The organism is Jejuia spongiicola (assembly GCF_023502325.1).
Taxonomy (GTDB): domain Bacteria; phylum Bacteroidota; class Bacteroidia; order Flavobacteriales; family Flavobacteriaceae; genus Wocania_A; species Wocania_A spongiicola.
On the sequence record NZ_JAMFLZ010000008.1, the window covers coordinates 57,672 to 115,342 of the forward strand.

39 protein-coding genes (2 of these 39 cut by a window edge) are annotated in these 57,671 nt (G+C 33.3%); 11 read left to right on the forward strand and 28 right to left on the reverse strand.

Annotation, left to right across the window (positions count from 1 at the left end; genetic code table 11):
• The 28 genes from M3P09_RS15365 to M3P09_RS15500 form a co-directional block, all read right to left on the reverse strand.
• A protein-coding gene (locus M3P09_RS15365) for a VCBS repeat-containing protein (RefSeq protein WP_249973816.1) crosses the window boundary here: on the reverse strand, nucleotides 1-2,152 show its 5' portion. It extends 1,139 nt beyond the left edge of the window; 2,152 of the gene's 3,291 nt are visible here — the first part of the coding sequence; it begins with the start codon at nucleotides 2,150-2,152; the stop codon falls past the left edge of the window.
• Nucleotides 2,153-2,282: 130 nt separating this feature from the next.
• Nucleotides 2,283-3,209: a glycoside hydrolase family 17 protein gene (locus M3P09_RS15370; RefSeq protein WP_249973817.1), complete on the reverse strand. Its 927-nt coding sequence runs from the start codon at nucleotides 3,207-3,209 to the stop codon at nucleotides 2,283-2,285.
• A gap of 19 nt (nucleotides 3,210-3,228) precedes the next feature.
• Nucleotides 3,229-4,656, reverse strand: a complete 1,428-nt coding sequence (locus M3P09_RS15375) for an MFS transporter (protein WP_249973818.1) — start codon at nucleotides 4,654-4,656, stop codon at nucleotides 3,229-3,231.
• A 169-nt stretch (nucleotides 4,657-4,825) separates the two neighbouring features.
• A complete protein-coding gene (locus M3P09_RS15380) occupies nucleotides 4,826-5,737 on the reverse strand; it encodes a glycoside hydrolase family 17 protein (protein ID WP_249973819.1) in 912 nt (303 codons plus the stop codon).
• Nucleotides 5,738-5,774: 37 nt separating this feature from the next.
• Nucleotides 5,775-6,392, reverse strand: a complete 618-nt coding sequence (locus tag M3P09_RS15385) for a hypothetical protein (RefSeq protein ID WP_249973820.1) — start codon at nucleotides 6,390-6,392, stop codon at nucleotides 5,775-5,777.
• 48 nt (nucleotides 6,393-6,440) lie between these two features.
• The gene (locus tag M3P09_RS15390) at nucleotides 6,441-7,871 is read right to left on the reverse strand and encodes an MFS transporter (RefSeq protein WP_099562990.1); all 1,431 of its coding nucleotides are present in this window, start codon (nucleotides 7,869-7,871) and stop codon (nucleotides 6,441-6,443) included.
• Between the two features lie 34 nt (nucleotides 7,872-7,905).
• The gene (locus tag M3P09_RS15395) at nucleotides 7,906-9,408 is read right to left on the reverse strand and encodes a glycoside hydrolase family 30 protein (protein WP_249973821.1); all 1,503 of its coding nucleotides are present in this window, start codon (nucleotides 9,406-9,408) and stop codon (nucleotides 7,906-7,908) included.
• Nucleotides 9,409-9,420: 12 nt separating this feature from the next.
• On the reverse strand, nucleotides 9,421-10,698 hold the full coding sequence (locus M3P09_RS15400) for a glycosyl hydrolase family 17 protein (protein ID WP_249973822.1): 1,278 nt from the start codon (nucleotides 10,696-10,698) through the stop codon (nucleotides 9,421-9,423).
• A 2-nt stretch (nucleotides 10,699-10,700) separates the two neighbouring features.
• The gene (locus M3P09_RS15405; RefSeq protein WP_249973823.1) at nucleotides 10,701-11,993 is read right to left on the reverse strand and encodes a glycoside hydrolase family 17 protein; all 1,293 of its coding nucleotides are present in this window, start codon (nucleotides 11,991-11,993) and stop codon (nucleotides 10,701-10,703) included.
• Nucleotides 11,994-12,039: 46 nt separating this feature from the next.
• Nucleotides 12,040-15,492 (reverse strand): hypothetical protein, encoded by a 3,453-nt coding sequence (locus M3P09_RS15410; protein WP_249973824.1) that lies wholly within the window; start codon nucleotides 15,490-15,492, stop codon nucleotides 12,040-12,042.
• 101 nt (nucleotides 15,493-15,593) lie between these two features.
• A complete protein-coding gene (locus M3P09_RS15415; protein WP_249973825.1) occupies nucleotides 15,594-17,789 on the reverse strand; it encodes an immunoglobulin-like domain-containing protein in 2,196 nt (731 codons plus the stop codon).
• Nucleotides 17,790-17,803: 14 nt separating this feature from the next.
• Nucleotides 17,804-18,655, reverse strand: a complete 852-nt coding sequence (locus M3P09_RS15420) for a glycoside hydrolase family 16 protein (protein WP_249973826.1) — start codon at nucleotides 18,653-18,655, stop codon at nucleotides 17,804-17,806.
• Between the two features lie 22 nt (nucleotides 18,656-18,677).
• Entirely contained in the window at nucleotides 18,678-20,081 is a 1,404-nt protein-coding gene (locus M3P09_RS15425; RefSeq protein WP_249973827.1) for a glycosyl hydrolase family 16, read from the reverse strand.
• Nucleotides 20,082-20,094: 13 nt separating this feature from the next.
• Nucleotides 20,095-23,274 (reverse strand): glycoside hydrolase 5 family protein, encoded by a 3,180-nt coding sequence (locus tag M3P09_RS15430; RefSeq protein WP_249973828.1) that lies wholly within the window; start codon nucleotides 23,272-23,274, stop codon nucleotides 20,095-20,097.
• 330 nt (nucleotides 23,275-23,604) lie between these two features.
• Complete coding sequence (locus tag M3P09_RS15435) at nucleotides 23,605-24,564, reverse strand: PKD domain-containing protein (protein ID WP_249973829.1); 960 nt, start codon at nucleotides 24,562-24,564, stop codon at nucleotides 23,605-23,607.
• A gap of 20 nt (nucleotides 24,565-24,584) precedes the next feature.
• Nucleotides 24,585-26,546, reverse strand: a complete 1,962-nt coding sequence (locus M3P09_RS15440) for a carbohydrate binding domain-containing protein (RefSeq protein WP_249973830.1) — start codon at nucleotides 26,544-26,546, stop codon at nucleotides 24,585-24,587.
• Between the two features lie 17 nt (nucleotides 26,547-26,563).
• A complete protein-coding gene (locus M3P09_RS15445) occupies nucleotides 26,564-28,042 on the reverse strand; it encodes a RagB/SusD family nutrient uptake outer membrane protein (RefSeq protein WP_099562999.1) in 1,479 nt (492 codons plus the stop codon).
• An 8-nt stretch (nucleotides 28,043-28,050) separates the two neighbouring features.
• Nucleotides 28,051-31,077 carry a SusC/RagA family TonB-linked outer membrane protein gene (locus M3P09_RS15450; protein ID WP_249973831.1) on the reverse strand — a complete coding sequence of 1,009 codons (3,027 nt, stop codon included), beginning with the start codon at nucleotides 31,075-31,077 and terminating at the stop codon, nucleotides 28,051-28,053.
• Nucleotides 31,078-31,306: 229 nt separating this feature from the next.
• Nucleotides 31,307-34,072: a helix-turn-helix and ligand-binding sensor domain-containing protein gene (locus M3P09_RS15455; protein WP_099563000.1), complete on the reverse strand. Its 2,766-nt coding sequence runs from the start codon at nucleotides 34,070-34,072 to the stop codon at nucleotides 31,307-31,309.
• Between the two features lie 353 nt (nucleotides 34,073-34,425).
• Nucleotides 34,426-35,409, reverse strand: coding sequence for a thioredoxin-disulfide reductase (gene trxB, locus M3P09_RS15460; RefSeq protein WP_249973832.1), 984 nt, complete (start codon nucleotides 35,407-35,409; stop codon nucleotides 34,426-34,428).
• Nucleotides 35,410-35,555: 146 nt separating this feature from the next.
• Complete coding sequence (locus tag M3P09_RS15465; RefSeq protein WP_099563002.1) at nucleotides 35,556-36,293, reverse strand: 3-keto-disaccharide hydrolase; 738 nt, start codon at nucleotides 36,291-36,293, stop codon at nucleotides 35,556-35,558.
• 40 nt (nucleotides 36,294-36,333) lie between these two features.
• Nucleotides 36,334-37,038, reverse strand: coding sequence for a gluconate 2-dehydrogenase subunit 3 family protein (locus M3P09_RS15470; protein WP_099563003.1), 705 nt, complete (start codon nucleotides 37,036-37,038; stop codon nucleotides 36,334-36,336).
• Nucleotides 37,039-37,049: 11 nt separating this feature from the next.
• Nucleotides 37,050-38,768, reverse strand: coding sequence for a GMC oxidoreductase (locus M3P09_RS15475; RefSeq protein ID WP_249973833.1), 1,719 nt, complete (start codon nucleotides 38,766-38,768; stop codon nucleotides 37,050-37,052).
• A 25-nt stretch (nucleotides 38,769-38,793) separates the two neighbouring features.
• A complete protein-coding gene (locus M3P09_RS15480; RefSeq protein ID WP_249973834.1) occupies nucleotides 38,794-39,846 on the reverse strand; it encodes a sugar phosphate isomerase/epimerase family protein in 1,053 nt (350 codons plus the stop codon).
• Nucleotides 39,847-39,917: 71 nt separating this feature from the next.
• The gene (locus M3P09_RS15485) at nucleotides 39,918-41,051 is read right to left on the reverse strand and encodes a Gfo/Idh/MocA family protein (protein WP_099563006.1); all 1,134 of its coding nucleotides are present in this window, start codon (nucleotides 41,049-41,051) and stop codon (nucleotides 39,918-39,920) included.
• 23 nt (nucleotides 41,052-41,074) lie between these two features.
• The gene (locus tag M3P09_RS15490) at nucleotides 41,075-42,238 is read right to left on the reverse strand and encodes an MFS transporter (protein WP_099563007.1); all 1,164 of its coding nucleotides are present in this window, start codon (nucleotides 42,236-42,238) and stop codon (nucleotides 41,075-41,077) included.
• Nucleotides 42,239-42,258: 20 nt separating this feature from the next.
• Complete coding sequence (locus M3P09_RS15495) at nucleotides 42,259-43,224, reverse strand: sugar phosphate isomerase/epimerase family protein (protein ID WP_249973835.1); 966 nt, start codon at nucleotides 43,222-43,224, stop codon at nucleotides 42,259-42,261.
• Nucleotides 43,225-43,351: 127 nt separating this feature from the next.
• Nucleotides 43,352-44,383, reverse strand: coding sequence for an AraC family transcriptional regulator (locus tag M3P09_RS15500; protein WP_099563009.1), 1,032 nt, complete (start codon nucleotides 44,381-44,383; stop codon nucleotides 43,352-43,354).
• Nucleotides 44,384-44,542: 159 nt separating this feature from the next.
• On the opposite strand from M3P09_RS15500, the gene M3P09_RS15505 reads away from it, so the two are divergent.
• The 11 genes from M3P09_RS15505 to M3P09_RS15555 all read left to right on the forward strand — a co-directional run.
• Nucleotides 44,543-46,258 carry a GMC oxidoreductase gene (locus M3P09_RS15505; RefSeq protein WP_099563010.1) on the forward strand — a complete coding sequence of 572 codons (1,716 nt, stop codon included), beginning with the start codon at nucleotides 44,543-44,545 and terminating at the stop codon, nucleotides 46,256-46,258.
• Between the two features lie 5 nt (nucleotides 46,259-46,263).
• Nucleotides 46,264-46,878 carry a gluconate 2-dehydrogenase subunit 3 family protein gene (locus tag M3P09_RS15510; RefSeq protein WP_249973836.1) on the forward strand — a complete coding sequence of 205 codons (615 nt, stop codon included), beginning with the start codon at nucleotides 46,264-46,266 and terminating at the stop codon, nucleotides 46,876-46,878.
• A 13-nt stretch (nucleotides 46,879-46,891) separates the two neighbouring features.
• A complete protein-coding gene (locus tag M3P09_RS15515; protein ID WP_099563012.1) occupies nucleotides 46,892-47,692 on the forward strand; it encodes a 3-keto-disaccharide hydrolase in 801 nt (266 codons plus the stop codon).
• Nucleotide 47,693: 1 nt separating this feature from the next.
• Nucleotides 47,694-48,668 carry a formylglycine-generating enzyme family protein gene (locus tag M3P09_RS15520; protein WP_249973837.1) on the forward strand — a complete coding sequence of 325 codons (975 nt, stop codon included), beginning with the start codon at nucleotides 47,694-47,696 and terminating at the stop codon, nucleotides 48,666-48,668.
• Nucleotides 48,669-48,681: 13 nt separating this feature from the next.
• A complete protein-coding gene (locus M3P09_RS15525; RefSeq protein ID WP_099563014.1) occupies nucleotides 48,682-50,010 on the forward strand; it encodes a Gfo/Idh/MocA family protein in 1,329 nt (442 codons plus the stop codon).
• 2 nt (nucleotides 50,011-50,012) lie between these two features.
• Entirely contained in the window at nucleotides 50,013-50,945 is a 933-nt protein-coding gene (locus tag M3P09_RS15530; protein ID WP_249973838.1) for a hydroxypyruvate isomerase family protein, read from the forward strand.
• 26 nt (nucleotides 50,946-50,971) lie between these two features.
• Nucleotides 50,972-52,411: a Gfo/Idh/MocA family protein gene (locus M3P09_RS15535; RefSeq protein ID WP_099563016.1), complete on the forward strand. Its 1,440-nt coding sequence runs from the start codon at nucleotides 50,972-50,974 to the stop codon at nucleotides 52,409-52,411.
• Between the two features lie 16 nt (nucleotides 52,412-52,427).
• Nucleotides 52,428-52,814, forward strand: coding sequence for a transmembrane 220 family protein (locus M3P09_RS15540; protein ID WP_099563017.1), 387 nt, complete (start codon nucleotides 52,428-52,430; stop codon nucleotides 52,812-52,814).
• 74 nt (nucleotides 52,815-52,888) lie between these two features.
• Entirely contained in the window at nucleotides 52,889-55,699 is a 2,811-nt protein-coding gene (locus M3P09_RS15545) for a TonB-dependent receptor (RefSeq protein ID WP_249973839.1), read from the forward strand.
• 238 nt (nucleotides 55,700-55,937) lie between these two features.
• Entirely contained in the window at nucleotides 55,938-56,960 is a 1,023-nt protein-coding gene (locus M3P09_RS15550; RefSeq protein WP_099563019.1) for a LacI family DNA-binding transcriptional regulator, read from the forward strand.
• Nucleotides 56,961-56,972: 12 nt separating this feature from the next.
• A protein-coding gene (locus M3P09_RS15555; RefSeq protein WP_249973840.1) for a xylulokinase crosses the window boundary here: on the forward strand, nucleotides 56,973-57,671 show its start. The gene runs 783 nt beyond the window's last position; the window shows 699 of its 1,482 coding nt (coding positions 1-699); it begins with the start codon at nucleotides 56,973-56,975; its stop codon lies off the right edge, out of view.

Sequence of the window (57,671 nt, forward strand, 5' to 3'; positions counted from 1 at the left end):
TACCTCCGCTAGTAACATATAAATCAAGATCATCATCATTATCTACATCCAAAAATAAAGCTTCCAAATCTTCTGAGGCTTTATCATTTTCCCATGGTTGAAACTTAGATTCTTCAAAGCTACCTTCCTTATTCTGTAGATATAGTATACCTCTTTGACCAGCAGCTCCACTTACAAATAAATCTTCAAGGTTATCTCCATTTACATCTCCAACTGCTGTGAAAGGACCATTTTGTGAAATATTATGAGGTAATAAGACCTCTTCTTGAAACTCATTAAACTCGTTCTCTTTATGAGTAAATGCTAATCCCAAACTAGTAGGTTCTACTTGAGTTAGCAATGTTTCTTTCTCATCATTAGTCTTAGAGGTATTTTCCGCTTTTGAATATTTAACCGTTAATTCGCTATTTGCACTTACATTTTTAAATACATTAGTTTTTCCATCTGGCCATATAACTTCAACTTTTTCTACCTCAACATCTTTACCTAAACCAAAAAACAAACCAGATTCAACCGAAGACAAATATCCACGGGTTACTGTGTTTTCTGCTATTTGTGTTTTTCCATTATGATGAATTATAGCTTTTGCGCCATAGCCAAATTTATTTTCGTCGGCTCCTTTTAGGCTAATTTCAAAAAAATTACCAGTCGCTTTATTTTCATAAACAAAGGCAGATGCCTCCATATTATTAACTACAACGTCTAAATCGCCGTCATTATCTAAATCACCATAGGCCATACCGCTTGAAAAACTTGGTGTGCTAAACCCCCAGTCTTTCGTTACTTTATCAAATTTTAATCCTCCAGTATTCTTGTAAGCATGATTAGCTAGAGGTACGGATGGTGCTAATTTTGCCATACTCAAAAAATCTTGTGATCCTGTATTGAGTTTCTCACTTAATCCTGTTAAAAAATCATTATTACGGACATCCTTTTTAACACCATTTGAGACTATTATATCCTTATAACCATCATTATCTAAATCAACAAGTAAACCTGCCCAACTCCAATCTGTTTTGGCAATTCCTGCTATACTTGCAACATCTGAAAAGCTTCCATTTCCATTATTTATCTGAAGCGTATTTGCCATATATTGATAATGCCTACCAGAATTTACAATTTTATAAAATTCTTCCGTACTCATTGACCCCATGTTGGTTTTAGACCTGTAATGATCATCTGAAGCCATATCCAATGTGATTAAATCCATAAGGCCATCATTGTTTATGTCTCCAGTGTCTGTACCCATGCTAAATTGAGAAATATGTTTTAGGTTTTTATCTATAACATTTTTAAACGTCCCATTTCCATTATTATAATACATAACATCTGGCTCGTCATAATCATTGGCAACGTATAAATCAACCCATCCGTCATTATTAAAATCAGTGGCACTAACACTCAACCCATATGTTAATGCTTCTGAAATACCTGATTCTTTTGAAACATTACGATATCTTCCATTATCATTCCTATAGAGTTTATCAGAATAATATATTTCACGCTTTTTTGGAATATTAATATAACGCTTAAATAATCGTGCATCAGGTAGTTGATTAACTTGATACATATCTAAGTCTCCATCATTATCCATATCAAAAAAAACGGCTTGTGAAGAAAAGCCTGCATCCGCCAAACCATATTGCATTGCAGATTCTGTAAAAGTGAGGTCTTTATTATTTATATACAATTGGTTTTTTCGCTCTTCAGGGTCCATTGAGTCACCATTTCGACTAACATAAATATCTAAATATCCATCATTATTAACATCAGCCATGGTAACTCCCCATGACCAACCACTATTTCTGGCAGCCCTAGATTTTTTTGTTATATCTTCAAATTGAAATCCACCTTTATTTAAATATAGTCTATCACTAACTTGATTTCCACAGAAGAATATATCTGGTAATCCATCATTATTAATATCTCCAATAGCAACACCAGCACCACTGTATATCTGATTATAGTATAAATGGTTTACTTTTTCAGATTCTTTAATAGTGTTATTAAAATCTATACCTGTTTTATCAGGAGATAATAACTCAAAACCTCCAGTTAATGTTTCAGGATTTAAATTACGTTTAGGTTTTTGACACGAGAAAGTCAAAATAACCGTAAGAAAGATTGTTATACGATAAGAAAATTTAATCATCACAATTTTTAAATTAAAATACTAAATGTTTTTTGAAAATAAATGAATACATAACCTTTCCTTTAGAATATTAAAAATTAATGTTTTATTTCATATCTCAATTTAAGTTTTATTCTAAAATCATAAAAGTTTAAACAAAAATCTTTTTGTTTTGTAACATTAAAGGTTTTCTGTAAAATTTAGGGCTCTCATCTTTGTCCCATAAACCCCAGAATGCACCAACATCTCCTTCTGCTCCAACTTTCCAAGATTCATCAAATGATGAGAAATAGAATATATCAATATCTTCATCACGAGACCATTGTTGTGTGTTTATAAAGTATTTGATAGCATTATCAAATGAAGGGATAGCACCTTGTAAACCTTCGCCCTGACTAGGCCATCCTGTTTCTGAAATAATCACTTTTTTACCATTTGCAGCTTTGATTGCTTGATTATACATATCTTTCATATATATGAGTGAATATTCATTACTACAACCTTCCCAATATGGGTAACAGTTTGCTAATATAACATCGCAAGCCTCAGCTATTTTTGGTCGTTGTGTAAACTCATAATAGGCATCTACATATCCCATAGGAATATTCGGGATAGCATCTTTAACTTGATACATAAAACCTAAAAGTTCGTCCTCTGTTAAATCGCCACGGTACATCACCTCGTTACCTACTGCTGCAATATCAACATATCCTTCTTTAGCTAATTTTATAAGCCCCCAAATTTCTTTTTTGTTAATCTCTGCATCATCTCCTAACCAAGCTCCTACGAGAGTTTTAATACCGTATTCTTTTGCTATTATAGGAATTAGCTCATTACCATCAGTACAAGAAAACGATCGTATCCATTTGGTATATGGCTTTATAACTTTCATCCGCCTTCTTATCTGCTCTTCTGTAATCTGATTTCCTGGATGTTGCCCTTCTTCATATGGGCTAAAACACAAACCGTGCATCCCTTTTCCTAAAACACGATTATATATATTTTGCAACCCTTTTGTTGTTTTATCATAAAGATTTCCTCCTGATAAAGACATTAATTTATTTGCTCTATATGACATAATTAATAGTATTAAATTTTTATAATTCGGCTCTTCTTTTATCTAATTCCTTCCTAATTTCATTAGATCGTTTTTCGGTAACATCATAGTTACGCATAACATACATAGCTAAAAGTGTACCCGCCATAGGAAAAAAACAGAAGAAGGCATGAAGCCCATCAACAGCAGATTGCTGATCTGTAGTAGCAAGATCTGGGTTAAATCCAACAATAGCAATAATAACTCCACTTAATGCACCTGCGATTGCAAAACCAACTTTAACCATCCACCAATAAATAGCACCAAATATACCCTCTCGACGCAAACCAGAGTTTAATTCATCAATATCAATTACATCAGCAGTCATTGACATCATTATGGTAAACAAGCCTCCTATTCCGAAGGAAAAAAATGGTAGTGCTATAATATATAACCATGGCTTACCTGGAACAAATAGAAACCATAGCATAATGTATCCTATAACTGAAATTCCTTGAGAAACCAAAAAAGCCTTTTTCTTTCCGATAACCTTAGACATCCAAGTAACTACTGGTATAACTATAAATGTGGTGCCCAAAGCCCCCAAAGCTCCAAATAGCGAAACCCAGATACCACTAGCCCCAGCATCTCCATTAAACAACTTATATACAATGACAAAAAAAGTAAGTGATGCCACAGTATTAAAAGCATTAAAAACTAAAAAAGTAGCAGCGCATAATTTTCTGAATTCCTTAATCTTAAATGCTTGAATAAAGCTGAGGAATATGTTTTTTAAGCTTCTTCCTATAGTTGCAAAATTTAACGGTTCATAGTCTTCATTTAGGGTAGATTTACTCTTTATGAATATTGCGGGAACCATGGCGCAGATGGCACATGGTATAGCAACCCATATTGCCAATTCTCTTACGGCAACTTCTGCAGATGGAAACCATTCTGGATCATACATAATTATCCAAAACAAAGGCGCTATTACCCAAGCCCATTGCCCAATCCATTGGGCCACTGCCATAATATTAGTACGCTCATGAAAATCATCACTCATTTCATACCCCATAGCTACATAGGGTACACTAAAAAACGTAAGACCTAAATAAAAGACAATAGACCACAAGAAGAAATACCAAAAATTAAATTGTAAAGAATTTTCTTTAAAAAGCTGCCACATGAATATGTAGGCAATGCCCATCATAATTGCTCCAATAAAAACATACTGTCTTCTACGGCCCCATTTTGATTTTGTATTATCTGAAATATAACCCATTATTGGGTCGGTAATAGCATCGAATATCCTTGGAAAAAAATAAACAAGAGACCACATCCAACCTGGAAAGCCCAAATCTTCAACTAAAACAACCATAAATATACCTAGAATAGCAGGAAACATTTGGTTAGCTAACATACCTACCCCAAAAGCTATTTTTTGTCCAAAGGGAACTTTATCTCTTGATGTAGTCTTAGTTATTGACATAATTTAATTTGAATGTGTTTTTATAATTTCTAAATATTCGTTTGATTTTGGGTTTCTTCGTTATACTTTTATTAAAAAGACACTACTATAAAGGTGTATCTTAACTGTAATAAGTCATTTGTAAACGCAAACTACTTTTGATAGTTCCAGCCATTCACTTGATTCATTATTAAAATTTTAAATTCTCATGCTTATCCCATAGACCCCAATATGCTCCAACATCACCTTCGTCTCCAGTTTTCCATGATTCATCAAAAGATGAAAAATAAAATAATGGAATATCATTTTCCTTAGTCCATCTAACGGTATCAATAAAATATTTCATGGCACTAGTATCACTTGCAATAGCACCATCTAAACCTCCTCCTTCGCTTGGCCAACCTGTTTCAGTGATAATAATCGGCTTACCTTGAGCCGCATCTACAACAGATCCAAACATAGCTTGCATATGCCCTAATGCATACTCTATTGGGCACCCTTCCCAATAAGGATATAAGTTTGCTAAAACAACATCAGTACTCTCAACTAAAATAGGATGTCTTGAAAATTCATAATAGGCATCTACATAGCCAACAGGAATATCTAACCCTGCTAATGCTTCCTTTACTCGATTAATATACCCGACTAGTTCATCTAAAGTCAAGTCGTTCCTATATAACACTTCATTTCCTACCGCAGCAACATCAACATTCCCATCTTTAGCTAGCTTTATTAAACCTTCTATTTCTCTTTCATTATCTTCTTTATCATCACTTAGCCATGCTCCAACTAAAGTTTTAAGACCATGCTTTTTTGCCATCATTGGTACATATTCATTTCCTTCAATACAAGAAAACGATCGGATAGCACCAACATAAGGTTTTAATATTTTTACACGTTGCTCAACCTGTTCCATACTTATATCATCCCCTGGTGATTGCCCATCCTTGTACATGCTAAAACATATACCATGAAAACCATCTTGAATGGTTTTATGCCATAACGCTTTTAACTCCTGTAACGAATAACCTGAAAGGTTTATACCTTTAGTTGCTTTTTGACTATATCTTGATTTATAATATGATTCTTCTCTATAAGACATTTTTATTTTCTAATTTTTTCAATAATTAAACATGCATCTAAAACACACCTCTACAATTTTCCTTTGTATATATTTTAATTCTATCTACTTCTTTAGATCCTGAAGGCAATTCTTCAAGCTTTAATCCTGGATAATCATCGGCTTCCTTCCATTTTGCTATAGTAGAACTAAAAAATGAAGAAGCTGTAGAGTCTGCTTCATAAATAATCAAATCGTAGGCTTCTCCTTTTTCCCCACCAAAACGAGTAACTACCTGCCATTTACCACCTCTTTTGTATGACGTATTAGTATGATCAGATTGTGGGTAATATCGATCATCAGTAGGGCGAATTAATACCCAAATATCATTTTTATTGGACTCTGGATAAACGCCCATTGTTAAAATTCTACAATCCACAGAATCTTTATCTATTGGAGAAACAACTTTTACCGAATTTACTGGTCCAGTAATCTTTAACTTATTTCCTGTCGAGACTTGTTCAATTTGGGTATTATAATTGATTAAATCTGACGAATAACTACCATAAATCATCATTAAAACACCAAGGATTCCTAAAAGTATCCCTAGTTTACTAGAACTAGATTTTTTAACAGCGAAAAGGGTAAATACGATGAGCAAAACCCCTATTATTAGTATTATTATTTTGGTTGACATTTTATTATTTTTTTAGTTATATAAATCTATATTAACAATGTAACATTGTTATAACACACCTCTTCTTTCTTCTAATTGCTCTTTAATTTCTTTTGCTCTATCTTCAGAAAGACTGTATTTCCACATTGCCCAAATTGCTAAACCTGCTGTGACAACTGGAAAAACAATATCAGCAATTCTAAGATTTAATATGGTTTCTTCTGATTGTGTTGCTAGTCCGCCATCAAATCCAATAAGTTGAAGCACTAAACCTCCAAAAACCAAGGCAAGACCTTGCCCTAATTTTACAACCCACCAATACAATGCTCCAAAAGTTCCTTCTTTACGAGGCATCCCGTTTACTAATTCGTCCAAATCACAAACATCTGCAGTCATACTCATCATAAGTGTAAATAAACTTCCAAGACCAAATGACATCAATGGTATAGGAATGAACATTAACCAAGGGTTCTCTGGCGTAAACGCCCACCATTTAAGGATATAACCAACAATTGAGAGTGCTGTTGAAATAATAAAAGCATTTTTCTTACCCCATTTATTGGCCATAGCAGATACAATTGGAATAACAAATAAAGCAGATACTAAAGCGCTTATTGAGCTAAACCATGCAGGCCAAGTTCCAGTTGCACCGTAATCTCCATTAAACAAGTAAAATACAATAATGAAGAAACTAAATGAGGCTACAATTTGAAATCCGTTAAATACCAAAAATGTTGCACCACACAGTTTCATAAAAGGTTTATTTTTTACGGCTTCGCCAATACTTGAAACTAAATCTTTTAGATTACTAAATATAGTCTTAAGTGTAAGTTTTTTTCTATCGCCCATATTTCCAGCGTCAATACCTCGACAAAATATAGCTGGTAATACTCCTAAAAGCAAACAGCCCAACCCTACATATAATGCTAATGTTCTAATACCAATTGCTTGACTTTCGAAGATATTTTCATTTGGTATCATTGGCCAAAACCACGGAACAATAACCCAAGCAATTAAACCAACCGTTTGAGAGAAGGCCATTAAACGCGTTCTTTCGTTATAATCAGTAGTCATTTCAAAACCAAGCCCTACTAATGGTGTGGCAAACATAGTATTACCTACTAAAAAAACTAGAGACATTATTAAAAAATACCAAAAGTTGAACGTGGCAGAGTTATTCTCATCCATTTGCCAAAGCAAAACAAAGAATATGGCACTTAAAATGGCTCCAACAAAAATATAGGGTCTTCTACGCCCATATTTAGAACTTGTATTATCAGATATAAAGCCCATTACAGGGTCGGTAATAGCATCAAAAATTCGAGGCAGCCCTCCCAATATTCCAGCCTGAAGAGGATCCATTCCAAAGACCGTAAGCAGAAAGAACATGAATACACCTAAAGCTCCAGGAAGCAAGTTTAAAACTAAATGACCAGCTCCAAAAGCTGCTTTTTGCCCAAAAGGCACTTTATTTGTTGCTGCTGTTTTTACGTTTGGCATAATTTTAATTTTTAGTTAGTTGGTTAATTCTGGTTTATGATTTAGGAATCACAATGGTTTGTATAGCTTGCGCATCTATTGAAAATTCTACCTTCTTTTTATTTAGTGATAGGCTTATGGATTTGGGGATTTGTAATTCATTAAAAAGTACAATAGCAATTGAGCCGTCTGGATTTTGAGCAGCAGTTGCCATTAATTTATCATCAGAATTTTGTAAACCAATAACTTTAGCTTCTGGTCTGATGTATTTGCTAAAATGAGCCATAGTATGGTAAAGAGGCGTGAAGTATACCTCATCAGTATCTGGGTTGACAATTACAGGAGCAATACACCAGTTTTTAAACCAGTTTGGACCTCCTTTTGTATCTAATACCATATTCCAATCTACCCATCCGTCTACCCAATTGTTCAAACAACCAATAATATCTCTAGCATAGCGGTTAACTGGCGCATATTTAGGATGTAAGTGCTTATCCTTTTCTGGCGCCCAATCCCAGCCCCAATCTGTAGCTTCTTTTTTCCAATACCATGCATCATCTTCCCATACAGGTATTTCTGCATCTACACAAGCTTCAGATTGAATTAAAAGCTTATTTGGTGCTTTGTTATGAGCGTATTGCAATTCTTCAGGAAACACCTCAAAAGTACTCGCATACCAGTGAATAGCTGTTCCATCAAAATACTTTGATGTTTCTTCATTTTTAAATTGAGAATCTACCCATTCTTTTAGGTGTTCTCTGTTTTGATCGTATCCCAAAATTTTCAGTTCTCCTTTTCCATCTGCTTCTAATTTTGGTCCTAAATAATTTTGAACAAAATTGGTCATTTCATCAGGTGTATAATGCATGCTTTCCCAATTGTTGCCATTTCCTAAAGGTTCATTTTCAACAGTAAAACCCCATATATCAATACCTTCAGCTTTATAAGCGTCTGCATATTTAGAGAAGAATAATGCCCAAGTATCATAATACTCTGGAAGTAATTTTCCACCCACCCATTTGTTATTATCTTTCATCCAAGGTGCCGCAGTCCATGGCGAACCAAAAATTTTAAATCCATCTTTAGAAGCTGCCATCGCTTCTTTTATAAATGGAATCAAATCGTCTTTGTCTTCTTCAATAGTGAAATGATCTAGATTCTTATCTCCTTCAACAGGAGCATATGAATAGTTACTTACTGAAAAATCACAAGAGTTCATATGCGTTCTTGTTAGAGAATAATGAGCGCCTTCTTCACTAAAATAAGCGTCGATAATTTTCTTGCGGTTTTCTTTACTTAACTTATTCAAAAGAAACGCTGAAGATTCGGTAAATGCACCACCAAAACCTGTAATGGTTTGGAGTTTTTGTTCAGGATTTAATGTTATAGTCACCAAACTATCTGCTTCTACGAAATTAGTAAGCTTAGTTAGTTTATTACCCTTTGCAGAAGTTTCATATACATCAATCTGTAAATCATTATTCGCTTGTTTATTCGTTTCTTTACAACTCATAACAACTAAAAAAAGGCAGATTATATTTATTTTTAAAAACTTCATTTTATACTTTTTTTAATGTGATTGCTTTGCTTCAGCCGCAGCCGGTGGAACTAATACATCTTTCATTAAAGCTTCTTTGTCCCCATTATAGGTTTTGGTTATAGGGTTTCCATTTCTTGTTAAACCTTTAAACGTGCCTTTATCCACTTCATCCCAAAGGGCATATTTTGCTTTACCATCTACTGTAAATAATCCAAAATGCTTTTCTGAGTTCCCAGAGTTATCTCCTCCTTTCCATGGTTCATCAAAACCTTCAAAGTAAAAACATGACATTCTTGCTTCGTTAGTCCAGTCTCTCATATGCTTATAATACAGTGCTTCCTTGTATTCATCGCATGCTCTTGAACCATCTGCGCCATATTGACCAGAAGAAAAACTTGCCCATCCTGTTTCGCCAATATGAATAGGTTTATTAACACCCAAACTTTCCATGTATTTTTTTACATTTCCTGATTGCATAATGGCATAGTCTTTTGCTCTTTGCATGGAGATTTCAACCTTTTCCATATCTGTTTTACCTTCAAGCCCATCTTGATTTAACCAAAACTCTGGCTGATAATGCGTGTCATGCATTGGGTAAGTGTGCACAGAAAGAAAATCTACTGCTTTAATTAATTTGTTTAAATCCTCAACATGGTATTCTTCGCCACCACCGCCCCAAGACGCAAAATTATCTGAACTCGTAACCCATAAATCTTTAGGTAGCTTTCCTTCTTTCTTTAAGTCTTGAAGGTAGTTTACCCATTTTAAGATGACCCAAGGCTCAACATAATAAGTTGCAGCCCATTTAACCATGGCTTCATTACCTACAGCAATTACTTTTACAATATCTGGGTATTGATTAGCAAGCGCCACTGCTTTTTCCATTTGTGGTTTGTTATCAGCACTTTCTTCATTATGGATAGGAGCTTGATCTGTCCAAGCATTTTTACAATCTATCCAAGCACCAAGCATCACGTACATTTCAAAGTTTGAGTCTTCTTTTTTTAATTCACTTATAACTTTTAAAAGATTTTCAGCTTGCGGTAGATGCACCTTATATGTTCTCAGCATTTTTATACCTAGAGCATGTAAGATTTTCATATCTTCCTTTAACTCATCTAATGTTGGTTCAATGCTATGATCTGCATGTCTGTAGCCGCCATAAGACATAGCTAAATATTCAGGGTTACCCAAAATATCTTTTGCTGTTAATTGTTTTTTCTCTACTACTTGACTCACATCGTTCTTTTTAGAATTATTACAAGACCACATGAAACAGGCTAAAAATATCAGTAAACAATTTCTCATAATCAGTAATTAAAAGTTACTTCCTCTCTTTTTATTGGTGGCACTAACACATCTTTCATTAGTGTTTCTTTATCTCCACCATATGTTTTAGTAATTGGCTTACCATCTCTTGTTAAACCTTTAAAAATACCGTTATCTACTAAATTCCAAAGTGCATACTTGGCTTCTCCTTTTAAATTAATTAGCCCAAAATGGTTTTCAGACCCTAAGTCATTTGCAGCATCTTTCCATTGCTCATCAAAGGCTTCAAAGTAGAAACATGAAATGTTATTTTTATTGCTCCATTCGCGTATTAACTCATAATATCTACCAGATTTATATTCATCGCATGCTCTAGAGCCATTTACACCGTAGTGACCATTAGACACTGTGGCCCATCCTGTTTCACCTATATGAACTGGCTTATCAACACCTAAACTTTTAATATAGTTTGTAACACTGTCGTGTTGTCTGATAGAAAACTCTAGTGCTCGTTGCATTGCAGACTCTATTTTTTCTGCATCTGTGAGTTCAACTTCGTCTTCTGGAACTAACCAAAAATTAGGATTATAATGCGAATTATGCATCGGATAAGTGTGCATTGAAATATAATCAACTGTCTTTATTAATTGTTCTAAATCTTCAGTATGATAACTTGCATCGCCACCACCCCAAGACGAGAAATCATCTGAACAGGTAACCCATAAATCTTTTGGCAAATCTCCTTTCTTTTTTAATTCTTGTAAATGGTTTACCCATTTTAATATTACATTTGGGCGCACAAAATAACTGGTAGCCCATCTCACCATAGCCTCATTGCCAACAGCAATAATCTTTACTATATCTGGATAAGCTTTTGCAAGCGCCACTGCTCTATCGATTTCTCCTGCATTTTGCTCGCTCTCTACTTCATGATTTGGCACCATACCTGTCCATGCATTTTGACAGTCTATCCAAGCTCCAAGCATAACATACATTTCAAAACTCGAATCCTCTGCTTTTAACTCACTTATGGCCTTTAATAGGTTGGGTGCTTGTTGTAATTGTACATTATAGGTTCTTAGTATTTTTATACCCATTGCAGATAAAATTTTCATATCTTCTTTTAACTCTGCAATAGTAGGTTGTATATCTCTGGTTTTTTGACGATAACCTCCGTAGGAAATAGCTAAATACTCTGGGTTTCCTAAAATATCAGCTGCTGTAATATCTTTTACTTTTCTCACGTTCTCAGATTCTTTTTTTGTACCGTTTACACAACCAAAGGCTAAAATTAAAATTGAAATTATACCTATTATGTTTTTATTGGTTTTCACGTGTAAACTTCTAATGGTTGGTTAAACTTATCTGCTTTTTGTTCTGTTATTTACTAAATTTTACTATAATTTGATTCACTTCACCCTGTCTTTCAAATATGGATTTTGAAGTTTTCAAATCAAGGCTTTTGTTATCAAATTCAACCTGTTCTCCTGTATTAAAAATAACTTTTAAACTCTCTTTTTCAGAGCGCTTATATATAATTGGTACTTGGCAATAGGTAAAACATAACGAGTTAGCTTCAAGTGCTATACTTTGTTTTTCCTTAGAAACATTAGCAAAACTAAATATTGATGGTTCTTTCAAAAACTCTTTAGTTTGCAATAACCCTGGTTTAAAAATAAGTTTACCGTTTTTAACAAATACACCTAGCTCTCCAAACCTACTTAATATATCTTCTTTTACTTGACCTGTCATTCCAGGCTGTTGTGCCCCTTTAGTTGCTGGTGTATGAGAGTAAGGATCTGTTGGAAAAGCACCATATAACTCTGGTGATTTATGAACTCCTATACCTGCATTAATTTCGTAATAATGGTCAAATAATTTACCTATTACCACTGCATCCTCATTACCGTTTATTGCTAACAGACAATTTTCTTGAACCGCTAACAATAACTTAGATACCATGTGCCAATAAATAGAACCCAAACCTTCGTATCCAAAAAATGTTCCCGAGCGTCCTGTAAACGATTTATGATCAAAAATCTCTTCAAAAGTTTCAAGTAAAAATGATGTATCATTTTCTACCAACGATTTGTAATCCTCACTTAAATTATTTAATGCAGCTAATAAACTATTCGCATTATTAAAACTTCCATTAAAATGATAATTGCCTAAAACATCTTTCTCAATAACTTGCCAATTGTTATTTGCAATTAATTGTTTTAATAAAATAGACTGTTCTACTTTTTCAACAGGAATATTGTTCTTTTTATCAAATCTAGGTAATTCCTTATCTGGGTAAAGTATATAACTGTATTGATCTCTTCTAAATAATGTACTATCTTTTAGTCCATTAAGTAATTCTAATGCTTCAGTTGGTGTTAAATAACCTGAGCTTAATGCAGCTACTTGACCTTCTAACATTACTGGTAGGTGAGATAAAGAAACTTCATCATCATTTTCAATAGTCATTAAATTATAAGCATGGTACATATTATCGTTCCGCTTATTCGCAACAATAGTATGTTCTAAATATGCCTTTGTAACATTGAAAAACTCTAAAAGACCTTCTTTACTAATAACATCTTTATTACCACTAAAGCTATTATTATATATAGTCTCTCTATATATACTTCCAGCTTTACCTAATCCATCTAAAACTGTTTTTCTGTCTTGATTAGAAATTTTATCATCTAAAATATTCTTATTGGCATCAAGCGTTATAAATACTTGTCTAAAAAAAGTATTAAGCTCATTAGAAATTTCAATATTATTTAATTCAGATTTCTCAACAATACCCTCAAAGAAATTTAAGAAGCGTTGCAAATAATTAAGAGTTATCATGGAAACACCATTACCTACTAAAGCGTTGTTTGCATCATTCCATTCTGGCCTCTGAGTATTTAACCAAATACCTCCTTCGGGAATAAAGTTTGATACTTTTGATAGTACCGTAGCTAATAATTTTTCAATCAAATTGACTCTATATATATCTGAGTTTTGGTCTTCTAATAAAGCTCCATCTGCACCAATTTTCTCTCTTTTCTCATTGATTTTATGATCCAAGTTGTAATCAAAATCAATAGTGTCCTTTGGATTCTTTAAAGTATCAGTATAACTTCTTATTTTATAAGGAACATTGGCATATACAAAAAGGTTTTCATTAAATCGTTTTTCTAAATCTCCTGGATAATGATCTTCTACAAATTCTAAGAATTTTAAAAGATATATGATTTGATGGTCTCCCCAATAGCCAATGTAAGACCAAGGATCGTTTTCTTCAATAACTTCCCAATCAAAACCATCTTTTGTAACACGGTATGGATTATAACCTTCAAATGTTGTAGCATTTAAAAACTTATGTATCATGCCTTCAATAAACTCAGGATAAGAGTGTGCTAAAGCTTCCCAGTTTTGGAAGATATCACGCCAATTCCCTTCGTAGTCAAGAATTTTTGAACCATCTTCGTTTCTTGTATTAATAGAAAACTTATTCCATGGTCTACTAGGATCTCCGTGTCGTCTACTAAATTTTAATGGTAAATATTCTAAACATAATCGTTTAAAATCATAGTTTTTACTTTTCTCGGCAAAACCTTTAATATCATTTAAGGAAAACATATTTGGTAAAGCACTTAATGTTCTTTCCTTTTCTTTGTAAACCTCTTTATTCGCCTTGGAAATATATTTTATAAAATCAGATTTCTCAATAGTATATGCATCATCAAAAATGCCTCCACGCATGATATTAAAAAGCGTGTTTGCAAAATGTCTTGTATTTGTTAATGGGTCTGCTGTAAGTTGTATACCATCTGAAGCTGTAGCTAAATCAATCAAATTTTTAGTACCCAAATCAATATTACTTTGTACTAAACCTGATAAATTATCCTCATTTTTAATGATTTCAGAAATTTTAACCACATCAGAAATCGATTGGTTAACATTAGCTGCAAACATCCAATTTCTTTCGCCTCCAGATTCTAATTCAATTTGAGTTGAAATAAAGTATGCTCCTTTTTCGGCTTTTACATTTATTTCTTCTTGAATAGGTAATCCCTTTCTAAAATCATCTAATTGAAATGATGATAATAAATAGGTTGGATTTGTTAACCCTGTAGACCAAACTGTGTTAGCTTTCAATGCTTCACTAGGTTCTGCTTTGTCTACAATAACTGAGCTTAATGCATATATACCTAAGCCCACTTCTTTTTGAAGCTCGCTCTTCTTATAGGCATCTACAAGATTGCTTCTAGTGTTTTGCAAATCAGAAGTAACGCTTGCTGGTAATATATTTTGCAGTCCATCTAAAACTCTTATATCTACTTTAAAATCATTATGATTTATTAAAGTTGATTTTTTTACAAAGCCAAATTTATTACTAGAATTCCACTCATATCTATATGTGATGTCTAGGTCTAGGTTGTTTTCTTCAAAGACAATTTTATTTCCGTGAATGTTTTTATACAGATTGGTTTGTGTTCTATATAGCCCCATTTGGCGTATAGAAAACGGTTCCCAAACATGTAACTTATTATTTACACTAACATGTAAAATGGTCTTACTTCCCGTAATTTCAGACATTTCAGTAATTTTATCATCTGTATAATATGGGAATAAAGATGATTCTGCATTTTTTCTACCAGCAGTTAAGCCTCCATTACTTGATATAAACATCCAGTGATTGGAATCACTAACAATACTCATAAAAAACGGACGCATTTTGTCACTATTAGAAATCTTGTAGAAAGTTTCATTATTAAAAGTGATTAATTCTCCTTTTATATTATCCATTGTATTTGAAACTTTAAGCTCGTCTTTAAAAACTGTACTATTCATTTAACTTTTAAGAGTCTAATTGAATTTATATTTAATAAAAAGGCTAGCTAGTATATCAAATTTGAGCTAGCCTCTTTATTTTTCCTTATTTTATCTAATCCTTATTCTAATCTTATATCATCAAAATAATATATCCCTTCAGCACTAGTTGTTTCACCATCTGTTCCATCTGGATTATCTGGCTTTATAACTAGCTGATTTAGCCCAGTATTATTTCCAGGTATCCCTGTAAATGTAATTTCAACTTCTGTCCAAGTATTAGCATTTACTATGGTTGCATATTGTGGTCCTGGATTACCAGAAGCCGGTGGTTGAGGGTCACTATTTACTTCAAATTTCATAACCGTATTAGCTACAGTAGAATAAACTTTAAACTTGAATGTTTTGGTCGCGTCAAAATTGCTAGGGAATGGGTTTTGGAAACCTGCCCATCTATTTGTTCCTGATGCTTTAACTACTTTCAATACATAGTCTGAAGTGTTTATTCCTGTTTTATCTGGATTATCATCCAATGCAGTTGAAATACTACCCACATCAGTAAATGTGCTTATGAAAGATTCGCAACTTTCAAAATTCACTGGGAATGCTGTTGCTGCAACTGCTGTACCTGAGCATCCGCCGCCAGTACCGCCTCCGCCGCCACCGCCACCGCCGGAACCAAGGTTTAATTTTAAATCATCAAAATAATATGTATTATTACTTGCTGTTGCTAAATCAAAGAAAATTACAAGTCTGTCATAAATACCACTATCTGCTGCATTAAAAGGAATTGTAAGTTCTTCCCATTCATTTGTTTTGGTGGTAGTTGTCGTAGATTCTCTATCTCCAGAAGTTGTAGCTCCACTTGAGGTTTTATCTTCTAACTTTAAAGTTACTTTATAACCAGATTGTGGAGAAAATACTTTTATCGTGAAATTAGAGCCATCAGTAAATGTAAATTTATCATCAAAATCTATTTGTAAATTATCCCAAGCTTGTACATTTGATTTTGTTACTTTACCTACTTTACATGAGGTATTAGCACCTGCAAAATCCGGATTATCTACATACTCATAAGTAACATTGTCTTGGAAAAATTTGTTTGATTCACTACCCTGAGCAGTCGTGGTACCTGGGTCGCTCATAAAAGTTAAATCGAAATCTGATGGGTTTATAGATTGCATTGTTTCAGCGACACAATTACCGCCTCCTCCACCAGAGCCTAGGTTTACTTTAAGATCATCAAAGTAATATGTATTATTATTTGCAGTTGATAAATCAAAGAATACTACAAGTCTATCATATTTCCCGCTATCTACTGCATCAAAAGGTATTGTAAGTACTTCCCACTCATTTGTTTTCGTTGTACTTGCTGTAGATTCTCTATCTCCAGAAGTTGTAGCTCCACTAGAAGTTTTATCCTCTAGTTTCAATGTTACTTTATAACCAGACACTGGAGAAAATACTTTTAAAGAAATATTCGAACCATCTGTAAACGTAAATTTATCATCAAAATCGATTTGCAAATTATCCCAAGCTTGCACATTTGATTTTGTTACTTTACCTACTTTACAAGATTTATTTGCATCAGTAGATGGGTCTGGATTATTAGCATATTCATAAGTAACATTGTCTTGAAAAAACTTACCAGATTCGCTACCTTGAGCAGCTGTAGTACCAGGGTCAGTTAAAAATGTTATATTAAGATCTGTTGGACTTAATGATTGTTCTGTTTCATCCTCACACGCTATAGCTGAAACATTAACAGTTCTTTCAACTTGTTCAGCTGCGTTACCTTGAGCATCAGATACATTATAAGTAATTACATAAGTCCCTTCTGTATTGATGTCAACTGTGTCTCCACCAACAACGATACTAGCAGTAAGATCGCCATCAACTTCATCAAGAGCTGTTGCTCCTGGATCAGTAAAGGCATCTCCTATGGTTAAATTTATGGTTGAGTCCCCTAATAAGGTAATTAACGGAGCATCTTGATCTAAAAATGTTATTGTGTCTTCAAAAGTGTCTGAAGCTCCAGCAACATTTTTTGCTTTTAATACTACAGTAAATGATCCTATTCCATATCTTTTTACAGGGTTTATTAATGTTGATGAAGTACCATCTCCTAAATTCCACTCGTGTTTCTGAGCGTTTTCAGAGGTATTTATAAATGTTACTGTTCTTGTATCGCTATCTATAGTATAAGTAAAGCCAGCAACAACTTTTGGTAAAACTACATCATCGTCTTCACAACCTATAAAAGCTACCGCTAATATAAGTACTGAAATTTGTTTAAATCTTCTTAATAATTGTTTCATTGTCTTTTTTTTAATTAGTTGTAACTATTTTTATATACTCGCACATAATCTACAAGCATGTTTTGTGGAAATACTGTTTCTGCGTTTGGAGAACCTGGTAAGGCGCCACCCACTGCTACATTTAATATAATGTAGAAAGGCCCGCGATTAAACACCCACTCTCCAGTTACGTCTTCTGGTGTTATTTGATTGTATAATACATCGTCTACATAGTAGTTAATATAATCTGGTCCCCATTCTATACCGAAAATGTGGAACCCAGTATCAAACCTATCTCCGTCTAATTCATAAGATTTAGTAACACCTTGAGCTCCCGAGTAACCTGGACCATGTACAGTACCAAAAACTTTTGTTGGGTGATTCCCTACATATTCCATAATATCAATCTCGCCTATTTGCGGCCAAACCTCTGACCCATTAGAATCGTCTCCTAATAACCAAAATGCTGGCCAAATCCCCTTACCATAAGGTAATTTAATACGTGCTTCGAAGCGTCCATAAGTTTGTTGAAATTTTCCTTTAGTTAACAGTCTTGCTGAAGTATAATTAGAACCATTAAACTGTTCCTCCTTTGCAGTAATAACTAGAACTCCGTTTTGTACCGTTACATTTTCTGTACGGTCTGTATAGTATTGTAATTCACCGTTTCCCCAACCGTTATCTCCAGTACCAATATTATAGTTCCATATAGCACTATTAGGCGCTCCGTCTGTATCAAATTCATCAGACATAACTAGTTCTGTGAATGTTGCTACGGTTTGTGTTTCGTCTGTTTCACAACTAGAAATAACAAAAGTCGTTATCAACAGAAAAGAAATAAACAGTAAAGCTTTATTGATTATTTTATATTTTATTGTTTTGTTCATCTTTTAGAGTTTTAATTTTAACTTATTCTGAATAGAAGTAAATGTTGTCTAAATAAAAATTAGTTAATGAAGAGCCATTAACGTTTTCATAAATTAGAAGGCCAATCTTACTTTTATCAGCCAAACTTATTGGAATCTCAAGTGTGCTCCATGTATTTGAAACAAAATCAGAGGCTTTAAAAAACGCTTGCTGTCTACCACTTTCTGTTCCTCCATCATCAAAACTTACAATTGAAATTAGAAAATCAAGATTTGAAGGGATGTCACCTGGTATAAACATATTAATGTGTAGGTTAGGCTTTCCTGTGGCATCAATAGTTGGGTTTTGAAACTGAGTTCCAACAAAATTAAAGTTAGTATAGTTTAGAATGTTATCTCCCTTTATTTCAAAGTCATCAGATCCTGTAGTTTGAAAAGGCTCCCAAAATCCATTAAAAAAGTCAACAGGAACATTATCGTATACATCACTAAATATAGAAATGACATTATTAGAATCTCGTGTAGGCGTTGGAGCAAAATTAAATTCTCCTAATACATCAACAATTAAAGATCCTTCTGCCTGAACACCTGCAGATGATGCTGTAATAACAGACCTACCAATGTTAAGAGATTCAAAAGTCCCTGTTTCATCAATAATCAAAACATTTGAATCTGAAGATGTCCAGTCAAAATAACTACGTGAAGCATTAACAGAAATGTTTTGTCCTGAACTTAAGTTAAATGTTACAGTTGGTGCATCTACCAGACCGCCAGTTTCAACAAAAGTTTGTGTTTCTACATCAGCTCCACCATATATTTTTGGTATTGGTTGGCCAATAGTTCCTAATTTTTCAAATTTTAAATCATCAATCCAAAAGGTATAACCAAGTCCGCCTGTATCTTGTGTTCCTGCTGAATACCAAAACATACCTCTTTCTTCAAATAATTTAGAAGCATCTGGAATAGGAATAACATATTTAACCCAATTAGTACTAAAACTTACATTTTCAATTTGAGCTTGATATTTATTTTCTAAAAAATCTTGGCCAAATCCTAGTTGACCAATTACTACGCCTTGAGAGGCTTTAGCCCAAAACGTTAAGGCATCATAACCTGTTAAATCACGACCAGCTCCATCTGTTCTAAATATGGCTCCAGCATAACTACCATCTGGGTCGTTTGCATTAGGCACATCAAAACGCATAGAGGATTGACTTTCGTAACCTTCGCTATCATCTACAGTCCAAGCTGTAGCTTTTGATCCCAAAAAAGGAAAGTAAAAGTTGGTACCTAGTCCAATAGGAGAGTCTGTAAAAATTTCTCCAGCTGAAGAATTTGTTGCGAACTCAACCTCGTCTGATAAGTCTCTTTCACAACTTACCGTGGCAATAAAAACTAATCCTATTAGTAATACAGCTGTTCTATATTTAAATTTAATATTTTTCATCTTTCTGTATTTTTTATTTTCCTATGTTGATATGTATATATGTTCTAATTTCCCATTCTTGTCCATCATCAAACCCAATTGTACTAATTGTTGGAACTGGCGGAAATGTATTTGGTGGCACCTGATTAGGTGCGTAACGCGGTGAATATTGATCAAGTGATCTCCATGTTCCTCGAATACCAATTTTAGTGTCTGGTAGTATAAACCAATCTGGCTTTCCTATAGTTGTAGATAAGTCTAACATTAATTGTACTGGGTATGTCAAGTTAAAATCTCGATGGTAATCGAAAGGTCCCCAATCATTAATTTTAAAGGCGTGTGTTAATTTTAACTTGTTATATATTAATCTTATATCTCCTCCAATACGCTTAATCATTCTATCATCACTACCATTAGATTGTCCATTACCCGCATAAAAATTGGCTATAATACCTAAATCTGGATGTGCTTTGGCAACAATTCGTGAATGTGCTTCCCAAAGATCTTGCGCAGGCGCAGAATTAGGAAATGCAAATGAATTACGATTATCTAAAAAACCAATAGCTGCATCCATTGCTGTTGGATGGTGCTTATATACAAAGCCTAAATTGAAAGCAAATTTTGCATCTTCTGCCCTGTCATTATCCCATTCATACATCCAGGTTCCTGGAGTTGGATCGTAACTTAACAATAACTCTCCAGCAGTAGTCTCTCTATTAGCTCTTACTGCAAATGGATCGTCTTGAATATTTCTTAATCTACCAGGTGCTTGCACATCATTTGGCATAGCTGCAACAATTGGCTTTTGCCATAAAAAGTTAGGTGCTATTTGAAAATTACCAACAGTTAATGCTATACCTGTTAAGAAGTTAGTTTGGTTACCACTTCCAGTATCTTTAAGCTTCCATCCGGTAAATGTTTGAGTTTGGTCATAACCTCCATTTGCAACTATACCTTGTATTGCGCCTTGAGCATACCAATTAAATTTCCCTTTTTGGTAAGTAATTTTCCCTTTGGCTCCCCAATTATCTTCCCAATTAACTTTATCATTATAGATAACATATTTAGGATTAGATGTAGGATTATTAGCGTCGTAATTAGGATTATCTTCAGCTACTTGAAATTCTCTACCGTTTAAAGGTTCACCTCCCCAAATACCTCCTAATTGAAGTTCAAAAGCTCCAAATTCTTTTTCTACTGATAGTGTAGCTCTTCGTGTTTTGGGTTGTGGTATTGCTATAGATGTTACTGCTTCTCCAACGTCGTCTATATCTTCGTGATAAATGGCACTAAAATTAAAATGACCAAGTTTAAAATTATACTTTAACAACACTGCCGGATTTGCTCCCCACCATAATTGAGGTCCAAATGCCGCTTTTAATCCTTTAAGACCTTTTTTACCATCTATTTCTATACCTGATATTTCTCCTTGATAAATATCAAGATTAGGACCGTAATTTGCCTCTGGGTATAATCCAAATATATCTCCTTCATAACCCCAGTGATAATGTCCTGTACGATAGAAACCTCTTAAATCAAATTCTTTAGCTTTCCACTCAAACTCTGCATTATACACTTGAACACGATTTGCATCGCCTAATGTAACCGCTCCATTATTACCGTTAATAGATATTGATCGCCCTCTATTTTCATAAAAGATTTCATCAATTGGGTTTTCAGCAACATTTCCTAAAATATTAAAGTTCACATTCGCCGTCATGTTAGATGTTGGCTTACCTTCTATTCCCACAAAATAAGACTGCATATGATCAAACCCTAATTGATTTGGATAGGTTAATTCGTCTGGGTCTGCAGTATCTGGAGTTGTTAGTAAGCTACCTCCTGTATTAAACGTGGTAAACTCTGCTCTTAAATTGCTTATTTTAATTTTTCCACCAGATTGTGCATCTAAAGCCGCCTTGTCACCACGCGCTTTTAACATGGCTTCCGTAATATTGATATTTTTAAAATAGTTATTAAGAAATTCCAAAGACATCCCCTCATCATAAGGATTAAGGGCGTGTGCATCCTTAAGTGTATAATATGAAGCACGAGGATACAAATCGTAAAGCCCTCTTGCACTTGTTGGCCCTTTAGCACAAATACCAAACCACTCCTCGTTCATATTATTTGAACCGTTTTTCGTATCGTGATAATATCCTCCATTACTCCATGAGGCACCAGTTTGATGTGTATCGGCATCTTTACGTTTGTCAAAACCTAATTTCCACCAACCGTCACTAAATTGGAATGTAAAACCTCCTATAGAATTTCCTACTTTCCCCAAACCTGAAGCATTTTCATAAATTTCTTTCCAGTTTGACAAATTATAATGTGCTTGCCAGTATTGATCTTCTTTTTCTTCTAGAGCGTTATAGGCATCTGCACCAAACTCTGTAAACATAAGAGGTATGCCAAGCTTGTCTTTAACCACTTGAAAGAAATCTCCAAATGATTCTCCTCTATAAGTATTAGCTCCATATACGTCAATATCTTTACATTCTTCTGCTATGATATCAATAAACAAAACATCTCCGTTACATATTGCAACTGGGTGATTTGGATCCATTGCTTTCATTTTGATGGCAACCTCATTCATTAGTTTGTACATTGGCCGACCACGTAGTTCGCCTACTGCATTAATTTTTTCTTCGCCATCAGGAAAATCTTCTGTTTCTGCTCCTTGCCAAAATAATCCGTAGTTATTTTCATTACCCATCATATACATCAAAATCCCAGGAACATCTTTGTATTCTTTGACCAAATTGATCATATCAGACACTAGTTGCTCTTGTGTTTTTTCATCTGAGTAAATTGTAACGGGAGTCCAAACACCATCTAATGTTAGGCCATAACGACCAAATGAATGGTTTAACAGAGTATAAATTCCATATTTTTCATATATATATGTTACCCATTTAGCAGGCACACCTACATATTGTCTTATAACATTAACATTCATATTCTTTAACAGACCCATTTCTGTATCAAGCCCTGCCTTTATGATATCATCTGGCTGCTCATAAAAATTGGCGTTAGTAACATCAGTACCTATTGGAACATAATCCCAATTCACACCATTAAGCATAAAGTCTTTGCCGTCGACAACCAGTTTCTGGCCTTCTTCACTACTAACAATCTCTACTTTATTTGCCTGGGCAAATGTTGAGACCGTAAATAAAAAGAGTAATAATCTTAGAAAATTGTTTTTCATAGTTTTATTTTTTTAAGTTGGTATAAACAAGTTTTATTATTTACAATGTTGTGGTAGAATTATGGGATGTTGCGTTGTTATAAAATTACCTTAATAAATTAAGAATTTCATAAAGAACGCCTCAACAAAAAACATACATAGTAAAAAAAACTTGCTTATTATTCTAAAATCCTAACAAAAACAGCTACTTGTTGCAGTATTATATTTTTTATTTTCAGAATATAAATTTTATAAAAATGCTTACTTGTTGTGGTAATGTATAGGTTAAAAAAACACGTGTTGTGTTTTTTTAACCTATAAAAACAATTTGATTAATCAATTTCTTGCAACCTAATCATTAGGATTATCAGTTTGATATTTACAATACCAAGCCAAATCTGGATTAGAACTATCAGTCATTCTTACAAACAATGTGTTTTCAGTTATTTCGATAATTTCTAGTGTGCTAACATTTACATACCAAGACATAAAACCGCCATCTGAAAAATTCATTGTTGTTCCCCTATAGTCACCATCTTCTGTTGCTGTTGAAGATGATGGGCTAAAACCAACATTTTTAATACCATCTAATGAAGGAGCCACAGTTAAACCATGACATGTATCTCCATCTACACCTATTGAAGCTGCAAAGTCTCCAGGCGTATATGCTATATCTGTTAGTTGCTCAAAAGTTACTCCGCCGTCAGCAGATTGTGTAAAAACAAACTCTGCATCATACATACACAATTTATCACCATGCCAAGCATCAGAAGTAAACCACTGAGAGAATGTATGCTCACCTCCTGATTGTACAGCATTTGGCCCTAAACCAATGTTACCAGGCTTATCTGCAGCCCAATACCAGGTTTTACTTAATCCAGCCCCGCCTGTTAAAAAATCTTTAGCTTCTTGATCTTCAAAAGAGCTAAAAACATCAATATTTATAGATGCAGTACTAGAAATACCTCCCCTTCCAGAAGCTATAACTGTAACTGAATACGTATTTGTTCCTGTTAAACTAAATCTGTGCGTAATAGATCCTGAAGGGGCCACTTTAACATCTGACCCATCCCCAAAATTAAATCTATATGTAATTGCTCCATTAGAGTTCACTGTAAAGTTTACTAATCCAGTTCCATCTCCGTTTGGATTAGTTGCATCTAAACCTACTATTTCTGCAGATATAGAAACATCCATAGGTGCTGTTATGTCTCCAAAACTAGCATCGTCATCTTGACAACTCACAAATACCATTGCCAATGACATAAATAAAACTATTACTAGTCCTTTATTGTTTATAAATTTTTTCATAATTCAATCTTATTTATTAATTAGTTAGAAGTTAAAGAAACATTATCAATATTTACTTGACCTATTTCTGCTCCCATATCAAATATTACACGTGCATCAGCAGCTCCAAAATCTGCTGCTTCAAGAGTTAGTGTATATGTTGTTCTTGTTGGTGTAATGCTAACTGATTCTGTGGCACTTGACCATGGTGGACCACTTAACCCTATACCAGAAACTATTGCCCTATTGGTATCTGACCAAGCATCAAAGGTTAGCGTATAAGTTAAGCCTTGAGTAATTTCAACTTTTTGACTCATATTTACATCCCAAGGATTTCCAGCTGTAGCAACATCTGCAGAATAATATGTGTTTCCTGAATCTGTAACCACAGATACAAGAGCATTATCATCTGTTCCAACAATCCAAGGTTCACTTCCTGCTTCAAAATCACCATTAGTTAATATACCATCATCAAACGGACCATCACCTAAAAATAAAGACACATTATCTATATTCACCATTCCTACTTCAGCTCCCATATCGAATATAACACGAGCATCTGGAGCTCCATAACCAGTTGCAACTAGAGTTAATGAATATGTTGTTTTAGTTGGTGTAATGTTAACAGATTCTGTCGTGCTCGACCATGGTGGACCACTTAAGCCTATGCCTGAAATTATTGACCTATTAGTATCTGACCAAGCATCAAAGACTAATGTGTAAGTTTCATCTTGAATGATATTAACTTTTTGACTCATATTAACATCCCAAGGGTTTCCTGCTGCAGTAACATTTGTAGAATAATATGTATTTCCTGAATCTGTAACGACAGCTACAGGAGCATTATCATCAGTACCTACAATCCAAGAATCTGCTCCAGATTCAAAATCGCCATTTGCTAATAAACCATCATTGAACGGGTCTGCACTTTGTAAATCAATATTATCTACATAAAATGTCCAGTCTGTACTTCCATCTCCAACGATACCAAAATCAAAAAACCATACTAATTTTTGATAGGTCTGCGATAAATCAATATCGCTAAAATCAATAAGTACTTCTTCCCAAGCACTATTACCTTGCAAAGTGACTTCTTTTTCTATATTAATATTAGCATCGTCAAGGTTTTCTATTTTGAAGGTTAATTTCCCTCCAGGTCGAGGAGACCAAACATCTAGTTTTATAATGTTTTTAGAGCTAAAATCTATAGGTGCAGAGGTAATAATAACATCTCCTGCCCAAATTTCTGGAGCTCCTTTAACAATCTTACCTACTTTAGCAGAAGCATTACCATCAGTATCTGGATTATCTACTACCTCAGCAGATGCGCCTCCAAAACCAATAAACTTACTAGAATCAAAAACCTCAAAATCGATAGGCATTTCTACAGGTGATGATACTGTAATAACTTCTGTTAACTCTGTAGTCTCAGAACCACCACTTAAAGCTACTACTTTTAAAGTGTAGTCGCCAACACCAGCGTATTCAAAACTTACAGTTTCTCCAACTTGCATTGGTGTTCCTTCTTCAGCTGGATTAGAAGTGTCAAAAAACACTAAAAAGGATGCTGCATAATCTGCAATTGCTGAAACATTTACAATAAATGGGTTAGAAGCATCTATTTGAGTTGTAATCTCTAAGTTCTCTGGCGCCCTAAAAGACACAACTAATTCTTTACTAATAGTTGTTTTTAATCCATTAAGTCCAACAGCCTCTACGTTAACCGAATATGTTCCTTCTAGATAAGAATGATCCAAACTTTCTCCTTGCTTTACACTTTCAGAACCCTCGGTTCCATCTCCAAAAGTAATATTATACATTACTGCTCCGTCTGAGTTTGGTGTAATTGAAACCAAACCACTATTGTCTTGAGATATTTTAAAAAGAGCCGATACATTTGTAGGCGCTTCAATTTTATCAACAAAACTTAAATCGTTATCATCTTCAGCACATCCTATAAAGAATACTAAAGTTAAACTCAATATATATTTTAATGCTTTCATATTTTATTTTTTAATTTTTAATATCCTGGGTTTTGTGCCCATCTATCTCCTGCCAACTGTATTTCTATTTGTGGTATAGGAAATACTTCATGTTTTCCAGCAGTAAAACCGTCAATTTCAGTAGCAGCCCTACCTGTTCTAACTAAATCGAAAAAACGGTGCCCTTCTCCTACCAACTCAACTCGACGTTCTTGGTAAATATCATTAGTTAAATTAGATCCTGTAGTTGTTACGTTAGGCAACATCGCTCTAGTACGTACGCGGTTTAAATATCCTTGTGCTCTGGTATCACTAATGCTACCTCTATTTAATGCTTCTGCAGCCATTAATAAGACATCAGCAAAACGTATTGACCTATAGTTATTAGGATTCGTTAAGTTAGCATCACCAGTATTTAAATCGCCTTGTCTAGATATGTACTTTCTATTAAAGTATCCTGTATGCTCATAACCTGTACCAAATGATGCTCCAGTATCTGTAGCCCAAGTATCTATATTTAGTATAGCAGTATCTAATCTAAGATCTCCAGCTTCAAATGCATCAACAACTTCTTGCACTGGTACATTAAAACTAAAGCCAGATTCAAATTCTGGTCCACTATAATTTCTTATTCCATTAAATCCAACTGCAACATTACCTTCACTACATTGTAAACATTCAAAACCAGCACCTTCTGTATCGATATACTGAACTTCAAAAACAGATTCTATATTGTTTTCGTTATCATTCTCAAATATTGGCAATATTGTTAAGCCTTGTACATTTCTGGTTTCTGTAACTAAATCGTAAGGTCCATTGTTAATTAAGTCCTCTAAAACTGTAGCAGCTTCTGTAAATTTATCTTGATACAGATAAGCTTTACCTAGCAACGCTTGTGCAGCTCCTTTAGTAACTCTTCCTACTTGTGACTGCGTATATGGTAAGTTAGCCGCAGCAAACATTAAATCTTGTTCTATTAAAGCATAAACTTCAGACTTAGGAGACCTTTCTATTACAAACTGGTCTCCAAACTCAATACGTTTATCAACTAAAAAAGGAATATCTCCAAACCACTTTACTAACTCAAAATTATAATAAGCTCTTAAAAAACGTGCTTGCCCTATAACATTGTTTTTGTTAGGAAAGTCAATATTATCTTGAAACTCTAAAATAAAATTGGCTCTATTTACTGCTCCATACATCCAATTCCAAATATCTCTTAAATTGGCATTGTTTGGTGTATGTATCATATCATCAATTTCTTGAAAACCGATAACATCTGTAGCGCTTTCTCCTCCACACAATGTGTTATCTGACGCTATTTCGCCTAACATTACATTTACATAGGTGTATTGTAACCCGTCATATGCTCCTGTTAAAGCCATTTGATAATCTTCTTCAGTGTTGAAGAAACTTTCTGAATTCGCATCTGGCGAATCAACATTTACAAAATCGTCGCTACAAGAAAAAATTAACGCGATAACTATAAATATACTTTTGATTTTTAAATTTTTCATAACGCTAATTAAAATTTTAAGTTAAGACCAAATAAAAATGTTTTTGGATTAGGATAAAACCCTTGATCTATTCCTCCTCCAATTGGACTACCTGATGAGGCTGTTGGATCGTAACCTCTGTATTCGGTTAATGTGAAAAGATTACTCGCCGATACATATAAGCGTAGCTTGTTTATTTTTGAGTCTTCTGATTTAGGATTAATAGTATAACCAAATTGTATGTTTTGTAATCGAACAAAAGACCCGTCTTCTACAAAATAATCTGAAAATAATCCGTTAGAATTTGCTCCAGATGTAACTCTTGGGTCTGTGTTTGATGTTCCTTCTCCTGTCCAACGGTTTAAGTAATTAACTGTTCTATTTGTTAAATTTTGATTACGCTCATAGTTACGAACAATTTCGTTTCCTAAAGAAGCAAATGCGTAAGCTGAAAAATCAAAATCTTTATAGTCAAAAGAGATATTAAGTCCCATGGTAGCGTCTGGAAGCGGATCTCCTATATATGTTTTATCATCATCGTCTATTTCTCCGTCATTATTAAGATCAACAAACCTTAAGTCTCCTGCTTGCACATTATTATCTATGACAGCAGAATTATCAACCTCTGCTTGGTTTTGAAAAACACCATCGGTTTTAAATCCTCTGAAATAACCTATTGGATATCCTGCCTCCATTCTTGAAGGTGGATCTTGACCTACACCAAAACTTCCTCCTGATAAAAACCCGCCATCTGAACTTACAGAAATTACTTCGTTATCAATAGTTGTAACATTATACTTTACGCTGAATTTAAAATTGTCACTTAAATTACCTGAATATCCAATTGCAAATTCTAAACCTTTATTTTCTACAACTCCTGCATTAATAGTAGGTGCACCAGAACCTGCTGCTCCTCCTCCAATGATTCCTGAAACTTGAGGGGTTACTAATAAGTCTTCTGTAGTCTTTTTAAAATAATCTGCCGTTATATCTAACTTATTATCTAAAAACTTCATATCAACACCTATATCCCAAGTTTTTTGTTTTTCCCATCGTATTTCTGGGTTGGCTATAACTCCTGGTGCTAATCCGTTTACCAGTTGATCGTTAAACACGTAAGTACCTTCTCCGTTTAATAACGATACAAATCTAAAATCTCCAATTCTATCGTTACCTAAAATACCATAAGACGCTCTAAACTTTAAGAAGTTTATCGTATTACTATCAGCAAGAAAATCTTCATCTGAAGCAATCCATCCTATAGAACCAGATGGAAAAATACCAAATTTATTAGCAGGTCCAAACTTAGAAGATCCATCTCGACGTACTACGGCTGATAATAAATATTTACCTTTATAATCGTACTGCAATCTTGCAAAGTATGATAATAATCTGGAATCGAATGTATCATTTCTTCCTCTAAGCTGAAACCTATCTTCTACACTACTTGCTTCTGCTATACTTGCATTAACAACTGAATTTCCTTTAATATCAAACCCTTTTTTTCCTGTAAACTCTCCTGTTGTTTTAAAAATAGAAGTACCTAATAACACATTAACTTTATGTACATCCTTAAATGTGTTTTCATAATTGATAAAAGCATCAAATGTATAGTCTCTAAAATAGTCAAGGTTTTCTATAACTTCACTTCTATCTATATTAAAGACCTTACCACTTCCATAATCAACAACTGGCTTAAATATTTTCGACCTCACTTCAGAATAATTAAACTGAATATTAGCCTGTGCTGTAAAATGCTCTAAAAAGTTGTATCCTAAGCCTGCATTTCCACTAAGCCTACTAACCTTGGTTCTATCATAAGCATTAGCGGTTTGAGCTATTGGGTTTATAACTTCGTTACCCAAGCCTTCAGCTATTGTAAACACACCCATTTCGTCTCTAACTGCTTTGGTTGGATCCATATTTAAAGCATTAAAGAGTACCGAACCTAGAGCTGATTCAATTAAGTTTTTCTTATTAGTACTTGTATAAGTCAATCCTGATGTAAGCTTAAAATTTTCTAAAAAATCTAAGTTATAACTCGCACGCTTTGTAAAACGTGTAAAGTTGGATTTGCTTCCACCTACAATACCATCTTGCGTTAAAAAGGAACTACTGAATGAGTAAGATGATTTTTCTGTTCCACCTTTAAAAGTAATACTATTGTTAAAAATTGGAGCTGATTGAAACACCTCGTCTTGCCAGTTTGTACCTACGCCTAAAGCTGCTATATCTGTAAAAACAGGATTACTTCCGCCTGCGGCAAATGCTTCATTTACTAATAAAGCATATTCTGTTGCGTTTAGTGCTGGTAACTCTCTTGTGGTTTGTTGAAAGCCTCCATAAGCATTATACTCAACGGTTAAAGGCATATCTCTACGCCCAGTTTTAGTTGTAATTAAAACCACACCGTTAGCAGCTCTAACTCCATAAATACCTGCCGTTGCATCTTTAAGTACATTTATACTTTCAATGTCACTTGGGTTAACAACACTTAAATCTTCAACAACATTACCATCTACCAATATTAAAGGTCTGCTGTCTCCATTTGTGGAAACCCCTCTAATACTAATAGTTGTTCCTCCTCCTGGAGAACCCGATTGCGATGTTATATTAACACCTGCAACTTGCCCTTGTAGAGCCTGCTCTACCCTTGTAGGTTTCAAAGCATCAATGGTCTCTGCACCAACAACTGATACTGCTCCAGTTATTTCTTTCTTGGTTTGTGTACCATAACCAATAACAACTACTTCATTTAGTTGGGCTACATCTGGTAGTAATTGAATTGCTAGATTATCACTATTAGCAATTACTACTTCTTGAGTTATATAACCTATATAACTAAAAATAAGTATTGAACCTGTTTGAATATCATCAATAGTAAAATTACCATCAAAATCAGTTACGGTTCCTTTACTGGTATTTTTGACCAATACATTAGCTCCCGGTATTGGGAAACCTGTATCGTCTTGAACATTTCCACTAACAGTTACATTTTGCGCACCTGAGTAAGTGATAAAAAGTAGTGTTAGAATTTTAAAGAGATTTTGTCTCATGTAGTTAGTTTTTTTAGTTTTCGTAAATCTAGTTTTGAAAATTGAAGAATCCATATTTTTTGCCCAAACAAAAAACATACATGTTAAACAAAATTTATTTTTTTTATGAAAACCTTACAAATTACAGTGATTTATTAGCAAATAAACAGTCTGCCTTATAAAGCAATAGAGTGATATTTTTCTTAAATGTTGTGGTGAAGTATAGGTAAAAGTACCATATGTATAGCGATTATATTTCTAAAATATAATCTGTTAAGCTAGATTCATGGGGCAAACCTATCTTTTTTCTTAATCGATAGCGTTTAACCTCTACACTTCTAGAAGATATATTAAGTAGTGGAGCTATTTCTTTTGATGACAAATTTAATCTTAGGTAAGCACACAATCTTAAATCATTGGATGTTAGAGACGAGTGTAATGTTTTTATCTTCTTAATAAAATCTTTATCAGCATTATTAAAAGCTTCTTCAAACACATTCCAGTCATCTTTATCATTAAGGTTTCTATCAATAATCCTTATAACTGATTTTATTTTATTGTCACTATCCGATATGTTTTTTAACTCTTTTTTTATGCTATTTAAAAACTCATTCTTTTTTATAAGATTCATAGTAGAAAGCCCTAATTCTCTATTTTTACTTTCAATATCTTGTCGAAGCTTATCATTATTGAATCGCATCAATTGTTGTTTGTTTTCAAGCTCTTTTAACTCTAAATCTCTTTTACTCTTCTGCATTAATCGCTCCCTCTGCTTTCTGTAATAACGTTTATATATATTATGCGTTATTAATGAAAGTATTAAGAATAAAACAATATATAAAACTATAAATGTATTTGAAAGGTACCATGGTCTTTCAATACTAAAACTATAAGTAGCAGTATTTTTAGAAAGAGTATTTCCTATTTTAGCCCTAACATTAAAAACATAATCTCCATAAGGTAGATTTTTAAAAAGAACATTTGATTTAGAAGACCAATTACTCCACTCAGGATAAATGCCTTCTAATTGATATTGGTACTCTGTATCTAAATATTTTTCAAACTCTACTACACTATAAGTGATTTCTACATTATTATCTTCATTTTTAAAAACACCTTCAGAGCTTTTATCAACTATTTGAACACTATCCCTTACATTACTTTTAATTATTGAATTAATAGAAATATCATATACTTTTTCTCCTAATCTATTTAAATCAAGAAGAATATATCCTGTTGATGTACCTATTAAATAGCTATTGTTTTGTATAGTTGATATATTTTCGTACCCCGTTAAACCTCTCGGTAGCTCAGTAGAGAAAGGTATTTTATTTACCTTAGCCTTTCTACTTAATTTGCTTGGAGAAATATAACTAAGGTTATGTTTTGAAAAATTCCAAATGGTATTATTATCATTATCAGAGATTAATTTTCCCGAAGTATAATTATTTAATGAATATAATTTACTTAATGTCGTATCTCTTAAAAATTGTTGGTTTTCAGAATTATACTTAAATACACCATTTTTGTATGCATAAAGTATATTGTTATTATATTTTACTATACTAGAATTCAATCCTTTATCAATAAGTGTATCTCTAACAATTTTTTCGGCTTTTGAATAATCATCATTTACATTAATTTTGTAAACCCCTTTAGATTCATGACTAACAAAAATTTGATTCTTATTATAAATCTCAAAAAACTTACTTGAAATATTAAAACCTTCTATATTGTTTTTAAACTGCCACTTGTTATTTATTTTTTCAATAACATTAAGACCATCATAGTTACCTTGTAGTAATGTATTTCTATCCTCGTCAATTGGAATTATATTCCAAGTTCCTTGAATGTCAACTATTAAATCAGCTTTATCTCTATTTATCGAAAATGTTCCAGCATCGTGTCCACAAAACAGTGTATCATCAACTTTAACTAAACACCATACTGGACCTTGAGTACCTTCAATAAATTTAAATTCTTCGCTTGAATCAATAGGTCTACAATATAACCCCTGATTTGATCCTAAATACAAATACCCATCATGAACCGTGGATGCATATACAGTACCTATTCTACCTTCTTTATCATTATAAATTCTAAAAGGTGATTTAATATTTATACAGTTTATACCATTATCTAAGGCTAGCCATATATTACTTTCAGCATCTTCAAAAATATAATGTATCGTATTATTACTTAGTCCATTAATAATGTCTATGTGATTACTAATTTCTCCCTCTGGAGTTAATTGCATTACTCCATTAGATCTAGTACCTAAAACAAAGCTCCCATCTCTTAATTGGGTACTTCTGTAAACACCACTTTGAGGTATTTTGTTAGCTAGAATATCCCATTTCTTTATTGAATTGTCATTCAAAATATAGAACCCATTATTTTCTGTTTCTATTAAAAGATTTCCTTTATGATTAAAAATATTAACCATAAGACTATTCTTTATTAGTGGAGACTCAGAAATTAGTTTAGGAGCTCCATTTTCGATCTTATATAATCCATCTTTAGTTTTTTGAAAGTATATACTTTCATTTACTTTAAATACTTTATAAATTGTAGTATCCGAATCAATAAAGGAATACGATTCATTACTCTTATCGTAAATATAAATTCTCTTTAACGATTGGAATAAAATATAATCATCAAGAGCAACAATATTCCAGAACTCCTCTCCTTCTAAAAAATCTATATTAAGTTTTTTTGAAAGCGAAGTATAATACAACTGTCCAAATTCATTTCTTTGCCAATAGCCAAATTCTTTACTACATCCAGTATAAATTAAATCATTTATAACACTTACAGATCTGATTATTGTTTCGTTTGGCGAGGAATACAAGTGCCAATCAGCACCATTAAACTCAAGCAAGCCTTCGTTATTAGCTACATAAATATGGTTATTTTTTGACTGAGCTATGCACCAATTTTGATTAGCTGCTCCATACATTTTTGGAGTATAAATTTCAATAGGGGGTATTTCTTGAGCTTTAACACATAAAGACATCAAAAAAAACAAGAGAAGACTAAACTTTATATACTGTTTCAACCTAAAACATGAATTGTTCAGTCACTAATATAGCACAAATCCTTTAATCTTTAGTGATTAAAATCATTTTGTATGGTTTTTGTATGGTTTTTGTATGGTTTTTTCATGATATAAAAAGAGGTTCAAAAAACTAATATTTAATCATATTGAGTCAATTATTATTAAACTTACATTCAAAAACTCTTGCTTTTTGAATATTGATTTTTCTTTATAAAAAAACCTTCGCAATAAAAATTGCGAAGGTTTTTTCAGTGTTCTTCTTTATACTATTTAAGAATATATATCCTAAGTTATTCTCTATAATACTTTTTTTAATTATAAGTAGAAGTTGAGACTTCAAAGGTTGAGTCTTTAGCAGCTAGATAGCGTTCAGCATCAAGTGCTGCCATACAACCTGTTCCTGCAGCCGTTACTGCTTGTCGATAAACATGATCCGCAGCATCTCCAGACACAAAAACACCTTCAATATTAGTCTTTGACGTTCCTGGGATTTCATTAATTATATACCCCGTTTCATCCAAATTCAAATAGTCCTTAAAAATATCTGTATTAGGTTTATGTCCAATGGCTACAAAAAAGCCTGTAGCTGGGATATCATGCTTCTCATTCGTTTTATTATTAAAAACTCGTACACCTGTTACTACTTGTCCATCTCCTAAAACCTCATCAGTTTCGGTGTTGAATAATATCTCAATGTTTTCCGTGTTTTTTACTCTTGCTTCCATAATTTTTGAGGCTCTAAATTCATCTCGCCTTACCAACATGGTAACTTTTGTGCATAATTTAGATAAATAGTGAGCTTCTTCGCATGCAGAGTCTCCAGCACCTACAATAACAACTTCTTGATTTCTATAGAAAAACCCATCACAAACTGCACATGCACTTACTCCACCTCCAAGTTTTAAATATTTTTGCTCAGATTCTAATCCTAAATATTTTGCTGAAGCCCCTGTTGAAATAATAACAGTATCACAATGAATTTCTTTTTCTCCATTTACCCATACTTTATGTACATCTCCAGAAAAGTCTACTTTTGTTACCCAGCCATTTCGAACCTCGGTTTCAAAGCGTTCAGCTTGTTTTTGTAATTGCATCATCATCTCTGGCCCAGTTACACCATCTGGATAGCCTGGAAAATTTTCAACTTCATTTGTAGTTGTTAGCTGTCCTCCTGGTTGAGTACCTTGATACAAAACAGGTGACATATTAGCTCGAGCTGCGTAAATTGCAGCGGTATATCCTGCTGGCCCTGAGCCAATAATTAAGCATTTTACTTTTTCTATTACTTCTGACATATTTTCAATATTTATACTAGCAAAAGTAGCTTTTTTGGCTTAATGCTTACACAGAAGTTATCAACAGTTTTTATTAAAAGATAAGATTAATTTATAAAAAAGATTCTATTAATAAATCAGTAATATATTTTCTAAACTAAAAGACCCTATAGTTTTTTAATTTTAATGTTTCGATACCATACTTTATCGCGATGATCCTGTAACCCAATGTGACCTGTATGATATTTTCCAAACCCTTTCCAATCTTTGAATTTAGATTTAGCAACCATCTTATCCCATTCTTCACCATGAACAGGAAATTCGACTATTACTTTTCCATTTAACGATGCACTTCCTGTATTTGAGTTATGATCTATCTTGATTACACATAGATTCCATTCGCCAGCTGGCTTACATACATCGTAAGCTGGTTGCACCATATCATATAAGGCTCCCGCTTGATGAAACTTTGGATTTGCTTTTGCATCTGGGTGTTTGTCATTATCTAAAACTTGAATTTCTGGTCCCGTTTGATAAGCTTCAGGATAGGCTTCATCTTCAAAAATTCCCCAAAAAATACCACTATTTCCTCCTTCGGAAACCTTCCATTCTAGAGATAAAATAAAATTAGTAAACTTCTCTTTAGTAATAATGTTTTTCCCGTCTTGTTCTCCAGGTGTAAATGCCATAGCCCCATCTTTTATAGACCATTCAGAATACAAACTATCAGATAAATATCCTCTCCAATTATCTAAAGAAGAACCGTCAAAAAGAGTAATCCATTCATCTGTTGTTTTTTCATCAAGAACTTTAACCTCATCCTTGTTTATAGGTGTATTGCTTTTTTCTTGTTTACAAGAAACTATTATTAACAATACAAGTAATATGTTAATTATTGATTTCATATATATTATTTTTAAATATTTCTTTTCTGTAAAAAATTGTTTAACTAATCAAATTCCCATTATCGTCCCATTTTGCAACATCAGTTCTATTTGAGTTGTTAACACATTTAGCCAACCATTCTTCTTCATATTTAAATCCGTGCTTTCTTAAAATATGCTCAGGCACCCCATCCCATACGTTTGGTGTATTCCCTTTATACCCCAATTCTTCTATTCCTTTTTTTGAAGTATAATAACCCGTAAGCGTTAAATTACGCATTCGAGTAAAAAAGGCTTCGCCTGATTTCAATTCTGGTTTGGTTTGTTCAGGATATGCTATTTGATTACAAATATCAAATTGTTCATCATTTGTACAAACAATGAATTCCTTATTATATTTTTTATTGCTGTAACTATCTAACCACATAATGCCTCCTCTTAAAGGAATTTGATGCACTTCTATATCTCTAGCTATAAAATCTACAAATTCTTTTACGTCAACATCTGAAGCAGAATTATATTTATCGCTTTTAGGAAGGATTATATCGCATAAAACGGCTATAGTTGAAAGTTCGTGCTCATTAAAAAAATTAGTTTCTAGTATTTCTTGATCTCTTAATTTCTCTTTTTCAGTTCGTCCATATGGAGGTAATTCAGGTATTTTAGGCAAATCGACTGATGGATCAGATGGAGCACAGCTATTTATTGCTATTCCAGTAGCAACCGAACCTAATAATATGGATTTTATACTATCACGCCTTTTCATCTCTCAATTATCTATATATTTTGTTTTTTTAATTCACTCACAATATAATCACAAGTTCGCCATGACAACGCTAGAATTGTCCATGTTGGGTTTTTGTCTGCTTGTGATACAAAAGGACCTGCGTCAACAATAAATACATTATCCGCATCATGCAATTGCTGAAACTTATTGGTCACTGATTTTTTGGGATCATCACCCATTCTTGTTGTCCCTACTTCATGAATAATTCTGCCAGGGGTTTCCAACCCATACTCCTGATCTTCAGTTGGCCTATCTCCTAACACATGCCCCCCCATACCATCAGTAATTTCTTCGAATGTATCATGCATATGCTTTGCTTGTAATTTTTCATGCTTACTCCACTTGTAATTAAACTTTAACACTGGAATACCCCATTCATCAACCACATTAGAATCTATTTCACAATAATTACTCTCCATGGCAATACTCTCTCCTCGGCCTGCTAGCCAAATTAAAGATCCATAAAGTTTTTTAATGTCTTTTCTTAACTCATCGCCATAACCTCCAACTTTACCTCCAATAAATTCATTCAACATATTAGTATTAAAGCCAAAACCATAGGCAGGCATACCCAAACCTCCTCCTACTTCAATATGATAACCTCTAGGGAAATTCAACTTTTTATGATTACCCCACCAAGGCGAATAGACATGCATTCCTCCAACACCATCTTCATTATATATCTCTCTATTCATTAATTGAGGAATAAAAGCTACTCTACTAGCGCCTGTTGAATCATGCAAATATTTACCTAATAATCCACTACTATTTCCCAAGCCATCTCTATGTACTTTGCTTTTAGAATTAAGTAAAATTCTAGCAGAACTACATGCTGAAGCTGCTAAAACAACAACTTTGGCATTTAATTTATATTCTTTTCTGTCTATTTTATTAATTAAAATAACTCCTGTGGCTTTACCAGAATCATTTGTAACTACTTCTCTAACCATTGAATCTGTATAAAGCTTTATTTGCCCTCCAGATTTTTGAGCTGGAAATATTAAACATGAACCTGAAGAAAAGTCAGCGTAAGCACTACATGATCTATTGCATTGTCCACAATAAAAACATACTCCCCTATTTTCATTAATTGGCTTAGTTAATATTGACATACGCGATGGGTACACAGGTACATTAGCTTTTCGAGCCCCTTTAATGTAATACATTTCGTGCAGCCTTGGTTTAGGTGCAGGTAAAAAGTATCCATCAGGGTCATTTGGCAAATTTTCATTACTTCCAAAAACACCTATAAGCTTATCTACTTTATCATAATATGGCTTAACGTCATCATAAGAAATTGGCCAATCATCACCTAGGCCATCTATACTTTTCCTTTTAAAGTCTAAAGGCCCAAATCTTAAAGAAATTCTTCCCCAATGGTTAGTTCTACCACCAAGCATTCTAGATCTAAACCAGTCAAATTTTGTTCCTTGTTTTTTGGTATAGGGTTCCCCTTCAATTTCCCAGCCACCATAAGCAGCATCAAAATCACCAAAAGGTCTAGTAGATCCAGCTCCTCGTCTTGGAGATTCATAAGGCCACCTTAGTTGTGTGCGTGTATTAGGATCAGCTGGATCAAAAAATGGTCCAGCTTCTATAACTGCTATATTTAAACCAGCCTCTGAAAGTATTTTAGTAGCCATTCCTCCTCCGGCTCCAGAGCCAACAATAATAACATCAAAAGTTTCTGGTGATTCTTTTATTTGCATCACTCTTTGATTGAATAATAATTAATTAAAGACCTAATATTTTTTTCAATTGTTCCTTATCTGTTTCGTTTCCTGCAAAATCATCAAAACTCCTTTCGGCTGCTTCAATAATATGCTTCTGTATAAAAGGAGCTCCTTCTCTTGCTCCTTGGTCAGAAGATTTTATACAACACTCCCATTCCATAACTGCCCAAACATTACAGTCGTATTTTGTTAGTTTTGAAAATATACTTTTAAAATCTACCTGCCCGTCTCCCAATGATCTAAAACGTCCTGCTCTATCTTTCCAATCAGCATATCCTCCATAAACACCTTGCTTACCTGTAGGGTTAAATTCGGCATCTTTTACATGAAATGCTTTAATATGTTCATGGTAAAAATCAATAAAAGCCAAATAATCTAATTGTTGTAATACAAAATGTGATGGATCATACAGAATATTAACTCGTTTATGATTTCCTGTTGCTTCTAAGAAGCGTTCAAAAGAAATTCCATCGTGTAAATCTTCACCAGGGTGAATCTCATAGCATACATCTACACCAATTTCATCAAAATGATTTAAAATAGGAATCCAGCGGTTAGCCAATTCCTTAAAACCCATTTCTACCAATCCATTAGGGCGTTGTGGCCATGGATACATGGTGTGCCACATTAAAGCTCCTGAAAATGTGGCATGAGAATTTAATCCTAACTTACTACTTGCCGTTCCAGACTTTTTTACAAAATCTATAGCCCATTCTGTTCTAGCCTTTGGGTTTTTTCTAACTGATTCTGGTGCAAAACCGTCAAACATCACATCATAAGCTGGATTTACTGCCACTAATTGACCTTGTAAATGAGTTGACAACTCCGTTATTTCTAAACCATACGATTCTACTTTGCCTTTTAACTCATCGCAATAAGTTTGACTTTCTGCCGCCTTATCAATATCAATTAAGCTAGATTCCCATGTAGGTATTTGTATTCCTTTATACCCTAAATTTGAAGCCCATTTACACATCCCTTCCAGAGAATTAAATGGAGCTTCACTTCCAGCAAATTGTGCTAAAAAAACAGCAGGTCCTTTTATTGTTTTCATCTATTATTTTATTTTTAATTGGGCTAGATCAACTTGCTAATTATCATAACAAACTTCATGTTTTTATTTTTCTATATATCTAGCCAAACATTACCTGATTTATGAGATTCAACACATTTTTCTATAAATTTCATACCTCGAACACCATCATTCATTGTTGGATACTCCCCACTATCATAGGCTTGCTTTCTAATTGCTTTTGCTACACCATAATAAATATTACCCATTGAATCAAATATACCTTCAGGGTGCCCTGGTGGTAATTTAGTTCCATCTAGTGAGACTTCACCATTATAAGCATGACCTGGCTTTAATACTTGTAAAGGTTTATCATCTGTTAAATAATACAGATAATTCGGATTTTCTTGCTTCCAGTTAAAACCTCCTTTTGTTCCGTAAATTTTTACTTCTAGTCCATTTTCTTCACCTGTAGCAATTTGGCTTGAACGTATAACTCCTTTTACATATTCTGAAAAACGTACAAGTATAGTTCCATCTACATCTAATTGATTGTCTTCGTATCTTGTATTAAGGTCTGCTAAAACAGATTTAACTTCTAATCCTGTTAAATATTCTGCCATATTAAAAGCATGCGTTCCAATATCTCCAACACAGCTACTTATTCCTGCTTTTTTAGGGTCTAAACGCCAAATTGTTTTTCGTAGTTCTTTATCTAATAGTATAGGGTTTATCCATCCTTGATAATACTGAACATCAACTTTATGTACTTCTCCTATTATACCAGATTGAATCATTTCGCGCATTTGACGAATCATAGGGTAGCCTGTATATGTGTATGTTACAGCAAAAATCGTATTAGATTTCTCAAGCGCGTTTTCTAAAATTTTAGCTTCAGCTAGTGTGGTAGTTAATGGTTTTTCACATATAACGTGGAATCCGTTCTCAATCAATTTTTTTGCCATAGGGAAATGCAAAAAATTTGGAGTAAGAACAGAAACCACTTCTATTCTTTCGGACTCTGGAAGTTTTAATTCTTCTTCAATAAACGTATCAAAATCAATATAAATACGGTTTTCTGACAATCCCAATTTTTGCGCAAAACTTAAATTATCTTCCCAATTGGGGTTAAACACACCTCCTATAATTTCATATTTATCGTACATTGACGAGGCTACTCTGTGTAATACACCTATAAGCGAATCTCCGCCACCGCCAAGTATTCCTAATTTAATTTTTTCTGACATTTTTCTTCTTTTATATTAGAGAACTATGCTGCTTTTCTTTTTTTCATGTAGATATTTAAGCCTAAAAATGCTACAATTAATATTGCTGGTAAAATAGACATTGTCCTTAAGGCTTCAGTAGCATTTGCATCGTCCATAAGTTTTCCCATAATTGGTAGCACTATTGAAACCGAAAACATACCAGCTCCGCCCATAATAGAAAGTCCTAAAGCGCCAGTTTCGGGTAAATATTCAGCAACAAAACCTAACATTGTTGGCCAGAAAAAAGTAACACCTACAGCAAAAACTGCAGCAGCAACAAACGTCATTCCTCCACTAGTAATAGTTAACAACCAAAGGCCAATAAAAGTAAATATAGCAGAATACAATAGCATACCCGAAGGGCTTAGTTTATGAACTACTTGACCAGCAGACAACCTACCTAAAGCCATTATTCCATTTATAAAAGCCAAGACTAATAACGGTGCAGCAACCGAAGTTTTTAATAACGACTCAATACGTTGAGTAGTACCTAATTCTGAAGCAGCGGTAAGAAACATACAAAGCATCATAAATAAGAACAATGGATTTAATATACTTTTAAACATTTTCTTATTACTAATACCTAGTTGCACACGTTCTGTTACAGGGAATTTTTGCCCAAAAAACATTATACCGTAAATTATTAACGGAATAAATAACGTAGCTACCATTACTTGCCACGGCAATCCCATAACATCCATTACCAACCACGCTATTAAAGACCCTATCACAATACCTCCTGGAAACCATACATGAAATCTATTAAGCATTTTAGTTTTACTATCTGGATACATTGATGCCACCAATGGGTTTAATGCTGCTTCTACCATTCCATTACCAATACCTACAAATAATGTAGCTATAAAAAGTGAGGTCATAGAATCTGCCATGATTGTCCATACAATTCCAATAGCATGTGTAAAAAAAGCAATCCAAGTAATTTTTTTAATTCCTAGAAAATCAACTAATGGTCCGCCAATTATCATCGCGATTGTAAATCCAAAAAAAGCAGGTGCAAAAGCGTACCCAAGTTGTTCTAAAGTTAATCCAATACCTTCTGGACCAAAAACAGTTTCTAACTTTGCTCTTATAGCAAAGGTCATAGATGTAGTAATTAAAGCAAGACAGCTTGCTAAAAAAAGCTTGTTTTTATTAATGTTTTCCATTATTATTTGGTTTAGTTAGTTTATTTTGAAAGTTGTTTTCCAACTTGTAATAGCAAATTTTTAGTAGCAACAATACCATCTTTTTCACTCAACCTACTTCCTTCGTATTCTATTCCTATATAACCCGAGTACCCTGCATCTTTTACAGTTTGTAGTATTCTTGTGTAATCAATTACTGTTTCATTCCCGTTTTCGTCAAAATCATACGACTTTGCACTTACAGCTTTGGCATAAGGCATTAATTCTTTAACTCCTTTATACTTATCATATTCCTCTTCACAGCCGCCATCTTTATATTTAATGCAAAAATTTCCAAAATCTGGTAACGTCCCGCAATTAGGCATATTTACTTTTGCCATAACACTTGCTAACCATTGACCATCTGAAGTATAGCCTCCATGATTTTCTACCAAGATATTAATGCCTTGAGTTTGCGCATATTCGGATAATTTTGTTAAACCAACAACTGCCTGATTCATAACTTCATCATAAGTCCCTTTTCCATGAGCATTAACTCTAATAGAATGACACCCTAATGCTTTTGCTGCATCTACCCATTTTTTATGGTTCTCTAATGCGGTATTTAAATGATTTTCATCATTACTTGCCAAATTACCTTCACCATCAATCATTATTAATAAATTTTTTACTCCATGCTTTTCACTTTCTGCTTTCAATTTTTTAACTACTTCATCTATACCTAATTCTTCAACTTCCTTTTTATACAAACCACTAACATATTCAACAGCCTCAAAACCTAAATTGTGAGCTTCTTTAGCAAAATCAAAAGGGCTTACATCTCCACTTCTAAATTTTTTATGCAAAGACCATTGTGCCAAAGAAATTTTAAAAAACATAGGTTGTTCGACTTTTTTAGTTACGGCTGTAGCAGATTTTTCTTTAGTTTCTTTACAAGCAAAGGAAACAAGTACCAACAATACAATAATTATTTTGGTGTTATTATAAATTGACTGTTTTATATTCATGATTAGTTATTATTTGGTTAAACAAATGAAATCTAGTTAACAACGTGAATATAAATATTAGAACTTAAAACAATGTGTATTTTTATTCAGTGAAAGAATTTAAACAATTTTTAATCTTTATATTTTACTAAGAAAACTGATAATTATCAATAGTATTTTTTAACCTATACTCATTTGGCGAACATTTTTCATGCTTCTTAAATACTGTTGCAAAATATTGACTTGTTGCAAAACCACACATGTATGCTACTTCTGCTATAGTTAAATCTCTATTTTCGAGAAGCATTTTTTTGGACATTTCTAAGCGTTTCATAACCAAATAACGCATTGGCGTTAAGTTAGTTAATCTTTTAAAATGATGTGTAAACCTTGTTAATCCTACACCTGCAGACTGAGACATTAACTCTATAGTCCAATTTTCAGTTAAATTATTTTCAAGCTCTTTAAGAAAGAATTTTACACTTCTTGAACTATCTGTAAGAGACTCATTCAATACAATATCATCAGTATTTAACAAATCAAGTATCAAAATTAACAAGTAGTTAATAAGGAGTCTTATTCTTGATGCATTACTTCCTTCCTTATCTGTATCTACAGCTTTATTGATTTGAAGAAAACAATCTCTTATTTTTTTATCTGTCTTTAAAATAGATTTTTCATTTTGTCTTAAAATTGTGGTAAGCCTAGACAGGTCATCAGGAGTTAAAGTAATCCAATCTGGCCAAACCCAATCTTGGTGGGGTCTACGAACTCCTAAATCTATAATTACCCAATAAAATTTTCCCATACCTATATTGGGATTTCCTACTTTATGCGCTTCCCAAGGCCTAGTAATGGTTAAGTAATTTGGTTCTAAAACCATTTCTTTATTCTCTTGAGAATAAGGCATCGTTCCAGATTCTAAAAAATGAAACTCAATACCCTCATTTCTATGCCAATCTAACCCCCAATCTTGTGGTTCATTAGCATCCCAATAACCTATACTATTAAGCCCTAATGTATTTTTATCCAAGCGATCTCCAGGATATGTATGTCTTGCTAATGCTTTAAATTTTAACTTTTTTCGATTAATAGCATCAACTAATGGTAAACATGTGTCTGCATGATACACTATTCCATTAGCCTCATATGGCTGTATTTTTTGTATGTTTATTTTCACTGAAATAATTTGAACATTGATATAGCGCAAATTAATTAATTTTCCATGTATTTTAGAATTTAATTATCATTTTCTTCGTTTTAGCTGATTTGATTATTAAGTTTACTTTAGATTTACCTTATAATTTATATATCAAATAATTCTTCAAATAGTTTTTTAATGAAAAAGACAGAAGTAGCAGAAAACCTAAAAACTTATGACGCAATCGTTATAGGAACAGGTATTAGTGGTGGTTGGGCAGCCAAAGAACTTTGCGAAAAAGGATTAAAAACCTTGGTTCTAGAGCGTGGTAGAATGGTAACACATATTAAAGATTACCCAACAATGAATAAAGATCCATGGGATTTTGAACTCAGAGGTAGTGTATCGGTTGAAGAAAAAAACAAACAGTTAAAGCAAAGTCGTACTGGATATACTACAGCACAACAAAGTAAGCATTGGTTTGTAGACGATTTAAAACACCCATACAATGAAACCAAACGTTTTGATTGGATGCGTGGTTATCATGTTGGTGGTCGGTCTTTAATGTGGGGCAGACAAAGCTACAGGTTAAGTGATTTAGATTTTGAAGCCAATAAAAAAGATGGTCATGGAGTAGATTGGCCTATACGTTATAAAGATATAGCACCTTGGTATGATAAAGTTGAAAAATATATTGGAGTAAGCGGAGAAAAATTAGGGCTTTCCCAACTTCCAGATGGTGTGTTTGAACCTCCAATGGAATTAAATTGTGTAGAAGAACATTTAAAAGAAAAGCTTTCAGAGAATTATTCTGATAGACTTTTAACGATTGGTAGAACAGCACATATTACAGGTGATAAAAGTCGTGAAGGAAGAAGTAATTGCCAGTTTAGAAATAGATGCATACGTGGTTGTCCTTTTGGTGCTTATTTTAGTAGTAACTCTTCTACATTACCAGCTGCAGAACGAACTGGCAACATGACTTTAAGAGCAAATTCAATAGTGCATGAAATTATTTATGATGATACTTTAAAAAAGGCAACAGGTGTTAAAGTAATAGATGCTGAAACTAAAGAGAGTTTAGTATTTAATGCTGAAATTATTTTTTGCTGTGCGTCAGCTATTGCATCAGCATCTATTTTGATGCAGTCAAAATCTAAAAGATTTCCTAATGGCTTAGGTAATGACTCTGGAGAATTAGGGCATAATATTATGGACCATCATTTAGGTGCTGGAGCGTCTGGAAAATTAGATGGTTTTAAAGATAAGTATTACAAAGGACGAAGACCAAACGGTATTTATATTCCACGATTTAGAAACCTAGGTAATAAGGAAACTGAGAAAAAGGAGTTTATAAGAGGTTATGGTTATCAAGGAGGTGCAGGAAGAGGAGACATTTCTGATCATATTGCTGAATTAGGATATGGTGCTGAATTAAAAGAAAAAATATTAGAACCAGGTGGTTGGAGAATGGGATTAGGTGGTTTTGGAGAGTGCTTACCAAACCATGATAACAAAATGACTCTTGATTATGATAAATTAGATGAATGGGGATTACCTACTGTAACTTTTGATGCCGAATGGAAAGAAAACGAGTTAAAGATGCGTGAAGATATAATTCAACAAGCATCAGAAATGCTTAAAAAAGCAGGTTTTAAAGACATCAAAACATTCGACAATCGTTATGCTCCAGGAATTGGAATTCATGAAATGGGTACAGCTAGAATGGGCAAAGACCCTAAGACTTCTGTTTTAAATAAACATAATCAAATACATGCAGTGCCTAATGTTTATGTTACTGATGGAGCATGCATGACTTCTTCAGGCTGTCAAAACCCATCATTAACTTATATGGCGTTAACGGCAAGAGCTGCAAATCATGCTGCTGAACAATTCAAAAAAAATAACAGCTAATAATTATGAACAGAAGAAATGCATTAAAAGGTTTGGGTTTATCTATTGGTTATACTATTGCAACACCAACAATTATTAGTATGCTGCAAAGTTGTAAAACTGAAGCTGACTTATGGACGCCTATTTTTTTTACTATGGATGAAGGTATTATATTAAAAAATTTGATAGACCTTATTTTACCAAAAACTCAAAATACACCAGGAGCTTTAGATGTTAATGTTCCTGAATTTTTAGATTTATACATATCTAAAACATATGATGAGTTAAAACAGAAAAAATACAAAGAAGGTTTAACTGCAATAATAAAAGCTTTACCAATAACAGAAAAAGGTGTTAGCGATTTAGAAACCGAAAATTACGACGCTTTATTGGCTAAATATTTAAAAATAAGTAAAGAACAACAATTAGTGTATAGAGATTATAATGATGAAAAAGATCCTGAAAATGAGGATGCAATAATTTTTCAAGCATTAGACAATATAAGGAATTCTTCTATTTGGGCATTTCGAACAAGTGAACAAATAGGTGAAAATGTATTAGCCTACGACCCTATTCCTGGATCCCAAAAAGGTTGTATTCCTCTAAACGAAGCTACAGGAGGAAAGGCTTGGTCTCTTTAAAATCTTATAGATCATGAATAAAAAACACATCATTTTAGTTTTGAGTATATTCTTTTTATTCAATTGTAAAAATGAAGGAAAGAAAGAAAACATCGAATTACCAAAAAAAGATAACTGGGTAAAACTATTTAATGGAAAAGATTTAAAAGATTGGACTATTAAAATTAAAAATCAACCTCTAGGTGAGAATTACAAAAACACCTTTATAGTAGAAAACGGTGTGATGAAAGTTAATTATAATGAATACAATGATACTTTTAATGAATCTTACGGTCATATTTACTATAACAAAGAATTTTCGAATTATAAATTCAGGATGCAATACAGGTTTACAGGCAATCAATTAAAAGATGGTGCTGGTTGGGCAACAAGAAATAGTGGTGTTATGGTTCATTGTGAGAATCCAAAAAACATAGGCTTAAACCAAAGTTTTCCAGTATCTATTGAGGTTCAACTTTTGGGCGGATTAGAATCAGGCGAACGACCAACAGGTAATTTATGTACACCTGGTACACATGTTGAAATGAATGATGAATTATTCACACCGCATTGCATCAATTCTAAGTCAAAAACCTATAATGGAGATCAGTGGGTTAATTTAGAAATTGAAGTTAGAAACGATTCTATTATTAAACACTTTATCAATGGAGAAAATGTACTCTCTTATACTAAACCTCAAATAGGCGGCTCCATAGACCACAATCAAGAATATTGGAAAAAGAGAGAAGGAACCCCGTTAAAAAAGGGATATATCTCTTTACAAAGTGAAAGCCACCCAGTAGAATTTAGAAATATAGAAATACTAGAGCTTTAAAATGAAATTAAAATATTCTATAAAATTAGTAGTTGGTTTATTAATAATAATTCAAAACCAACAATTAAATGCTCAGGACTTTAATAACTATTTGCAAGAATTAGACGGAGAGAGTATTACCATAGAAATGATAGCTGTAAAAGGAGGTGGTTTTTTAATGGGAGCCAACTCAAATGATTCTAAACGTAGTGATGATGAGAAACCAAATCATAAAGTAGAAGTTGATGATTTTTGGATGGGTAAATATGAAATTACTTGGGAACAATATGACACCTTTGTATTTGGTGAATTTGGTCCTGAACAGTTTAAAAGTAAAGAGAAATTAAATGATTTAGGGATTGATGCTGTTTCTGGAGCTACGCCTCCATATGTTGACATGAGCTTTAATATGGGAAAAGAAAGTCATCCTGCTGTAAATATGACGCAATATGCAGCTATTATGTATTGCAAATGGTTGACTTCAAAAACAGGAGTGTTTTACCGATTACCTACTGAAGCAGAATGGGAATATGTTTGTAAAAAAGGAAAAACAGATCAAGGTACAGACCTTAAAAAAGTAGCTTGGTTTGATGAAAATACAAATGAAAAATATGAAAAAACAGGGTTAAAAGAGGCAAATGGTTTAGGAATACATGATTTATTAGGTAATGTGTCTGAATGGGTTATGGATCAATATGATGCAGATTATTATCAATCATCTCCACAAAGAAACCCTTGGAATAAACCATCAGAATTATATCCTAGAGTTGTACGTGGAGGGTCATGGAAAGACACAAAAGATAAGTTGTGTTGTTCGGCACGAGGTCAATCGAAACAAAAATGGAAAAGAAGAGATCCTCAAATTCCGAAAAGTAATTGGTGGCATACTAATGCCCCATTTGTTGGTTTTCGTGTAGTACGTCCAAAAATTCAACCATCAAAAGAAGAAATAAAAAAGTATTGGCTATCAGTAATTGAAGATTACGGATTAAATTAAAAAAATTAAAACCATGGAACAAAAAAAGAATAACTTAACAAGACGCAGTTTTGTAAAAGGGTCGTCATTAGCAGCTGGAGGAATTATTCTAACACCTTCATTACTTACCGCTACTCCTATATTTAATAAAGTTAAAAAATTAAAGCTAGCCGTTGTAGGATGTGGTGGAAGAGGTACCGGAGCTGTAAGTCAAGCATTAAAAGCAGACGAAAATGTAGAATTAGTTGCCATGGCTGATGCTTTTGAGGATAGGTTAGAGAAAGCCTATACCAGTTTAACAAAAATGTTCCAAACAGGAAAGCTTAACGTAAAAGCATCCCACAAGTTTGTTGGTTTTGGTTCTTACAAAAAAGCCATTGATGCTGCTGATGTTGTTATTTTAACAACACCTCCTGGGTTTAGGCCTAAACATTTTGAATATGCTATTTCTCAAGGGAAGCATGTATTTATGGAAAAACCTGTAGCAACAGACGTTGCAGGAATTAAAAAAGTTTTAGAAGCCGCTAAAGCTGCTAAAGCTAAAAATTTAAATGTAGTTGTTGGTTTGCAAAGGCATTATCAAGCAAGTTATATCGAAACATACAATCGTATTAAAAAAGGAGATATCGGTCAAATTGTATCAGGTCAAGTATACTGGAATGGTTCAGGTGTTTGGGTAAGACCAAGAAAAGCTAATCAAACCGAAATGGAATATCAAATGAGAAACTGGTACTATTTTAATTGGATTTGTGGAGACCATATTTTAGAACAACACATTCATAATATTGATGTAGCCAACTGGTTTATTGGCGGGTATCCAATAAAGGCTACTGGAACTGGTGGTAGAGAAGTACGTAAAGGAAAAGATCATGGCCATATATTTGACCACCATGTTGTAGAATTTGAATATGAAAACGGTGCAATTATTTCTAGTCAATGCAGGCATCAACCAGGAACAAAACATAGAGTAGACGAATCTTTTCAAGGCACTTTAGGCACATCATATAACCATGGAGGGAGTACTGCCGTGTTAAAAAAATATGATGGAACAAAAATCTATAATCATAACAGTGAAGATGATATTAATCCATATCAACAAGAACATAACCGATTATTTAAATCTATACGAAACGGAGAAGTTATAAACGATGCGGAATTTGGGGCAAAAAGTACTATGACAGCTATTATGGGTAGAATGGCAACCTACTCTGGAAAAGAAATAACTTGGGATAAAGCCATGGCACTTGATCATAAATTAGTTCCAGATGAGGACACGCTTACTTTTGATTCTGTTCCGCCAATAGTTCCAGATGAAAACGGAAATTATCCTGTTCCAGTCCCAGGAAAAACTAATTTTATATAGAAATGAAGAGAAGATTATTCATAAAAAAAACTACTGCTACTGCATCCTTACTAGGAATTGGCATAACAGGTATTAATGCTATGAATATTTTACATCCTAATAAAACAACAAACCTTTCCAATATGTTCAAATTAAATTATGCTCCACATTTAGGTATGTTTAAAAATCATGCAGGAAACGATCCAATTGATCAATTAAACTTTATGGCAGATCAAGGGTTTACTGCGTTTGAAGACAACGGCATGAAGGGTCGGGCTCTTGAAACTCAAGAAAAAATGGCAAAAACCATGTCTGATAGAAATATGACCATGGGTGTATTTGTAGCTCACAAAATTTATTGGAAAGAGCCAAATTTAGCAAGTGGAGATATTGATAAACGAAAGGAATTTTTAAACGAAATTAAAGAATCTGTAGAAGTTGCAAAACGTGTTAATGCCAAATGGATGACTGTTGTTCCTGGTCATGTAGATTTAAGGCAAAACATACATTATCAAACAGCTCATGTTATAGAAACATTAAAGCAGGCATCAGCTATTTTAGAGCCTCATAATTTAACTATGGTATTAGAGCCTTTAAATTTTAGAAATCACCCTGGATTATTTTTAAGTGAATCACCCCAAGCTTATCAAATATGTAAAGCAGTAAATTCTCCATCATGTAAAATTTTATTTGATATATACCATCAACAAATTCAAGAAGGAAATTTAATTCCAAATATTGATAACTGTTGGGATGAAATTGCTTATTTTCAAATCGGCGATAACCCTGGTCGTAATGAACCAACCACTGGAGAAATAAATTACAAAAATGTATTCAAACATATTCATTCAAAAGGATTTAAAGGTGTTTTAGGTATGGAGCATGGTAACTCAATAAGTGGAAAAGAAGGCGAATTATCAGTTATTAACGCATACAAAGAATCAGATAGTTTCTAAAAACCCTTTATTTTAATCATTGATAAATGAAAAAAAAACATAAAATGAACAACAGAAGGTCATTTATTAAGACGACTGCTTTAACCTCATTAGGAATTTCAATTATCCCAAGGCATGTTATGGGTCAAGGGTTCATTCCACCTAGCGACAAACTAAATATTGCCGTTATAGGTGGTGGTGGAAAAGGATATTCTGATGCTATAAACGCTTGGAATAATGGCGCATCAAACATAGCTGCTATTTGTGATGTAGATTGGAATCAGTCAAAAAGACTGATGGAAAAATTCCCAAATGCAAAACGATTTAAAGATTATAAAAAACTTTTTGATGAAATAAAAAATATTGATGCAGTAACAGTTTCCACACCAGATCATACGCATGCAGTAATAGCTATGGCTGCCATAAAATCAAACAAACATGTTTATGTACAAAAACCATTAACGCATAGTATCTATGAGGCTAGAATGCTTACAAAAGCAGCTAACGAATATAAAGTGGTAACGCAGATGGGGAATCAAGGTGCATCAGGAAATGGTGTTAAACAAATGATTAAATGGTTTGATGAAGGCAAAATTGGTGCAGTTAGTAAAGTACATGTTTGGACCAACAGACCCGTTTGGCCTCAAGGTATAAATACCCCAACAGACAAACCTGCTTTAATTGATGGACTAGACTGGAATAATTGGGTTGGTCCTGCAAAAATGGTTGATTATCATCCATTATATCACCCATTTAAGTGGCGTGGTTGGTGGAATTTTGGAACGGGAGCTTTAGGCGATATGGGCTGTCATTTAATTGACCCACCATTTAGAGTATTGGGGCTTGGATATCCAACAGAAGTAGAAAGTAGCGTTGGAGCCGTTTTTAAGAAAGACTGGTCTCCAGAATATTTACCAGAATCTTGTCCGCCTTCATCAAGAACACAATTAAAATTTCCTGCATCAGCAAAAAATGCATCGGAAATCACATTAACTTGGTCAGATGGTGGTTTAAGACCTTTCCATCCTGATTTAATTCCAGCTGACCATCCTATTGGCGATCATGATAGCGCAAATGGAGTTATAATGATTGGAGACAAAGGAATTATGACTTGTGGAACATATGGAGTTGCACCAAAAGTATACCTAAACAATGGTGATCTTTTAACATTTGAAGATACAGAAAAAAGTATACTTCCTGAAAGTGGACATAATGCCTCTTGGGTAGAAGCTTGTAAAGATGGCTTTGGTAAAGAAAAGCATAAAGCCCTTACATCATCGTTCGATTTTGCAGGACCACTAACCGAAAGTGTTTTAATGGGTAACCTTGCCATTAGAAGTTATAATCTTAGAAAGCCAAAAGGAAACAGATTTGAATACCCTGGAAGAAAAAAATTATTATGGGATGGTGAAAATATGGAAATCACAAATTTTGATGAAGCAAATCAATTTGTAAAAAGGACATATAGAGACGGTTGGAAATTATAACTCGTAAACTTTCTAAATGAATCATATTAATCCATTAAGTAAACAGAAAAAAATCACGAATATAATACTATGCATTCTGTTTATCATTTTTGCAATATTACAATTAAATGACCCAGATGGCATTTTATGGTTTGCAATATATTTTATTGTGGCAATTATATGCATATACAACAACTTTAAACCTATCCCTAGATTATTTTTAGTTGTAACTATAGTTGTTTTACTAGCTTATGCCATATTCCATTTTTCATTATTCATTGATTATTTAAAAACAGAAAACAAGGAAGAAATTTTTGGTGAGATGGTTTATGAAAAACCATATTTAGAAGGCACTAGAGAATTCATTGGCCTTTTAATAGCTGCTTTTGGTGTTATATATCAATTAAAGATTAGAAAAAATTAACCTATTCTTATCAAAAATTTAAGTTACTTTTCCTAAATAAAAATTAAACCCTTTATACTTTTCAAAATTAGAATATGAATAAAATTATAATGCTTTTCCTTTTTACAATAACGAGTATGTTTTGTAATACCATTTTTTCTCAAAATAATATTAGTGGAGAAGTAAAAGATAGACAAGGAAATCCTTTAGAAGGCGCAAACATTATTTTAACTCCAACTGGAAATAGTGCTACAACTAATTCTGATGGGGTTTTCAAAATAGATAATATCTCCTCTGGAAACTATGTAATAAACATCTCGTATTTAGGATATAAAACTATAGAGAAAACTGTTGAAATAACTAATAAAAATATAACACTTTCTTTTGTTTTAGAAGACGATTTGTTAAACCTACAAACTGTTGTAGTTACTGGAACTTTTGACCCTAGAATCCAATTAGAATCAAGCACTTCTGTAAGTATACTGAATTCAAAATCAATTCAACAAAACTATCCTCAAGGAACTGCTAGCTTACTTCAAAATATCCCAGGCACATTTACTGATGCATCTGCTGGCGAAGTTTATACAAAAGTCTATACACGAGGTATTTCGGCTTCTGCAGAAGATGATACAGGGTGGTATTATGTATCTCTTCAAGAAGATGGACTTCCTGTTAGTCTTGTTCAACATTCATATTATAGTCCAGATCTTTTTCATCGTGTAGATTTAACCACTCAAAAAGTAGAAGCATTAAGAGGAGGAAGTGCATCTATTACTGCCCTTAATGCACCTGGTGGTGTTTACAACTTTATTTCGCACGGTGTTAGAAATAAATTTGGAGGGGATATACAATTAACAACTGGTATGCAAGGTGAAGAAAATTATATTTACAAAATTGATGCTAATATTGGTGGCCCTCTAGGAAATAACTGGTTTTTTAATGCTGGTGGACATTACAGACATGATGATGGTGCAAGAGATACAGATTTCCCATTTAGTAAAGGTGGTCAGTTAAAATTTAATGTCATAAAAAAGAATGCACGAGGCTATCTAAAGTTTTATGGTAAAGTTTTAAATGACAAAACTAATAGATATACTGGTGTTGCTGCTGTAAACTGGAACAATCCTACACCTGCTTTTGGGCAAGACTTTGAGTCAACTTCTCTTTTAATGCCTAGCTTTAATGCTAGCATTCCAGATGGAAGAAATTTGAATAAGAAAAATGCTTTTAACCCATCTCAGGGTGTTTACGCTAAAGATTTTTCATTAGGTTTTGATTTTTTTCAAAATATAGGTAATAATTGGTCCTTAAAAAACAATATGAAATTTTCTGTAAAAGATGCCAATTGGCAAACTTCAATTAGTAATGCATTTGTTTCATTAAATAACCCACTAGCCTATTTTATTAGTGGCGCAAGTTTTCCTATTGGTCAAATTGTTTTTAGAGACGCACAATCTGGTTCAGAGCTTGCTCGACTTAATAACGCAGGAATTTTAGCAGGACAGCCCATTGAATATTTAGGCGAAGGCACATTACCTAATGATGCCATTATGGGAACTTCTGCATGGTATAAAGACAATAAAGCTGATGAATATATGCATCAATTTATTTTACAAAAAGAATTAGAAAATCATGACATTTCAACTGGTTTTGATTTTGGTTTTTCAAACACCTCCCTATTTACCCAAGGTAGTTTTGCTTTTGTAACTTACGAACCAAACCCAAGAATGCTTCATGTCACACTTGAAAATCCTGGAGCCCCTGTAATTGAACTTTCCGATTCTAATGGTATTAGTAATTATGGCGGCTTATTTTTTGTAAACTCTAGAGCAAAGGTAACTCAAGCATCAACTTTTATTAATGATAGATGGAAAGTTTCTGATGATGTACATATAGATTTAGGGATACGATACGAAACTATTAAACACAAAGGAAGTAAAGATCGTTTTGCCCCGTTTACTCAAGGCGGAGGCTTAGATGGAAATAATAATACAGCTTACGATAATGGTATTTTATCTCCAACAGGTGAAAAAGATAATTTCAATTACAATTATAACTACTTATCTTTTTCAGGAGGTGTTAATTATAAATTTGATGACGATGGCGCTTTATTTGCTAGGTTTTCTCAAGGGAACAAAGCACCAGAATTAAATTATTATTTCAACAATTTCTCCAATGTACCCATTAATAAAAAAGGAGAAGTACAAAAAATAAATCAAGCAGAAATAGGTATTAAATATAACCTTAAAAACTTCTCTTTTACAAGTACAATGTTTTGGAGCCAACTTAAAGATATTGGTATTGCTAATTTTGAGTTTGATTCAAGCGATAATAGCATTTTCTATACACCAATCCAGTTTAATACATCAAGAACAATAGGTTTGGAATGGGAAAGTATTTATTCACCAATTCAAAATTTTATCTTTCGTTTTAACGGAATCATTCAAGATCCCAAAGCCACTAAATGGAAAGTTTATGACGCTGCGGGTTCGGTTGACACAAGCGATGATAGTATTTTAGACTATTCAGGAAATGTATTACCATTTAACCCTAAATTAATGTTCAATCTTAGCAATGAATATGAAAAAGATAAGGTTTCAGCATTTATTAAATGGCAGTTTATGGGCAAACGCGATGGCAATGTATCTAATGGATTTAAGCTTCCTGCTTATAGTATTTTTAATGCAGGTGCTGGATACCAAATAAGCAAACACTTATCAGCAGATATATTAGTAACCAATCTTTTTAACTCGGAAGGATTAGCCAATTTTTTTGGCGCGAATAGTTTTGGTGCGAATGCAAACGGAGCAACCCCAGATTTTATTGCAGCCAATCCAGATGCTAGTTTTGTAGTTTTTCCTGTTTTACGCAGAAGAGCTTTATTAAAATTAAATTATAGTTTTTAGTATATTTTAAAAACAAGTAACATATATAAAACTTTTAAAGCCTGTTGAGTTTTTTCTTTTCAGGCTTTAATATTTGAAAATGACTCGTGCGAAATCGTTTTCCCGTTAATAACTTTTTGATTTACAAGCTCTTTTTAGTAAATCACCCCTGTTTTTGCATAAGTTTTTAAATTAGATTTGTATACCTTGATATCATAAAGTTTGGTATAAAAAGAAAAAACTTAAAATAAGCTTAAGTATGAAACCTAAAACAACCATGAAAAGCATTGCTGAAGAGCTTGGTGTTTCTGTTTCTACGGTTTCAAAAGCATTAAAAGACAATCCGAGAATAAGCAAAGAAACTCGAAAAAAAATACAAGCCTTTTCTAAATTATTAAATTACCAACCCGATGCACGCGCTATAAATCTGCGTAAAAATGTTTCTAAAGTTATTGGTGTTGTTATTCCTGAAATAACAAATCATTTCTTTACAACAGTTATTAAAGGCATTGATTATATGACAAAGAAACGTGGTTATCAAGTAATGATTTGTTTGTCTAATGAATCCTATATAGAAGAAGTCAAGAACATAAAACTTCTAACTTCAGGCAGTGTAGATGGGTTATTAATTTCCATTTCTTCAGGCACACAAAAAAAAGGTCATTACGATCATTTATTCAATATAAAAAACAATCATCTACCTATGGTTTTATTTGATAGAACCGAAGATTTTATTGGCTGCGATATGGTAAAAGCTGATGATATAGGTGGAGCTTATAATGCTACAAAAACATTAATTAAATCTGGCTGTAAGCGAATTGCATTAATTAATTTTAAACCATACATCAATATAGGAAAAGAGCGTAAAATGGGTTATTGTATGGCGCTAGACGAGTATGGTATTAAAGAGAATCGTTCATTAATTTTTGAAGTCGATGAAGAAAAAGATCTTTTTAAACAAATTGAAAAGATTTTCAATTTAAATCCGCTTCCAGATGCCATTTTTGCAGTTAAAGAAGATTTTGCAGCCATAGCAATAAAGTTGGCTTTAAAAAAAGGATTAAAAATACCAGAAGATATTTCATTAATAAGCTTTGTAAATGGTTTAATTTCTGAATATTCATCTCCTTCTATAACGGCTGTTATTCAACACGGCTACAATATGGGAAAAATGGCAGCAGAATTATTAATTGATAGAATTGAAAACAAAACTACGAAAAAACCTTATGAAACTAAAGTTATTGCAACACGCTTAAAGCATCGCGATTCAACAAAAAAATAAACTAATTTAACTATGTATTTACTAGGATTAGATATTGGTTCTTCATCTATCAAAGCAAGTTTGTTACAAGCTTCTGATGGTGTTGTATTAGCTCAAAATTTCGAACCTAAAGACGAAATGAATATTATTGCACATCACAATGGTTGGGCAGAACAAGATCCAGAACTCTGGTGGAACTATGTGAAATTAATAATTCCAAAATTAATAGAAAACACTCAAATAGATAAATCACTTATAACCGCAATAGGTATTTCTTATCAAATGCATGGTCTTGTTTTAGTTGATAAAAACAAACAAGTTCTTAGACCGTCTATTATTTGGTGCGATAGTCGTGCATCAGAAATTGGTAAAGAAGCTTTTAATGTTTTAGGACAAGATTATTGCTTAGAAAATTTTTTAAATTCTCCTGGAAACTTTACCGCATCAAAACTAAAATGGGTTAAAGACAATGAGCCTGAAATTTTTGAACGTATATACAAAATAATGCTTCCAGGAGACTTTATTGCAATGAAATTAACAAATAAAATCACTACAACCGTAAGTGGTTTATCTGAAGGTGTTTTTTGGAATTTTAAAGAACATAAAATATCACTGACACTTTTAAAACATTATGGTTTTGATAGCACTTTAATTCCAGAAATTCATGAAACTTTTAGTTCACATGGAACAATTACAAACGAAATTGCAAATCAATTAGGGCTTCCCGCTGGT

What these genes read in the sequence shown, in the direction of transcription:
- M3P09_RS15370 (WP_249973817.1), bottom strand. Translation starts at nt 3,209, where the DNA reads ATGTCATATAGAGCAAATAAATTAATGTCTTTATCAGGAGGAAATCTT.
- M3P09_RS15375 (WP_249973818.1), bottom strand. Translation starts at nt 4,656, where the DNA reads ATGTCAATAACTAAGACTACATCAAGAGATAAAGTTCCCTTTGGACAA.
- M3P09_RS15380 (WP_249973819.1), bottom strand. Translation starts at nt 5,737, where the DNA reads ATGTCTTATAGAGAAGAATCATATTATAAATCAAGATATAGTCAAAAA.
- M3P09_RS15385 (WP_249973820.1), bottom strand. Translation starts at nt 6,392, where the DNA reads ATGTCAACCAAAATAATAATACTAATAATAGGGGTTTTGCTCATCGTA.
- M3P09_RS15390 (WP_099562990.1), bottom strand. Translation starts at nt 7,871, where the DNA reads ATGCCAAACGTAAAAACAGCAGCAACAAATAAAGTGCCTTTTGGGCAA.
- M3P09_RS15395 (WP_249973821.1), bottom strand. Translation starts at nt 9,408, where the DNA reads ATGAAGTTTTTAAAAATAAATATAATCTGCCTTTTTTTAGTTGTTATG.
- M3P09_RS15400 (WP_249973822.1), bottom strand. Translation starts at nt 10,698, where the DNA reads ATGAGAAATTGTTTACTGATATTTTTAGCCTGTTTCATGTGGTCTTGT.
- M3P09_RS15410 (WP_249973824.1), bottom strand. Translation starts at nt 15,492, where the DNA reads ATGAATAGTACAGTTTTTAAAGACGAGCTTAAAGTTTCAAATACAATG.
- M3P09_RS15415 (WP_249973825.1), bottom strand. Translation starts at nt 17,789, where the DNA reads ATGAAACAATTATTAAGAAGATTTAAACAAATTTCAGTACTTATATTA.
- M3P09_RS15420 (WP_249973826.1), bottom strand. Translation starts at nt 18,655, where the DNA reads ATGAACAAAACAATAAAATATAAAATAATCAATAAAGCTTTACTGTTT.
- M3P09_RS15425 (WP_249973827.1), bottom strand. Translation starts at nt 20,081, where the DNA reads ATGAAAAATATTAAATTTAAATATAGAACAGCTGTATTACTAATAGGA.
- M3P09_RS15430 (WP_249973828.1), bottom strand. Translation starts at nt 23,274, where the DNA reads ATGAAAAACAATTTTCTAAGATTATTACTCTTTTTATTTACGGTCTCA.
- M3P09_RS15435 (WP_249973829.1), bottom strand. Translation starts at nt 24,564, where the DNA reads ATGAAAAAATTTATAAACAATAAAGGACTAGTAATAGTTTTATTTATG.
- M3P09_RS15440 (WP_249973830.1), bottom strand. Translation starts at nt 26,546, where the DNA reads ATGAAAGCATTAAAATATATATTGAGTTTAACTTTAGTATTCTTTATA.
- M3P09_RS15445 (WP_099562999.1), bottom strand. Translation starts at nt 28,042, where the DNA reads ATGAAAAATTTAAAAATCAAAAGTATATTTATAGTTATCGCGTTAATT.
- M3P09_RS15450 (WP_249973831.1), bottom strand. Translation starts at nt 31,077, where the DNA reads ATGAGACAAAATCTCTTTAAAATTCTAACACTACTTTTTATCACTTAC.
- M3P09_RS15455 (WP_099563000.1), bottom strand. Translation starts at nt 34,072, where the DNA reads ATGTCTTTATGTGTTAAAGCTCAAGAAATACCCCCTATTGAAATTTAT.
- trxB (WP_249973832.1), bottom strand. Translation starts at nt 35,409, where the DNA reads ATGTCAGAAGTAATAGAAAAAGTAAAATGCTTAATTATTGGCTCAGGG.
- M3P09_RS15465 (WP_099563002.1), bottom strand. Translation starts at nt 36,293, where the DNA reads ATGAAATCAATAATTAACATATTACTTGTATTGTTAATAATAGTTTCT.
- M3P09_RS15470 (WP_099563003.1), bottom strand. Translation starts at nt 37,038, where the DNA reads ATGAAAAGGCGTGATAGTATAAAATCCATATTATTAGGTTCGGTTGCT.
- M3P09_RS15475 (WP_249973833.1), bottom strand. Translation starts at nt 38,768, where the DNA reads ATGCAAATAAAAGAATCACCAGAAACTTTTGATGTTATTATTGTTGGC.
- M3P09_RS15480 (WP_249973834.1), bottom strand. Translation starts at nt 39,846, where the DNA reads ATGAAAACAATAAAAGGACCTGCTGTTTTTTTAGCACAATTTGCTGGA.
- M3P09_RS15485 (WP_099563006.1), bottom strand. Translation starts at nt 41,051, where the DNA reads ATGTCAGAAAAAATTAAATTAGGAATACTTGGCGGTGGCGGAGATTCG.
- M3P09_RS15490 (WP_099563007.1), bottom strand. Translation starts at nt 42,238, where the DNA reads ATGGAAAACATTAATAAAAACAAGCTTTTTTTAGCAAGCTGTCTTGCT.
- M3P09_RS15495 (WP_249973835.1), bottom strand. Translation starts at nt 43,224, where the DNA reads ATGAATATAAAACAGTCAATTTATAATAACACCAAAATAATTATTGTA.
- M3P09_RS15505 (WP_099563010.1), top strand. Translation starts at nt 44,543, where the DNA reads ATGAAAAAGACAGAAGTAGCAGAAAACCTAAAAACTTATGACGCAATC.
- M3P09_RS15510 (WP_249973836.1), top strand. Translation starts at nt 46,264, where the DNA reads ATGAACAGAAGAAATGCATTAAAAGGTTTGGGTTTATCTATTGGTTAT.
- M3P09_RS15515 (WP_099563012.1), top strand. Translation starts at nt 46,892, where the DNA reads ATGAATAAAAAACACATCATTTTAGTTTTGAGTATATTCTTTTTATTC.
- M3P09_RS15520 (WP_249973837.1), top strand. Translation starts at nt 47,694, where the DNA reads ATGAAATTAAAATATTCTATAAAATTAGTAGTTGGTTTATTAATAATA.
- M3P09_RS15525 (WP_099563014.1), top strand. Translation starts at nt 48,682, where the DNA reads ATGGAACAAAAAAAGAATAACTTAACAAGACGCAGTTTTGTAAAAGGG.
- M3P09_RS15530 (WP_249973838.1), top strand. Translation starts at nt 50,013, where the DNA reads ATGAAGAGAAGATTATTCATAAAAAAAACTACTGCTACTGCATCCTTA.
- M3P09_RS15535 (WP_099563016.1), top strand. Translation starts at nt 50,972, where the DNA reads ATGAAAAAAAAACATAAAATGAACAACAGAAGGTCATTTATTAAGACG.
- M3P09_RS15540 (WP_099563017.1), top strand. Translation starts at nt 52,428, where the DNA reads ATGAATCATATTAATCCATTAAGTAAACAGAAAAAAATCACGAATATA.
- M3P09_RS15545 (WP_249973839.1), top strand. Translation starts at nt 52,889, where the DNA reads ATGAATAAAATTATAATGCTTTTCCTTTTTACAATAACGAGTATGTTT.
- M3P09_RS15550 (WP_099563019.1), top strand. Translation starts at nt 55,938, where the DNA reads ATGAAACCTAAAACAACCATGAAAAGCATTGCTGAAGAGCTTGGTGTT.